Below are 57,671 nucleotides of genomic sequence, written 5' to 3'. Positions count from 1 at the left end.
GCACTGCCGCAGCTGGCGGTGATTTCTGCCAATATTCAGCCGGTGGCGATGGCGATTCTTGAGGGAGACGAAGAGATCCCGTTGACCGATAATCAGGTGCTGGCGGAACAGCTTAATGATGTTCCACTTTCTATCCTGCCGAAAAGCTTCTTTCAGACCAACCCACAGGTGGCTGCCGCGCTGTATGCTACCGCCCGCGTCTGGGTGAGAGAGCTTCAGGTGGGGGCCATGTGGGATCTGTTTTGCGGTGTCGGGGGATTTGGCCTGCACTGCGCCACGCCGGAGATGGCACTGACCGGTATTGAGATCAGTCAGGAAGCGATTGCCTGCGCTGAGCGTTCTGCCGCGCAGATGGGATTAAAGAATGTCAGCTTTGCTGCGCTGGATTCAACGGCCTTTGCCACCGGAGAGGGCAGCGTACCGGAGCTGGTGCTGGTGAACCCGCCGCGTCGTGGCATTGGTGCACAGCTGTGTGACTATCTGACAAAAATGGCCCCGCCCTGGATACTTTATTCCAGCTGTAATGCAGAAACGATGGCCAGCGATATCGGGCGACTGAGCGATTACCGCATCGTCAGAGTCCAGCTGTTTGATATGTTCCCGCATACCGCGCATTACGAAGTGCTGACGCTGTTGCAGCGGGTTTAAGGTGGGGGGCATTGCAGGGGCGCGGCATGCCACGCCCCTGTGGAGAGAATTACTCCGGGAACCACTGCTTATTGAGTTTCTCAATCGTGCCGTCAGCTTTCAGCGCGTCCAGCGCGCTATTCAGCTTCTGCAGTAGCGCTTCGTTATCTTTACGCACCGCGATGCCCAGCCCGGTACCAAAATAGCGGCTGTCAGTGATATGTTCACCCACGGAGCTGAGGTTAGGGTTGGTCTTCAGCCAGGCACCGACCACCGCCGTATCGCCCAGAATGCCATCCAGACGATTATTCTTCAGATCCAGGATGGCATTCTGATAACTGTCATAGGCCACCGCCGTAATTTCAGGGTGCTTATCCTGCAGATATTTCTGGTGCGTGGTGCCGTTTTCCATCCCGACACGCTTACCTTTCAGCTGTTCAATGCTGGTGAACTTGCCTTTTTGCGCAATGATAATTGCCGAGTTGGCGTAGTAGGGCTGGGTGAAACTGACCTGCTTACTGCGCTCTTCGGTAATGTCCATCCCGGAGATCACGGCATCGTAGCGGCGGAACTTGAGCGCCGGAACCAGGCTGTCGAACGGGTTATTGGTAAAGCTGCACTCCGCCTGCATCTGTTTGCACAGCGCGTGGGCCAGATCGATATCAAATCCTACAATCTGATTGTCACTGTTCAGCGACTCAAAAGGGGGATAGGTCGCGGAGGAGGCAAAACGAATCTTGTCTGCGGCCTGGGTTCCAAAGGCAACGCTGGCGAGCAGAGCGGCCAGAACGAGTTTTTTCATCGGTAAATTCCTTGCGATCTCATTATCCGGACCAGTATCAACGACAAACGGTTCGGGCTATCCGCGGATTAAAGGGGGGTGATGGTTTTTTTTCGACGATCCGGGCAGGAGTGAACCTTACCCGGATTCGTCCGTACTAGTTACGCCGTTCAAACGCCAGCGCATGGCGTTCAATCATGCGCATCATCAGGGTCAGCAAACCGTTAACACACAGGTAAATCACACCGGCGGCAGCAAACACTCCGATATCATAGGTGCGGCCATACAGCAGTTGCCCGTGACCCATCACTTCCATCAGCGTAATGGTGTAGGCCAGTGAGGTACTTTTAAATACCAGCACGACTTCATTGGAATATGAAGAGAGGGCGCGTTTAAAGGCGTAAGGCAGCAAAATACGCAGCTGGTCACCACGGCTCATGCCCAGCGCCGCGCAGGACTGCCACTGCCCGGCAGGAATGGCACGTACCGCACCGTGAAACAGCAGCGTGGTATAGGCGGCGCTGTTCAGCGACAGGGCGAGCAGCGCGCACAGCCACGGCTGAGAGAGCAACTCCCACAGCCAGTGAATATTCTTTATAGCCTGAAACTGCCCCGGACCGTAGTAGATCAGGAAGATCTGCACCAGCAGCGGGGTGCCGGTAAACAGGGTGATATAGGCCCGCGTCACGATACTGAGCACCGGAACTTTCAGCGCCAGAATGACGGTGAACACCAGGGCCAGAACCAGCGCCAGCAGCAGTGATGAGACGGTGAGTATCAGGCTGGTATTCAGTCCCTTCAGCAACTCAGGAAAATAGCTCAGCATCAGCAGTCCCCCCGTTCAAAGCGCGTGGTGCGCAGCTCGATGCGTTTCAGAATGGCCTGACTGATAAGCGTAATCACCAGATAAATCGCTGCCGCGATCATGAACCAGGTAAACGGCTCCTGAGTGCGGGTGGCGATGCTTTTGGTCTGTAACATAATATCGTTGACGCTGATCAGTGACACCAGGGCGGTATCTTTCAGCAGCACCAGCCACTGATTACCCAGCCCCGGCAGGGCGTGACGCCACATCTGCGGCATAATCAGGCGGAAGAAGATGGCGGTTTTTTTCATCCCCAGCGCCTGCCCGGATTCCCACTGGCCAGACGGCACTGCTTTCAGTGCGCCGCGCAGCGTTTGTGATGCATAGGACGAGTAGAGTACGGCCAGGGCGATCACCCCACACAGGAACGGACTGACGTCGAAGTTCTCGATGGTCACCTGCACCGGGATCTGCACGATACCCAGATTGATGACAAAGCCGTCCGAGAGGGTTAGCAGCAGCTGTGAGGCACCGAAATAGACGAACAGGACCACAAGGATTTCCGGCAGGCCGCGAAACAGCATGACCAGGCCAGTGCCGAGCCAGGCAAGCGGACGCCAGCGTGCGGACTCCCAGACGGCGAATACCATCGCCAGGATTAAACCCGCGACCAGTGCGCAAACGGCCAGCCCGACGGTCATCCCGGCGGCGCTGGCAAGAGTGTAAAATTCGTTCATTAATTACTGCTGAAACCACTTGCTGTAGATAGTTTTATAGGTGCCGTTGGCTTTCACCTTATCCAGCGCCGCGTTGAACTTGCCCTGTAGCTCGGTGTTCCCCTGGCGAACGGCGATGCCGAGGCCAGTACCGAAGTAGGCTTTATCCGTGACTTTCTCACCCACCGGGGCGAGGTTCGGATTCTGCTTCAGCCACTCATTCACCACGGCGGTATCACCGAAGACGGCATCAATGCGGCCATTTTTCAGGTCGAGGATGGCATTCTGGTAGCTGTCGTAAGGCACGACATTGATGCCCGCCAGCTTCTCACCGAGATATTTCTGGTGCGTGGTGCCGTTCTGTACGCCGACGCGTTTGCCTTTCAGCGCGTCAACGCTGGCCACTTTGCCTTTCTGCGTGATAAACAGCGCAGAGTTGTCGTAATAGGCTTTAGTGAACAGAACCTGTTTTTCACGCTCTGGCGTGATGTCCATACCGGCCATTACCGCATCGAAACGGCGGAATTTCAGGCTGGGGATCAGGCTGTCAAACGCCTGATTGGTAAAGGTACACTCCGCACCGATTTCGCGGCACAGGGCATTCGCCAGGTCAACGTCAAATCCCTGGATCTTGTTATCAGAATCCATGAATTCGAAAGGAGGATAAGAGGCCTCGGTGGCAAAACGAATGGTCTGGGCAGCGCTGGCACTCAGGCTGAAACCGGCTAACAGTGCGGCAATGACAATTTTTTTCATCGTTATGTCCTGCAATTAATGCGAAAGATAGTGGGCAAACGCCTCGGTTTGCGGCTGGGTAAAGTGGCTGGCATCACCCTGTTCAACAATGTAACCATTTTCCATATACACCACGCGGCTGGCGGTTTTGCGCGCCACTTCCACTTCATGAGTGACGATCACCTGGGTAATGTTGGTTTGCGCCAGCTCGCGAATAATGCTGACAATCTGGGCGGTAATTTCCGGGTCCAGCGCGGCGGTAGGTTCGTCAAACAGCAGAACGGCGGGTTCCATCATCAGCGCACGGGCAATTGCCACGCGCTGCTGCTGACCGCCGGAGAGGTGCAGCGGGTAACGGTCGGCAAAGGTTGTCAGGCGCAGACGATCGAGGAGCTTTGCCGCACGTTCGTGGGCCTGTGCTTTGCTCAGACCCAGTACGCGGCAGGGCGCTTCGATCAGGTTTTGCACCACAGTCAGATGTGGCCAGAGATTATATTGTTGAAACACCATACCCACATTCTGGCGCAGTTCGCGTATTGCGCTGTCCGTCGGCGGTCTGGTGAAGTCAAAGCGATTGCCGGCGATCTCCAGCGTACCGGAACGCGGCATCTCCAGCAGGTTTAACACGCGCAGGAGTGAGCTTTTACCGGCACCGCTTGGCCCAAGCAAAACCAGCGTCTCGCCCTGAGGGCAAGAAAGCTGAATGTCGAACAGTGCCTGATGAGCACCGTAATAGCAGTTAATAGCGTTTAGTTGAATACTCATGCGCAAAAAGTGAATAGCAATTGATGCCGCGGATCTTAACGTTGACAGCATAGTTATGCAATCATTGTGCGTTAAAATTTATTTATGCGGGCAAGGTGATTAAATAGTAGCACAACATAGCGTGATGTAACGGTTTTAGCACTAATGCGTCGGAACTGTTATGCAAATGTGTGCGCAAGATCGTGCCGTCAGCCGACGGCACGCATGAATCGTTTATTTTTGCAGCAGCTGACCGAGTGAACCCCCGGGCAGATGAGGATTGTGGCCCAGATAGCGCACGTCATTGACGGTCCAGCAGGTGCCTTCGCGTACCATATGGACTTCATCCTGCCAGCGGGTGTCACCGCGTTCCAGCGTCACGCGTAGCGGGATATTGCGCGCATCGGTGTTAGGGATGCTGGAGGCATCAGCCACGCTGGCGTCCGTCGGGCCCTGGCTCTGGCTGGAGAAAATGTCACCGCTCAGCAGTGCGGTTTTATTCGGTTCGCTTTGCGCTTTAATCAACGACTGATAGAGCTTGTTGCTCAGCAGCGGGCGATATTTTGCCAGCAGCTGCGCATCAGGGATCCCCTGGGAGGGCTGCTGTACGCGCAAGTCATAGAACTGCTGCGCTACGCTGTCCGGCCCGCCGTCAACGCAGGCTCCCACCCTGGTGCCAATATCTTTATAGGCGGGTTCTACGGTAGTACAGGCACTGAGTAACAGCGCCAGAGGCACTACAGCAGCAAAGGACTGGTATTTCATTTTGATTTCCTTATTGTTATCAGCGGGTGTGCTTTATCATTGAGTATAGCCGTTTACTTTCGACGTAAGCGACGCACGAACTGAACATGGAGAGCTGTATGAAATTTTCTACCACACCAACGCTGGAAGGTCAGCCAATTACTGAATATTGCGGCGTAGTGACCGGCGAAGCCATTCTGGGGGCGAACATCTTCCGCGACTTTTTTGCCGGTATCCGCGATATCGTCGGGGGGCGTTCCGGAGCGTACGAAAAAGAGCTGCGCAAAGCGCGTGAGATTGCCTTTTCTGAACTGGAATCTCAGGCGAAAGCCTTAGGCGCAGACGCGGTTGTCGGCATTGATATCGATTATGAAACTGTGGGTAAAGACAGCAGTATGCTGATGGTCAGCGTGAGCGGTACCGCAGTCAAACTGCGCCACTGATGCGTCCTGTTTCGCTGATCCGGCCGCTGCTGGTGCTGCTGGCGATCTTTATTTATACCTCGATTATCCCAAAGGGACTGCTGCCACAGCAGGGGTATATAGTTGATACCCGGCAGGAAGCTTTCGGCGCGCGACCGCGCGTCAAGGTACTGGTTATCCATTATACCGCAGGGGATTTTCCACGATCGCTTAATACGCTGACCGATCGCAGCGTCAGTGCCCACTATCTGCTGCCCGCCACGCCGCCAAAGTACGACGGTCAGCCTCTGGTGTGGCGTCTGGTGCCTGAGTCCATGCTGGCCTGGCACGCGGGTGAGAGTTTCTGGCGCGGAGCCACCCGGCTGAATGACACCTCGATCGGTATTGAACTGGAGAATCAGGGCTGGCACCGCAACGGGAATGTTGTGACCTGGCAGCCTTTCCCGCAGACGCAGATGACGGCGCTGCTGCCGCTGATGCGCGATATTGTGCAGCGTTATGGCATCCGGCCACAGGATGTGGTGGCGCACAGTGATATTGCCCCGATGCGTAAGCAGGACCCCGGTCCGCTGTTTCCGTGGGAATGGTTTGCCCGTCAGGGGATAGGCGCGTGGCCTGATGCTGAGCGGGTCACCTTCTGGCTGGCAGGGCGCTCACCGACTGAGCGGGTGGAGAAAACCAGACTGTTAAGCCTGCTCGCCAGCTATGGCTATGAGGTGACGCCGCAGATGAAGCCCTATCAGCAGCAGGCGCTGATTGCGGCGTTTCAGATGCATTTCCGCCCGGCCAGCTACAGCGGCGTGGCGGATGCCGAAACGGAAGCCATCGCCGCTGCGCTGGTGGAAAAGTACGGCAGTGAGTAGTTTACTGCGCAGCTAAAAAGGCGCGCCACTGGCTGACGAGCTGTTCCAGCGCGTGACGATCGGTGTCCAGATGGGTCACCAGGCGTGTTACCGGTCCCGCGCTGATGAGGATACCGCGTTCCCGCATCCACGGTCCCAGTGTGGCCACCTGTGCTTCCGGCAGGCGCAGGAACACCATATTGGTGTCCTGGCGGGTCACGTCAACGCCGATATCACGCAGCGCCGCGGCCAGCCAGGCCGCATTATCGTGATCATCTTTTAAACGTGCGACATGATGTTCCAGGGCATACAGTCCGGCAGCGGCCAGGATACCGGCCTGGCGCATTCCGCCCCCGGTCATTTTGCGCCAGCGGCGCGCGCGCAAAATAAATTCCTCGCTGCCGCACAGCATGGCTCCTACCGGTGCCCCCAGCCCTTTAGACAGGCAGATAGTCAGCGTGTCACAGTAGCGGGTCAGCGCCTCCAGCGGCACGTCCAGCGCCACTGCGGCATTAAAGATTCTGGCACCGTCAACATGCAGCGCCAGTTTACGCTCGCGGGTGAAATCCCATGCCTGTTGTAAATACGCCAGCGGCAGTACCTTACCGTTATGCGTATTCTCCAGGCTTAACAGGCGGGTGATAGCGAAATGCACATCATCGGGTTTGATAAACTGCGCCACGACATCCAGCGGCAGCGTACCGTCAGCGGCTGCGGGAACCGGCTGAGGCTGAATGCTGCCCAGCACCGCCGCACCGCCTGCTTCATATTTGTAGTTATGCGCCAGCTGGCCAACAATATATTCTTCGCCGCGCTGACAGTGGCAGAGCAGAGCAACCAGGTTGGCCTGAGTGGCGCTGGGAAGAAACAGCGCGGCAGGTTTACCGCTCAGACGTGCGACTTCGGCTTCGAGTTTATTGACGGTGGGATCGTCGCCGTAAACATCATCGCCGGTTTCAGCCACCATCATTACCTGCAGCATCGCCTGGGTGGGGCGGGTAACGGTATCACTACGCAGATCAATCACGCGAACTCTCCTGTCAACGGTAAAACGGACGCCGCAGCGTCCGTGAGAAGGTGTTTAACACTTTTACCGCAGCCAGTTTGTTTTTGCCAGATCAACCAGTTCGTCACCGCGACCGTTGATAATGGCGCGCAGCATATACAGGCTAAACCCTTTAGCCTGTTCCAGTTTAATCTGCGGCGGCATCGCCAGTTCCTCTTTGGCGGTGACCACATCTACCAGCACCGGCCCGTCGTGAGCCAGCGCCTCCTGCAGCGCTTCGTCGAGTTTTGAGGCCTGCTCAACGCGGATGCCTTTCACCCCGCAGGCATTGGCAATGGCGGCGAAGTTGGGATTTTCCAGGTCGGTCCCATCGGTCAGATACCCGCCGGATTTCATTTCCATCGCCACAAATCCCAGCACGCTGTTGTTAAATACCACGATTTTAACCGGCAGTTTTAGCTGCGCCAGCGACAGGAAATCACCCATCAGCATGCTGAAGCCGCCATCACCGCACATGGCGATCACCTGGCGCTGCGGGTCAATCGCCTGGGCGCCAATCGCCTGCGGCATGGCATTCGCCATTGAGCCGTGGCTGAAGGAACCGAGCAGGCGACGTTTGCCGTTCATTTTCAGATAGCGTGCTGCCCACACCGTCGGGGTGCCGACATCACAGGTGAAGATGGCATCCTCGCTGGCGTGGTGGCTGATCTGCTGCGCAAGATACTGCGGGTGGATCGGCTGACTGTCGTTGGCGGTGGCCAGCTCATCAAGCTCCCGGCGCGATTTAGCATAGTGCTCCAGCGCCTTATCGAGGAAACTCCGCTCCGTCTTCACCGTTAGCTGGGGCAGCAGGGCAGTGAGGGTCGTTTTGATATCACCCACCAGCGCCATATCAAGATGGCAGTGGCTGCCGAGGCTGCCGGGATTGATATCAATCTGAATAATCTTTGCATCGGCCGGGTAGAAGGCGCGATAGGGGAACTGGCTGCCGAGCACCAGCAGAGTGTCCGCATTCATCATGGCGTGGAAGCCAGAAGAGAAGCCGATCAGGCCCGTCATCCCGACATCATAGGGGTTATCGTACTCGATATGTTCTTTACCGCGCAGCGCGTGAACGATCGGCGCTTTCAGCGTTTCGGCCAGCGCCACGACTTCACGGTGCGCACCGCCACAGCCGCTGCCGCACAGCAGGGTGATATTCCCGGATTCATTCAGCAAGGACGCCAGCTTTGCCAGCTCGTCGCTTACGGGCTGAACCTGCGGCAACTGCGGGGGATACCAGTCGGCGCTGGCCGTCTCCGGGGCCGGCTGTAGCGCTATATCCCCTGGCAGAACTACGACGGAAACGCCTTTATCCAGGATGGCTTTACGCATCGCAATGGCCAGCACCTGCGGCAGTTGCTCAGGGTTAGATACCAGCTCGCAGTAGTGGCTGCATTCACGGAACAGCTCCTGCGGATGGGTTTCCTGGAAGTAGTTGCTGCCAATTTCTGCCGACGGAATATGGGCGGCAATCGCCAGCACCGGCACATGGTTGCGGTGGCAGTCAAACAGGCCGTTAATCAGGTGCAGGTTACCGGGGCCACAGGATCCCGCGCACACCGCCAGTTCGCCGGTCAGGTGCGCCTCTGCACCTGCGGCAAATGCCGCAACCTCTTCATGACGGGTGGGCATCCAGCGGATGGTATCCATGCGGTTAAGGCTGTCGCTCAGACCGTTCAGTGAGTCGCCGGTAACGCCCCAGATGCGTTTTACACCTGCACTTTCCAGTGTTTTTGCTACCAGGGCTGCAACAGTTTGCTTCATGCTTTTCTCCTTAGTGGTGGGCATGCCCTTCAAAGGAAGGGTAAATTTGCTGCCACAAGCTTAGTTTATCGGGCACGAAACGGTGAAACCGTGTGAAACAAACGGTTTCACACGGCGGGGTGGGGTGGGGATCAGGCCAGGACGATATCGCCTTGTGGGTAACAGCTACAGGCCAGTACGTAACCGTCATTTACCTCGCTATCGCTGAGGGTCTGCTGGCTGGTGGTGCGGTAACGGCCTTCAGCCACGCGGGTTTTACAGCAGCCACACACCCCTGAGCGACAGGCCGCTGCCACCGGCAGCCGGTGGCGCTCCATCGCGGTCAGCAACGACCAGCCTGACGGGAACGCGCCTCCCTGTAACAGAGCCGGGCTGCGCAGAGTAAACTGCGTTTCTCCGTCTGTCGTTTCGGCAGGCGGGGTGAATTGTTCGGTGAATATTTTCTCTGCTCCCAGCGCTTGCGCGGCCTGTTGCAGCTCGTTCATATAGGGCTGAGGCCCGCAAATCATCACCGTGCGCCGGGCAATATCAGGCACCAGCTGCGCCAGCCGCACAGCGTCAAGACGGCCGGGCAGCATCCCGTCGGCAGCGTGGTGTTCCGCCAGAATAGTCAGCGGTAACCACGGCTGCATGGCGTTAAGCTCACGCGCGAAAATGACATCCTGCGGCGAGCGCACGCTGTAAAGCAGCTGCACGTTGCATCCGGGTCTTTGCACCTGCAGCCAGCGACACATCGACATCACCGGCGTGATGCCGCAGCCTGCAGCAAGGAGCAGATAGTGGCTGGCAGGATGGCGCTGGCAGCTGAAATCACCCTGTGGATCGGACAGCCAGATATCGTTGCCGGGGCGAACGTGCTGCGTCAGCCAGCCTGAGCCCTTACCCTGTTCGATATGACGAATCGTCAGCGTCAGAAACTGACTCTGCCCTGGCGTGGATGACAGAGTGTAAGCGCGCACCTCATCGCTGTTGCCGATTTTCACCAGCGCAAACTGACCGGCCTGCCAGCGATAGAAATCGTGGTTAATCAGCGCCAGCGTCCAGACATCGGGCGTTTCCTGCTGTACGTGATGGACCTGCATGCGCCACGGGCACAGTATTGATGTATTCATCGCTTACTTCCCGTTGCCAAGGATGGTGGCCAGGTCGTTCTCAACGCTGCTGACCGGGATCATACCGAACTCTTTCTGCAGCAGTGCCAGCAGGTTGTCGGTGAGGAAGGCCGGAGCCGTCGGTCCGGTGCGGATATTTTTTACCCCCAGGGCAAGCAGCGTCAGCAGAACGACAATCGCTTTCTGTTCAAACCAGGAGAGCAGCAGCGATAGCGGCAGGTCGTTGACCCCGCAGTTCAGTTTTTCCGCCAGTTTGACCGCCAGCATAATGGCGGCATAGCTGTCGTTACACTGACCCACGTCCAGCAGACGCGGCAGTCCTTCAATATGACCAAAGTCGAGTTTGTTGAATCGGTATTTACCGCAGGCGAGCGTCAGCACCAGACAGTCATCGGGGATCGCCAGCGCCATATCGGTGTAGTAGCTGCGCTGCTCGCGACTGCCGTCACAGCCGCCGACCAGAAAGACATGGCGCAGTTTTTGTCGTGTGACCAGGTCAATGACGCTGTCGCAGGCTTCCAGCAGTACCTTGCGCCCAAAACCGACGGTGATTTCATGGGGGATTTCGCTCCAGGGGAAGCCCGGCATGCTGTCGGCCTGGTCAATCACCGCCGAGAAGTCGTCTTCCTCCAGATGATTGACACCTGGCCAGCCGACGATGCTGCGTGTCCAGATGCGGTGCTGATAATCACCTGCCAGTGGATCGATGATGCAGTTGGACGTCATCACGATCGGGCCGGGAAAACGGGCAAATTCGCTCTGCTGGTTCTGCCAGCCGCTGCCGTAATTGCCCACCAGATGAGGATATTTTTTTAATTCAGGATAGCCATGTGCCGGCAGCATTTCTCCGTGGGTAAAGACGTTGATACCCGTGCCCACCGTCTGCTCCAGCAGTAGCTGAAGATCTTTCAGGTCGTGGCCTGAAATCAGAATCGCCTTGCCTGCCACCGGGCGCACGTTGACGGTAACGGGCTGCGGATCGCCATAAACCGTCGTTTGCGCTTCATCCAGCATGCCCATGATGGTGAAGTTCATTTTGCCGATCTGCATGGCACAGGCCACCAGGTCTGCCATGACGGACGGCTGCGTTCCCAGCCAGGCCATGATCTGGTGATATTCAGCATAAATGGCGTTATCGAAGCGGCCATGAACATGGGCATGTTCCATATACGCGGCCGCACCTTTCAGCCCGTACAGGCAGAGCAGACGCAGACCGAGAATATCGGCATCCACACCGCTGTCGTTCAGGGCGAACTGCGCGGCCTGCTGCTGTAATCCGGCCATCTCATGGCTGGTCAGGGTCAGCGCGGCCAGCGGATGGTCAAGGTCCTGACTCCCACCCGCAGCAATACAGCGCTGTTGCAGGCTGTCGCGCAGGGCGATGGATTCAAAGGCGAAATCCACGATGCGCGCTGAATCAAAATTGACGTTAGTCAGCGTTGAGAAGAAGGCGCGCGGGGCGAAGCTGTCTACCTCATGATCGATGATCCCCAGGCTACGCGCCTGTAAAGCCCAGGCCGAAAGCCCCTGAAGGAGAGCCACCAGCAGATCCTGCAGATCGGAGGTTTCCGCCGTTTTACCGCACATCCCCTGCGCGTAGGCACAGCCGTCACCGGCCGGAGTCCGCATTGTTTGCTCACATTGAATACAGAACATGGTCTCACCTTTATAAGATGTATTTAATATACATCTTATGTATGAGATCCCGGCGGCGGTGACAAGGGGTTAAACCGATTAATCCGCTCTGGATTGATCTGGCGCAATTCTGTCAGCCGGTAAAACGATTTTTCCCTGTTCCTTGACCCGCAGACGTGGGCCGACCATCCTGAAGAAAAGCGGGATAACAGAGGCAAAAATGATTCTGGAAAAAATGGCCGTCACCGGCTTTCGCGGCATCAACCAGCTGTCGCTGCCGCTGGAGGGGAATAATATCCTGATTGGCGAAAACGCCTGGGGTAAATCCAGCCTGCTCGATGCGCTGACGCTGTTACTCTCCCCGCAGCAGGAGTTGTATCAGTTTACACCGCATGATTTTCATTACCCGCCGGGTGAAAAACAGCACCGCGAACGGTATTTGCAGGTGGTTTTCACTTTCTGCGAGGATGAAGCGGGCGAGGCGGCAGCCCCTCATTATCAGGCGCTCTCTGCGCTGTGGTGGCCTGGCGAAGGGGGCTTAAAGCGTCTTCAGCTGAGTATTGAGGGACGTCTGCCGGACGCAGAGCAGGCGGTGACCCGGCGACAGTTTCTGGATGCCAGCGGGCAGACAGTTTTCTGCGACGACGCGGCCATTCCGGCGATTAGAGCGCTGATCCGCCTGCATCCGGTGCTGCGCCTGCGCGATGCGCGTTTCAGCCGCCGCCAGCCTCATTCGTCCGGGGAAACGATGCCCGCCGCTCCCTTTGCTGAGCTGACCAGCATGATGGAAGATCTGATGCGTGAGGGGGGCAACTGCCCTCAGGACCTTACCGATGGCGCACTGCGCGAGGGGCTGAATACCCTCCAGCAGCTGGTGGAGCACTATTTTACTTTTCAGTCACCGCAGGCGTCACTGCCCGGCCATCGTGTCCCGCACCCACAGCGTGAATCTGGCAGCGGCTGGCGCCACCTGGGCGAGCTGAATCATCTTATTGCCGGAGGCGATCGCAGCCGACGGCTGATTTTGCTGCGGATGTTTGCCCTGCTGGTGCAGGCGCGGGGTGCCCGCGAGCTGGATGCGCAGTCCCGCCCCCTGCTGCTGCTGGAGGACCCGGAAACCCGCCTTCACCCCATCATGCTGGCGGTGGCCTGGGAGCTGCTGGCCCTGCTACCGCTGCAAAAGATCGTCACCACCAATTCCGGTGAGCTGCTGTCACAGGTGCCGGTGGAGCAGGTGTGCAGGCTGGTACGCGAGCCGCAGCGCGTGGCGGCCTGGCGCATTGGCCCGGCCGGTATGAGTGCCGAAGACAGTCGGCGTATCGCCTTCCATATCCGCTTTAATCGTCCCTCTTCGCTGTTTGCCCGCTGCTGGCTGCTGGTGGAAGGGGAGACAGAGGTATGGGTGATGAACGAACTGGCAAGACAGTGCGGTTATCACTTTGCCGCTGAAGGTATAAAGGTGATTGAGTTTGCCCAGTCCGGGCTGCGTCCGTTATTGAAATTTGCCCGGCGGATGGGCATTGAGTGGCACGTACTGACCGACGGCGACGAGGCGGGAAAGAAGTATGCTGCCACCGCCCGCAGCATGCTGGAGCCGGGTTACGACAGTGAGCATGACCATCTGACACAATTACCCGCACTGGATATGGAGCATTTCCTGTACAAGCAGGGATTCGCAGCAGTTTATCATCGTATGGCCCGGCTACCTGACGGGGTTCCGATGAACCTGCGCCGGATTATCGCCAAAGCGATTCAGCACTCCTCAAAGCCGGAACTGGCCATTTCGGTGGCGACGGAAGCCGCCGTACGCGGAACCGCATCGGTGCCAGAGCTGTTGCGCAGTATGTTCTCGCGGGTACAGTGGCTGGCGCGCGGTAAAGCGGATTAACCGTGTGACGGGGTTTTACCGGCGGCTTCAGGAGGGTGACTTGAAAAATTATTATGACAACCCATATCAGTAAGCAGAAAGATTTGTTGCATAAAAATGCCAGCATCGCTGGCTGGCATTTTACGCTGGGGTTGTACAGAATGAAGGAAGGGTCATGCGCCGACGGCGATGGCCTCTTCCACAGGGACGATGAGGCTGGCATGATTGCCTTTTGGCCCCTGATGCAAATCAAACTGGACTTGCTGCCCAGCTTTTAGCGTTCTGTAACCGTCCATCTTGATGGTTGAGTAGTGAGCGAAAATATCTTCGCCGCCGCCCACCGGACAGATGAAACCGAAGCCTTTGGCGTTATTAAACCACTTAACAGTACCCGTCTCCATGCTTCTACATCCCTCGCAAGACATTCAAAATTGAGTGAGGTGTTCAGGCTTTTTAGCCTGAGGGCTGGTTAAAATGCATTCAGCCTGTTTCTGTACTGTAGAGAATTAGCTTCAAGGGTCAAGCAAACGCGGGGTTAAGATAGGGACGAAATCATCAAAATTTGAAGCAGTTAACGCTATTGCAAATTTTGTGATGAAGGTCGCGATTGATGATTTCTGTATACAATTTCAACCGCGCTGTACAACATTTTGTTCATGTTATTTCTAACCTGAATGATGTTAGTGTGGCGTAAGTAAGTAATGTTGATCACACTGGATAGGTATGGGAAAGACTAACGACTGGCTGAATTTCGAAAAACTGGCGGATGACAAAGTCCGCGAGGAGCTCAAGCCACCATCGATGTATAAAGTTATTCTGAATAATGACGATTATACGCCTATGGAATTTGTTATTGACGTTCTGCAAAAGTTCTTTTCTTATGATGTTGAACGTGCAACGCAACTGATGCTCGCGGTTCACTACCAGGGAAAGGCGATTTGTGGTGTATTTACTGCAGAAGTTGCAGAGACCAAAGTCGCTCATGTGAACAAGTATGCCAGGGAAAATGAGCATCCGTTGCTTTGTACGCTGGAAAAAGCCTGAATAAGGCGATCTATTGGGGGAGGTGCCTATGCTCAATCAAGAACTGGAACTCAGTTTAAATATGGCTTTCGCCAGAGCGCGTGAGCACCGACATGAGTTTATGACCGTCGAGCATCTGTTACTGGCATTGCTCAGTAACCCGTCGGCCAGAGAGGCACTGGAAGCCTGCACGGTGGATATCGTGGCATTACGCCAGGAACTCGAAGCCTTCATCGAACAAACCACCCCGGTCTTGCCGGTTAGCGAAGAAGAGCGCGACACACAGCCGACGCTCAGTTTCCAGCGCGTCCTGCAACGTGCAGTCTTTCACGTCCAATCCTCCGGCCGCAGCGAAGTCGCTGGAGCGAATGTTCTGGTCGCGATCTTCAGCGAGCAGGAGTCGCAGGCAGCCTATCTGCTGCGCAAACATGAAGTCAGCCGCCTTGATGTGGTGAACTATATCTCTCACGGCACGCGTAAAGATGAACCAGGTCCGGCAGCATCGGGCGCTGAGAATCCGGTTAATGAAGAGCAAGCAGGCGGGGAGGAACGTATGGAAAACTTCACCACCAACCTTAACCAGCTTGCCCGCGTTGGCGGTATCGATCCGCTCATCGGCCGCGATAAAGAGCTGGAGCGCGCTGTCCAGGTATTGTGCCGTCGCCGTAAAAATAACCCGCTGCTGGTGGGGGAGTCTGGCGTCGGTAAAACGGCTATCGCTGAAGGTCTTGCCTGGCGTATCGTGCAGGGCGACGTTCCGGAAGTGATGAAAGATTGCACCATCTATTCTCTCGATATTGGTTCGCTGCTGGCAGGCACTAAATATCGCGGTGACTTTGAGAAGCGCTTTAAGGCGTTGCTGAAGCAGCTGGAGCAGGACACCAGTAGCATCCTGTTTATCGATGAGATCCATACCATCATCGGTGCGGGTGCGGCCTCTGGCGGCCAGGTGGACGCTGCTAACCTGATCAAACCGCTGCTGTCGGGGGGCAAGATCCGGGTGATGGGGTCTACCACCTACCAGGAATTCAGCAATATTTTCGAGAAAGATCGCGCACTGGCGCGTCGCTTCCAGAAAATTGATATTACCGAGCCAACGGTTGAGGAAACGGTGCAGATCATCAATGGTCTGAAACCGAAGTACGAAGCACACCACGATGTGCGCTACACCGCGAAAGCGGTGCGTGCAGCGGTTGAGCTGGCAGTGAAATACATCAACGACCGTCATCTGCCCGATAAGGCAATTGACGTGATTGATGAAGCGGGCGCGCGCGCCCGTCTGATGCCGGTGAGTAAGCGTAAGAAAACCGTTAACGTGTCGGACATCGAAACCGTGGTGGCGCGCATTGCGCGTATTCCAGAGAAGAGTGTGTCGGCTTCCGATCGCGACTCGCTGAAAACGCTCGGCGATCGCCTGAAGATGCTGGTATTTGGTCAGGACAATGCCATTGAAGTGTTGACCGAAGCGATCAAAATGAGCCGCGCCGGACTGGGCCAGGATCGTAAACCGGTTGGTTCCTTCCTGTTTGCCGGCCCGACAGGCGTCGGTAAAACCGAAGTCACCGTTCAGCTGGCTAAGGCGCTGGGAATTGAGCTGCTGCGCTTTGATATGTCCGAGTATATGGAGCGTCACACCGTCAGTCGCCTGATTGGTGCGCCTCCTGGCTATGTCGGCTTCGACCAGGGCGGCCTGTTAACCGATGCGGTTATTAAACATCCGCATGCGGTGGTGCTGCTGGATGAAATCGAGAAAGCGCACCCGGATGTCTTCAACCTGCTGTTGCAGGTGATGGATAACGGCATGCTGACTGATAATAACGGCCGTAAGGCGGACTTCCGTAACGTAGTGGTGGTGATGACCACCAATGCCGGGGTACGCGAAACGGAACGTAAATCTATCGGCCTGATCCATCAGGACAACAGTACGGATGCGATGGAAGAGATCAAAAAGATCTTTACGCCAGAGTTCCGTAACCGTCTGGATAACATTATCTGGTTCAAACATCTTGACCAGGTGGTTATCCACCAGGTGGTCGACAAGTTTATTGTCGAACTCCAGGCACAGCTGGATGCAAAAGGCGTGTCGCTGGAAGTCAGTGACGAAGCGCGTGACTGGCTGGCAGAGAAAGGCTATGACAAGGCTATGGGTGCCCGTCCTATGGCCCGTACCGTTCAGGACAGCCTGAAGAAACCGCTGGCTAATGAACTGCTGTTTGGTTCACTGGTTGACGGAGGCTCGGTGTCAGTGGCGCTGGATAAAGATAAAAACCAGCTCACTTATCACTTCCTGAGCGCTCAGAAGCGTAAAGCCGAAGGCACGGTGCATTAATCTGCCTGCGGTGTGCGCATAAAAAAGCCTGACGATTGCTCGTCAGGCTTTTTTTTATCTATTCGCAGCCGGGTGGCTGCCTTAACAACGCGGGCCAGAGTGTCTCCCAGCGGCCCCCGTGCGTCAGTCCCGCGACGCTGACCATTTTTACACAGCCAGAGTGGCTGGCATCGACGTAACCCTGAGTCACGCTTTGCGGGATAACCCGATCGTCGCTGCCGGAGTAATGGATCTGCGGCAGGGCGGCCAGCCGGGTGGCAACCGCTCTGGCATTCAGTGATAGCGGCATCGGGCTGGCGTGATGCAGGCGGTTCACTTCGTCCATATCAAGGTTGCCCGCCACGGTGCGCAGCGACTGCACATCACTGCGCTGCGCCGCTATCAGGGCAGCAATGGCCCCCCCGCCGGAGTAACCCACCAGCACCAGCGGCTGGCCGGGCGCCTGGCGCATAATCTGACTGACGGCACTATTCATTGCCTCTATGACTGCCGGAGCGAAGCGGCGATCCGTCCACCAGCTCAGGTTGCAGGCCGGGTTACGGACCATTGGCGTGTACTGACAGGGGCGCGCCAGATAAGCGACGTTTACAGCGCTATCGGCAGCAGCGAGTCTGAGTGCAAGGGGATTATACGGGGTAGGGTCGCGCGAGGGCTGGCTGGGGGTGACCCAGGCAAAACCATCGCCTTCAATATACAGATGAACCGGCTGATGAGGGGCATTAATTCGCCCCCACCAGCGCAGTACAAAAGGGCTGGCACTGATTTCACCCGGCTGCAGTCCCGCCTGACGCGCAATGGCGTCGGCGGTTGCAACCCGGTTCTCTGTGGCACAGCCTGCCAGTAACAGGCTGCAACACAGCGACGCCAGACTCCGCGTGAATCTCATCGGCTAATCAGAACAGCTTACGGACTTGCAGGCTGATGGTTTGCCCCTCGAAATGAGGTGCCGTCTGGAGGTCATAGCGCGCCTCCAGGGTCAGATCGTCAGCATGTGACAGTGAAACACCCACGCTGGTTTCTGCACTGTCTGCTGCCGGGCTGGCCCCCTGAGAGGTAAAGCGCGTTTCGCCCAGGCTGTCTGCGCTGAACCCGGAGGTGGTGGTCATGCGGCTGCGATCGTACTGATGTGTCCACATCGCCTGCACAAACGGCGTCAGGTCCCCGGCTGAGGTTGACCAGCTGTGGGCCAGTTTTGCCCCCAGGCTACTTTCTACTGACTGACTGTGTGCGCTGTCTACCGTCAGGGCGCTGCCGCTGTCGCTATTTTCCTGATAGCTTTCCTGATGCAGATAGCTGTAACTCAGGCTGGCCAGTGGCGTCAGGGTGGTGTTCTCACCCAGCATGAACGGATAGCCCGCTTCACCCTTCACCGCAGCCTGCTGGCCGTGGAAGTGGCCGCTGGCATTATCGCTGAAGCCGCTGAAGTCAACGACGCGCTGACTGTCATAGGTCTGACGGGTCAGGCTGGTACTGAGGTTAACAAACCATGGATTACCGCTGTAGGTGGCATAAAGGATCCCGCCCCAGGCGTCAACATCACTGTTGCTGCCTTTCAGGTTATCTGCGCCTTTTACCGAGGTACGGCTGTAGCTCAGCGCCGCACCGGCACGCCAGTTATCCAGCAGCTGTCGATCGGCGCCCAGCACCAGACCCGCATAGTGAGCACGATAACCGCTGACTTCATCCACCATGCCCTGACGTGCGCTGCCGTAGAACGGTTTGCCCCACGCAGCCCAGTCCAGGCTGTCGTCACCGGTGGCTATGCCACGCGCGCTGGCACCCGGCGTAACGCGCAGGCCATCCAGATGCCCACCGATCACACCCAGCGCATCCATTGATGCGGCTGAGGTGGCCGCTGACGCCATACTGTTTTGTGCCGGAGCCAGCTGCTCACCGACGCGATTGGCCTCAGCCTGAGTACCGATGGTTTTTGAGGCGTTAAACAGGTCAAGTAACCCGGCAGAAAACCCGCTGTAGCCAGAAAGACCGTTGATTGAGGCAATCGCGTTGCCAGTGGTCGGCAAGGGTTTGGCCGCAACAGGGTTTGCTGGCGTCACCGGATTAACGGGAACAGATGGTAAGGTTGGCGTAACAGGCGATGTGACGGGCTCCGAAGGTGTAACTGGTTCCGACGGTGTGACGGGCTCCGACGGTGTGGCTGGTGTCGTCGGTTCCGCTGGCGTAACGGGATCCGGCGTAACCGGCGCTGTCGGTGTCGGTGAATCAAGATAGAGTGCAAGATCGCGGGTGTTGCCGCTGTCAATTACCTTAGCAGTCACAGTGCCGTTGTAATTCTCCGCCACGTAATGCAGCGTGCTGGCGTTATAGTCTGCGCTGCCTGCACTGATCGCCAGATAGCGTTGACCACTGGCGAAACTGTAATTGCTGCCGGTGCTGCTCAGACGGATAGTTGACCCGGAGTCGATCTGCGCATTGCCGCTGACGGTCAGGCGGCCGTAGCCGACGTCGAGTGCGGTTCCCTGAGCAAAGGGGGTATCAGTAACGCCAAGAGTCAGGATAGCATCGCTGGTCTGATGGTAGTTACCGGTGACCGTTAGCGGCTGGGTCACCAGCACATCGGCATTGTTGGTCAACGTAAAGTTACCGCCGAGGTCGACGTTGTCATTCAGTAACAGTTTGCCCTGCTGAAAGCGTATATCGGCCTGGGTGCTGCTGAGGATGCCTGTGGCACTGCCAGAAGATGTCAGAGCAAGGATGTTAGCGGCTCCCGTCAGTTCACCACGGCTGTGGTTGCCGCCATTAATGACCAGCTCGTTAGTCGAGTAGTTGTAGATATTTCCGGTGATCGACCCGCCGTTATTGATGGTGCCAATCGTTCCCCAGTTTTCGATAGCATTATTGTTCCAAAAATTTTGGGTACTCAGATTACCTATCAGACCGTCATTGTTCAGCGTTACGATCGTGCCAGCGTTATAGATAGCGTCACGATCGCCCGAGATAAGACCCGTTTCGCTGTTGGTTAACGTTGTGATAGTGCCGTAGTTTCTGATGCCAACGCTATCGAAGAGCATGCCATTGCCGCCACCGTTAATCGTGCCGCTGTTGAACAGCGTATCAATGATACTGGCGTTGCTGTTTTCAATACCGCTGGTCGGCATGGGGAAGAAAAACGTGTTGCCTGTGCCGATCGTACCGGAGTTAGACAGCGTTGCAATATAGCCTGAGTTCCTAATCGCCGCCTGCATGGAGGCAATAATCTGGCCCTGGTTATCCAGCAGCTGGGTACTCTGATTGTTGATGACGGTATTGCTGTAAAAACTATTGCTGTTGCCAACCACACCGGTTGGTGTGACTGTCAAAATATCAGTGCTAATGTTCAGCGGGAGGGACGTGGAAGAGTCAGAGACAATCTGCTCAGTGACCAGCGGTGTCGCATGTGCCAGAGAGATAAAACTTTGAGCTGCAGCGAGTGCGATCGCCAGCGGCTTGAGCGGGAAAGTGCGAAGTGTTGTTTTCATTATTTTGCCACCACCAGAGTTATCCGGACTGATTCATTCAGTTACTTTAGGAATATTCTGATTTATCGGCAGGGGGGGGAAGGCACTTTAGGGGGAAGATAATATTTTTCGCATAAAAAAACCGGACTGATAACAGTCCGGTTTGGATTATGGGTGCTGCGGGCGATAAACGCGGCAGCACGACAGAATGGGTAACTTAGCGACTACGGAAGACAATGCGGCCTTTGCTCAGGTCGTACGGGGTCAGCTCTACAGTGACTTTGTCGCCCGTCAGGATGCGGATGTAGTTTTTGCGCATTTTACCGGAGATATGAGCGGTAACCACGTGACCGTTTTCCAATTCAACGCGGAACATGGTGTTAGGTAACGTATCGAGTACGGTACCCTGCATTTCAATATTGTCTTCTTTGGCCATCGAATCCTCTAGGTGGACTACCTTAGTTTTGAACCGGCAAGATAATGCCGAATTTCACGTATTAAGTAAAGAATTGCGGATGAAATCATCCACATCAACCCCTCTGATACGCACCTGGCGCAGACGGGTTACGAATAAATCTGGAGTCAATGACGTCAGCGTGGGGGAACAGCGGGCTAAGAATCTGTTTAAAATATATGCTTTGGTCGCACGTTTAAAACAGTTCTGAAAAGGTGCGTTGAGATTCCCAGCCTGGTATTCCGCATCACCATCTTGTACCGGTGAAAGGCGGACGACATACCAAACGCGCATATTATATCACTTTTCTCACGGTGTGGTGTGCAAAACATCGAAAGATCGCATTAAAAAAGCCTGCGTGGCTGCCAGCAGTCAGCCGAAAGGGGCAGATGGGCAAGGGAATTGACATAATGAAGATAAGTGACGCGAGGGATCTCCTGCGCGCCAAGTGACTGGGTGTGAGGATTAAGGACCTGACAGTCGATCAGCCTGCCGCCGCGCTGTTGAAAGTAGTTGCTGAATACCAGCAGCGCCGTTTTTGATGCATTTTCACTCCGGCTGAACATCGATTCACCACAAAAAATTTGCCCCAGCGCCAGACCGTACATGCCACCGACCAGCTCATCACCGCGCCAGACTTCAATTGACTGTGCATGGCCCAGGTCATGTAATTTCTGCCAGGCGCGTTTAACCTCGTGGGTGATCCAGGTGCCTTCGTCACGGTCGCTGGCGCAGCCTTCAATCACCTGATGAAACTGCTTATTCATGGTCACCTGGTACGGTGACTTCTGATGAAAACGTTTCATGCTGCGGCTCAGATGAAAATTCTCTGGCAACAGAACGGCACGCGGATCGGGTGCCCACCACAGAATTGGGTCGCCCGGCGAAAACCACGGAAAGATGCCACGGTGATAGGCGTTCAGCAGACGCTGTGGGCTGAGGTCGCCCCCCATCGCCAGCAGGCCATTGGGTTCCCGCAGCGCCATTTCAGGCGGCGGGAAGTTGAGTGATTCGCGTGACAGTTGGATCAGTCGCATGGAGGCATTCTCAGTAGCTTGAGAGCTAATGACTATAGCGCAAAGCGCTGCAGAAATGTCCAGTAGCGCCCCTGTTTTGAGACTAATTCCTGATGATTTCCCTGTTCAATCACCTGGCCACTGTCCATAACACAAATCTGGTCAAAATGTGCCAGGCCGCGCAGACGGTGGGTCACCATAATCAGGGTTTTCCCGCTGGCGACTTTGCGCAGCAGCGTCAGTATCTGCTGTTCTGTTTCTGCATCCAGGCCTTCTGTGGGTTCATCCAGCAGCATCAGGTCACCGCCGTGCAGCAGCGCACGGGCCAGGCCCAGCCGGCGTAGCTCCCCGCCCGAAAGCGCGCGTCCCCCCTCACCAAGCCACGCGTTCAGTCCCTGATCGTTATCCAGCAGCTTTTCCAGACCGACCTGATGCAGGGCGTCAGACAGCACCTCATCGCTGCTGCCCGGCGCTGCCAGCAGCAGGTTGTCACGCAGGCTGGCGCTGAACAGATGGACGCGCTGAGTGACCACGCTGGTGCGGGCGCGCAGATCGGCCTCGCTCCACTCTTTTAGGGGCTGGCCATTCAGCATGATGGCACCCTGCTGCGGGTCCCATGCCCGCGTCAGCAGCTGTAACAGCGTGGATTTACCGCAGCCGGTTCGGCCGAGCAAAGCGATGTGTTCGCCTGAGTTAATATTGAGCGTCAGATGGCTGATGGCGGGTTCGCCATCACCATAGTGGAAGCTGACGTCGGTGAGGCTCAGCACAGCACCTGGGCGGTGCGACATCGCGCTGTCGCTGCTGAAGCTGACTTCCGGGCGCTGGTCAATAATTTGCGATACCCGCTGCGCGGAGGCGATAACATGGCCGAGATGCTGGAATGCCGTACCAACCGGGGCCAGGGCTTCAAACGCCGCCAGCGCACAGAAGACAAACAGCGCGATGAAGGCTCCGGGATAGGGGTCGCCACCAATACCAACGGCGCTCAGCCAGAGAAGTAGCGTGACGGCAATACCGCCCATCAGCATGACCAGCCCCTGTGACATCCCGGTCAGGCTGGCCTGGCGCTGCTGTGCGGCCAGCCAGGCCTGCTCGGTGGCATCCATCCCCTGACGGAAGGCATCGGCTGCACCGTAGAGGCTCAGCTCTGCCTGGCCCTGTAACCAGCGCGTGAGGCCGCTGCGATACTCGCCGCGCAGGCGTGTCAGGTCGGCTCCTACCGGTAGCCCGGCACGGTAAAATACCGGTGGAATGATAATCAGGGTCAGCAGCATCAGCGCACCGAGGGTCAGCGCTAATCCGCTATCCAGCCAGCTCAGGCCGGTGGTGACCACTGCAATCACGGCCAGCGCCCCAACCAGTGGCGAAATGACGCGCAGATAGAGGTGATCCAGCGTATCAACATCGGCTACCAGACGGTTGAGCAGTTCCCCCTCGCGGAAGCGGGCAATACCCGCAGGGGAGAGCGGCAGCAGCTTGCTGAAGGTGAAGACGCGCAGATGCTGAAGCACGCGGAAGGTGGTGTCGTGGCTGACCAGACGTTCCAGGTAGCGTGCCACCGTGCGGCTGATGGCGGCACCGCGCACTCCGGCGGCAGGAAGCATATAGTTAAAACTGTAAATCCCGGCAACGCCGGCGAGAGACGTCGCCGCCAGGAACCAGCCTGAGAGCGTCAACAGGCCAATGCTGGCCAGCAGCGTCAGAACGGCCAGCACGATACCCGCCAGCAGCCGGATGATATGGCGACGGTAGAGTTTTAAAAACGGCAGCAGAGTTTTCATTCGAGCGATCCTCCTCGCTGGGCCAGCAGGTCGGCGAAGGGGCCGGGCTGGTTCGCCAGCTTTTCCCGGCTTCCGGTCTGGACAATTTTCCCCTGGCGCATCAGCCAGATTTCATCCCACTGATCCAGGCGATCGAGCTGGTGGGTGATCAGGAGCGTACTCTGGGCGTGCGAGGCTTCGAGCAGCGCATGATTCACGTGCTGCTCACTGTGCGCATCCAGACTGGCGTCCGGTTCATCCAGCAGCAACAGCTGGCAGGGCTTCATCAGCGCCCGCGCCACGGCAACGCGCTGTGCCTGTCCGACGGAGAGCAGTGCGGCCTGGTCACCGGGTTCGCTATCAAGGCCGGCTGGCAGCCGGGGCAGAAATTCATTGACCCCGGCCAGCGCCAGCACCTGCTGCAGGCGAGCTTCATCGTGACTGCCGCTCAGCAGAATATTCTGCCGCAGCGTACTGGCAGGAAGGTGGGGATTCTGCCCTACCCAGGCCAGCTGACGCTGCCAGTGTGGCAGAGCAATATCACGCAGCTCCACGTCGTTGACCCGGAGTGAACCGCGGTAGGGCAGATGGCCGAGCAACACATTCATCAGTGAGGTTTTACCCGCGCCGCTTTGTCCGACCAGCGCAACGCGCTGTCCCGGCCGTAGCGTGAAGTTCAGTGGCCCCGCCAGCGGGATACCATCGGCGGTGACAATCACTAAATCCTGCGCCACCAGGCTGAAGCCGTGGCCTAGCTCAGGGGTAAGGGAACCCCGCTCAACAGAAGAGCTTTCACTCTCTTCAAGGAACGTCTGCAGGGCATCGGCGGCACCGATAGCCTGCGCCTTGGCATGATAATACGTGCCAAGGTCACGCAGCGGCTGGTAAAACTCCGGGGCGAGTATCAGGACCAGGAATCCGGCAAACAGAGTGACCGGACCGCTGTAGTGGCCAAAGTCGAAGACGCCAAGATAAGAGAAGCCAAAATAGACCGCGATCAGGGCAATGGAGATCGAGGCGAAAAATTCCAGTACGGCCGAGGAGAGAAACGCCATGCGCAGAACTTCCATCGTGCGCTGACGAAACTGATCGGAGGCTTCGGCAATAGTCTCTGTTTCCGCACGGGCACGATGGAACAAACGCAGCGTTTCCAGCCCGCGCAGGCGGTCAAGAAACTGGCCGCTCAGACGGGCCAGGGCCTGGAAATTACGGCGGTTGGCATCGGCAGCGCCCATTCCGACCATCGCCATAAACAGCGGGATCAGCGGGGCGGTAGCCAGCAGGATAAGTGACGCTGCCCAGTTGACCGGGAACAGCAGAATCAACACCAGCAGGGGAATCACGCCCGCCAGCGCCATCTGCGGCAGATAGCGGGCATAGTAATCCTGCATATCCTCGATCTGTTCCAGCAGCAGCGTGGCCCAGCTTCCGGCAGGTTTACCCTGAATCCATGCCGGGCCCAGGTCGGACAGACGGTTCAGAACCTGGTGCCGTAATGTCTGGCGGATAGCCTGACCGGTTTTGAAACCGACCTTTTCCCGCAGCCAGGCCAGCAGGGCGCGACCGGCAAAGCAGGCCAGCAGCAGCAAGAAGTGCATCTGCTGGCTGTCTCGCGGCTGATGGTCGACCAGCAGTGCCTGAAGCAGAGAGGCGAGGAACCAGGCCTGGGCAAGGATCAGCAGGGCGCTTAACGTGCCCAGCAGGAATGAGAGGCGCAGCCAGCGATGACCGTGCACACTCTGACTTTTCAGCCAGCGGGTGAGTTGTTGTTGTCGTGTTTTATTCATCTGTTGCCGTATTGCCCTGACGTAAACAGTAGTGAGGCAAAGGCCCCAGGAAGATTGGTGTCAAGCACGGCAATGGTACAGCGGGAAGGGTAAAAAGGCGACAATTGGTCGTCGCCTCAGGCAAGATTAGCTCAGAATTTTAACAACTTACTGATTGTTTTTAACTAAACCATCCAGATAACGCTCAGCGTCCAGTGCGGCCATACAGCCCGTACCTGCGGAGGTGATGGCCTGACGGTAGATGTGGTCCATCACATCGCCAGCGGCGAAGACGCCTGGGATGCTGGTCTGAGTCGCATTACCCTGCAGGCCTGACTGTACCTTGATATAGCCATTTTCCAGCGCCAGCTGACCGTTAAAAATCGCGGTATTCGGGCTGTGGCCAATCGCCACAAACAGACCGGCGACATCCAGAGTTTTCGTCTGGTCGTCTTTGGTAGAGCGCAGACGCAGAGAACTGACACCCATCTGGTCGCCCAGTACTTCATCCAGGGTATGGTCAGTGTGCAGCACGATATTGCCGTTTTTCACTTTTTCGTTCAGGCGATCAATCAGGATTTTTTCTGCACGGAAGCTGTCACGGCGGTGAATAAGATGCACTTCAGCAGCAATGTTCGCCAGGTAGAGTGCTTCTTCAACCGCAGTATTACCGCCGCCAATCACAGCGACCTTCTGGTTACGGTAGAAGAAACCGTCACAGGTGGCGCAGGCTGATACACCGCGACCTTTGAACTCTTCTTCTGAAGGCAGGCCGAGATAACGTGCCGAGGCACCGGTAGCAATAATCAGTGCATCCGCCGTGTATTCACCTTCGTCACCGGTCAGGCGGAACGGACGGTTCTGCAAATCAACACTGTGGATATGATCGAAAATGATCTCAGTATTAAATTTTACCGCATGTTCGTGCATACGTTCCATCAGCAGTGGCCCGGTCAGCTCGTTGGCATCTCCCGGCCAGTTTTCCACGTCAGTGGTGGTGGTCAGCTGACCGCCTTTTTCCAGACCGGTGATCAGCACCGGATTCAGGTTAGCGCGGGCGGCGTACACGGCGGCAGTATAGCCAGCCGGACCCGAACCCAGAATCAGTAACTTACTGTGTTTAGCCGTACCCATGAGACCCTCATTAATTAACTGGCAAACAGATACCCGGATTGTAGGGAATTTGGCGGGGCAAAAAAAGGTTTCTGCGATTTTGTTAACAATTAATGAAAAAGGTTTTACCAATCGTCGGTTGAAGAGGGAAATAGCAAGAGGATAAAAAGGCACTTCGTGCGAATTTTCAGGGATTTTATCGATAAAATTGTCATTTAAAAACAGTCAGACAGCCTCTGCTTTGGCATGTTGTACTGATTTTATTTGTTTTGCTTTGACAATCGGCTGCGCTTTTGCGAAAACATTATGGGAAGCAGAGTATCTCTGAAAGCGCAAGGCAGGGTTTCATCCCGAATTTTGCGTTTATCACCGGATTTACTCAGTCTGTTATTTGGAATGACGCATGGTGTGGACAGACAACATGCGTCATGCAGATGGTGCGTTTAATCTCGCGACAGGCTCGATGTCTTCACTTAGATCAACCCTGTTACATTGATCTCGTTCAGGGTATGGCAGGTAAAGGGAAGGATTTTAAGAGAGACAATAATAATGGTAGACAATAAAAAACGACCGGGTAAAGACCTCGACAGAATCGACCGCAATATCCTGAATGAGTTGCAGAAGGATGGACGAATTTCGAACGTTGAACTCTCTAAGCGTGTGGGGTTATCACCGACGCCGTGCCTTGAGCGCGTTCGCCGTCTGGAGCGACAGGGCTTTATTCTCGGTTACACTGCGCAGTTGAACCCGCACTATCTGGATGCATCGTTACTGGTATTCGTTGAGATTACTCTGAATCGTGGTGCGCCGGATGTGTTTGAGCAATTTAACGCCGCTGTGCAAAAACTTGAGGAAACTCAAGAGTGTCACCTTGTTTCCGGTGATTTTGACTATCTGCTGAAAACGCGCGTTCCAGATATGTCTGCCTACCGTAAATTGCTCGGTGAAACCTTGCTACGTCTGCCGGGTGTGAACGATACCCGTACCTACGTGGTGATGGAAGAAGTGAAACAAAGTAACCGGTTAGTAATTAAAACCCGGTAACACAGGGCAGGTGCAAAACCTGTTAGTTTTCGGTACACTCCTGTGAATTCATACAGGTCAAGCGCCGGGCATGCCCGGCGCTGTTACCTTCATAGTTTACGGGCACCTGGAGAGTACTCTTGAGCCAGGAATACACAGAAGATAAAGACGTTTCGTTACAACCGTTAAGCAGTGGGCGTCGCCTGCTCGAAGCACTGTTGATTGTTGTTGCTCTTTTCGCCATCTATCTGATGGTGGCGCTGGTGAGCTTCAACCCTTCCGATCCCAGCTGGTCACAAACCGCCTGGCACGAGCCTATCCACAATATTGGTGGTGGGGTGGGGGCCTGGCTTGCCGATACGCTATTCTTCATTTTTGGCGTGATGGCGTACGCCCTTCCTCCGGTGATTTTAGGTTTGTGCTGGATCACCTTCAGCCAGCGCCATGTCCAGGACTACGTCGACTATTTTGCTGTGGCGTTACGCATGATTGGCGTCCTGGCCCTGGTCGTGACGTCCTGTGGTCTCGCTGCACTGAATGCCGATGATATCTGGTATTTCGCATCGGGCGGCGTGATTGGCAGCCTGTTAAGCAATGCGATGGCGCCGTATTTCAGCGGTCCGGGCGGCACGCTGACGCTGCTGTGTATCTGGGCGGCAGGGCTGACGCTCTACACTGGCTGGTCATGGCTGACGATTGCGGAAAAAATTGGCGGTGTGGTGATGGGGGTCCTGACCTTTGCCAGCAACCGCTCACGCGCCGATGAAAAATGGCACGAAGAAGACGAATACGATGAAGACGTTGACGCGCCGGTAGTCAAACGCGCCGTGGCTCCAGCGTCGCACGATGATGATGACGTCCTCCTGACCCGTCCGCAGCCGTTGTATGCGGAAGATGAAGAGGACGATCCGCTACTGGCTAAACCGGCCCTCAGCCCGGCGGCGTCCGTCGCACAGCCTGCCGCTGTCGCCGTTGCGTCTGCACAGCCCGCCGCTGTTGCGGTTGCGCCCGCTCAGGCCGCCTCTGCTGCGGCTGAACTCCAGCCCGCCGTGCCGGTCGCTGCACCGCAGCCGTCGCTGTACCGTTTTGAAGTTCCCGCTGAAGTCCAGACGCCAGCACCTTCGGTGCCGGTGGATGAAGATGACGGGCCGAAAATGGGCAACTGGCAGGAGACATCGTCGGCATCGCCATTTGATTTTTCTACGCCTCACGCTTCTCATCCGGCCTCTGTGGCGGCGGCTGCGACAGGAGCCGCTATTGGTGCGGTGGCACAGTCAGCCAGCAGTAATACACCCTTTATGCCGGGCTTTACCGCCACCAGCGGGGAGGATCTCAACCCGCAGGTTAAGCAGGGGATTGGGCCTGAACTGCCGCGTCCGAATCCGGTCAAGCTACCTACTCGCCGCGAACTGGCTTCCTACGGGATTAAACTGCCTTCTCAGCGTATAGCCGAAGAAAAAGCCAAAGAGCAGGACTCACGTCAGCCTGAGAGTGCCAACGTTGATGCTCCCTTGCCGACAGCCACGGCTGAAGAGCAGGAGGATGCCGAACAGGCTCAACTGCGCGAGGCCTTCCTGGAGAGGGAACAGCAGCGTTACGGTGAAGAATTTGCTGCCGAAGACGAAGAGGCTCTGCAGCAGGCGGCTCTGGCCCGTCAGTTTGCCGAACAGCAGCAACATCGCTACAGGGATGAACCGAAAAGCAGCAGCCCGACCTTTACGCTTGATACGGCGGGGGCGTTTGATTTCTCCCCGATGGACGATCTGGTGGATGACGGTCCGGTAGAGCCACTGTTTACGCTGCCGCCGGTCGCGGAAGTGGAACCAGAGGCACCTGTGACGACTTCCTGGCAGCAGCCGGCGGCCGTCCAGCCAGCACAGCCAGCGGCACCTGCTACGCAGACGCCTTCCTGGCAGCCAGCCGTACCGGCAGCGGCACCTGCTAAACCGCAGGAGCCGGATATGGATAGCCTGATCCATCCGTTCCTGATGCGTCATGAGCAGCCGACCTATAAACCGACGACACCGTTGCCGACGCTGGACCTGCTCGCTTCACCGCCGTCAGAGACCGAGCCGGTAGACCAGTTTGCTCTCGAACAGACTGCCCGCCTTATCGAGGCGCGTCTGGCTGACTATCGGGTCAAAGCAGATGTGGTGGGCTATTCTCCCGGCCCGGTGATCACCCGTTTTGAGCTTGACCTGGCACCTGGCGTGAAAGCGGCGCGAATTTCTAACCTGTCGCGCGATCTTGCGCGTTCACTCTCCGCCGTGGCGGTACGTGTAGTCGAGGTCATTCCTGGCCGTCCGTATGTCGGTCTGGAGCTGCCAAACGTGAAGCGCCAGACGGTTTATCTGCGTGAAGTGCTGGACTGCCCGGCATTCCGCGATAATCCATCGCCGCTGTCGATTGTGCTTGGCAAAGATATCTCCGGCGATCCGGTGGTTGCCGATCTCGGTAAAATGCCTCATCTGCTGGTGGCGGGTACGACGGGTTCCGGTAAATCGGTGGGGGTCAACGCGATGATCCTCAGCATCCTGTATAAAGCCACGCCGAAAGAAGTGCGCTTTATCATGATCGACCCGAAAATGCTTGAGCTGTCTGTATATGAAGGGATCCCACATCTGTTAACGGATGTGGTCACCGACATGAAGGATGCCGCGAATGCCCTGCGCTGGTGCGTGGTGGAAATGGAGCGCCGTTACAAGCTGATGTCCGCGCTGGGCGTACGTAACATTGCGGGCTATAACGAAAAAGTTGATATGGCTGAGGCAATGGGCCGTCCAATCCCCGATCCTTTCTGGAAGCCGACCGACAGTATGGAGATGACGCCACCGGTACTGGAAAAAGAGCCTTATATCGTGGTGATGGTGGATGAGTTTGCTGACCTGATCATGACCGTTGGCAAAAAGGTGGAAGAGCTTATCGCCCGTCTGGCACAGAAAGCACGTGCTGCGGGTATCCACTTGGTGCTTGCCACACAGCGTCCGTCGGTGGATGTGATTACCGGCCTGATCAAGGCTAACATCCCAACGCGTATTGCTTTTACCGTGTCCAGCAAAATTGACTCACGTACTATTCTCGATCAGGGCGGTGCGGAATCATTACTGGGTATGGGTGACATGCTTTACCTGGCACCGAACTCTTCCATTCCAGTCCGTGTTCACGGTGCTTTTGTACGTGACCAGGAAGTGCATGCCGTCGTGAAAGACTGGAAGGCACGTGAGCGACCTCAATATAAAGAGGGCATTCTGAGTGGCGGAGACGATGCCGAGTCGGGCGCTGGCGGAGTGGATGGCGATGAAGAGCTGGATCAGCTGTTCGATCAGGCCGTTGAGTTCGTGGTCGACAAGCGACGTGCCTCTATTTCGGGGGTTCAGCGGCAGTTCCGTATCGGCTATAACCGTGCTGCGCGTATCATCGAACAGATGGAAGCGCAGGGAATTGTCTCTTCACCGGGGCACAACGGCAACCGTGAGGTGCTGGCTCCGCCGCCGCACGAACGTTAAGTTGTTTGTTCTGTGACCGTCAACGGGCCAGGCTTTGCCTGGCCCGTTGAATTCCAGACATCTGTCCCAATATTTGCATGATGCGCGCGGGGAAATTCAGTTTTATCTCCTGTCGTTGTTGTCAGCGCCTGGCTAAAGTTATCCACGTCACGCTTAACCCGAAACGGGATACAAGAGTTTCAAAAAGGATGCCGTAATGAAAAAATTAATGATTTCCTGCTGTCTGTTGGCTGCATTCTCTTCTGCCGCCGCATGGGCTGATGCGGCGAGTGACCTCCAGCAGCGCCTGGATAAGGTGAAAAGCTTCCATGCCACCTTTAATCAAAAAGTGACTGACGGCAGCGGTGCGTCAGTGCAGGACGGCGAAGGTGAGATGTGGGTTCAGCGTCCAAACTTGTTCAACTGGCATATGACCGCACCGGATGAAAGCACTCTGATTTCCGACGGTAAAACCCTGTGGTTCTACAACCCGTTTGTCGAACAGGTCAGTGCCAGCTGGCTGAAAGATGCCACCGGCAATACGCCATTTATGCTGATTGCCCGTAACCAGTCGAGCGACTGGAAACAGTATAACGTCGCGCAGAAAGGTAATGACTTCTCCCTGACGCCTAAAAACGCGGATGGTAATCTGAAGCAGTTCACCATCAACGTTTCTACGAACGGTACTATCAACCAGTTCAGCGCGGTAGAGCAGGACGGTCAGCGCAGTAGCTATACGCTGAAAAGCCAGCAAAACGGGAGTATCAGTGCCGACAAGTTCAAATTTACGCCACCGAAAGGCGTGACTGTGGACGACCAGCGTCAGTGAGGTTTGCGTGAGTAACCTGTCCCTCGATTTTTCCCGTAATGAATTTCAGCCTCTGGCCGCACGTATGCGGCCACGCACGCTGGCTGAGTATATCGGCCAGCAGCACCTGCTGGCGGCTGGCAAACCGCTGCCGCGCGCGATTGAGGCCGGTCATCTTCATTCGATGATCTTATGGGGACCGCCGGGGACGGGGAAAACCACGCTGGCAGAGATCATAGGCCACTATGGTCAGGCCGATGTCGAACGTATTTCTGCCGTAACCTCCGGGGTGAAAGAGATCCGCGAGGCGATTGAGCGTGCGCGTCAAAACCGTAACGCAGGCCGGCGAACCATTCTGTTTGTCGATGAAGTCCATCGCTTTAACAAAAGTCAGCAGGACGCCTTTCTGCCACACATTGAGGATGGCACCATCACCTTTATCGGTGCGACTACCGAAAATCCTTCGTTTGAACTGAACTCCGCACTGCTGTCGCGCGCACGCGTGTACCTGTTGAAGTCGCTCACCAGTGAAGATATTGCCGCCGTGCTCGACCAGGCGATGCAGGACAGCGAGCGCGGCTACGGCAAAGAGAACATCATCCTGCCGGACAATACCCGCAACATGATTGCAGAGCTGGTCAACGGTGATGCACGTCGGGCCCTGAATACGCTGGAAATGATGGCGGATATGGCCGAGGTGAACAGCAAAGGCAAGCGCGAGCTGACGCCACAGCTGCTTAACGAAGTGTCTGGTGAACGCAGCGCGCGCTTTGATAACAAGGGCGACCGCTTCTACGATCTTATTTCCGCACTGCACAAATCAGTGCGCGGCTCCGCCCCTGATGCAGCGCTCTACTGGTATGCCCGTATTATTACCGCCGGTGGTGACCCGCTGTACGTCGCCCGCCGCCTGCTGGCGATTGCTTCTGAAGATGTTGGCAATGCTGACCCGCGCGGCATGCAGGTGGCCATTGCCGCCTGGGACTGCTTTACCCGCGTTGGCCCGGCAGAGGGTGAGCGGGCCATCGCGCAGGCGATTGTCTATCTGGCCTGTGCGCCAAAAAGTAACGCCGTGTATACCGCCTTTAAAGCGGCGATGCGCGATGCGCGTGAAAGCCCGGATTATGATGTACCGGAACACCTGCGTAATGCGCCCACTAAACTGATGAAAGAGATGGGGCTGGGGGCTGAATATCGTTACGCCCATGATGAACCCCATGCTTATGCCGCCGGGGAAGACTATTTCCCACCGCAGATGGCGCAAACGCGCTATTACCAGCCAACAACACGCGGGCTGGAGGGCAAGATTGGTGAAAAGCTGTCCTGGTTGCATGAACAGGATCAAAATAGCCCGACAAAACGCTACCGCTGACACTGACGTTGCGGTAAGGTTAGCAATGAATTCAACGCACTCTGCATATGAGTGCGCCCCTTCTTTTTACACTCAATCAATCATCACAGGACAAGCATGCTCGATCCCAATCTACTGCGTACTGAGCCAGACGCAGTCGCTGAAAAACTGGCACGCCGTGGCTATAAGCTGGACGTTGAAACGCTGCGCGCACATGAAGAGCGTCGTAAAGTACTGCAGGTCGAAACGGAAAATCTGCAGGCAGAGCGTAACTCGCGATCCAAATCCATCGGGCAGGCCAAAGCACGTGGGGAAGATATCGAGCCATTGCGTCAGGAAGTGAATGTGCTGGGCGAACGCCTGGACGCTGCAAAAGCAGAGCTGGATGCGCTGCTGACCAGTATCCATGACTTTTCAATGGCGATTCCGAACATCCCTGCTGATGTCGTGCCACTGGGCAAAGATGACAGTGAAAACCTGGAAATCAGCCGCTGGGGTGAGCCGCGTAAATTTGATTTTGCCGTGCGTGACCACGTTGAGCTGGGCGAAATGGCCGCGGGCCTGGATTTTGCTGCGGCGGTGAAACTGACCGGTTCGCGCTTTATCGTGATGAAGGGCCAGATTGCACTGATGCACCGTGCTCTGAGCCAGTTCATGCTCGATTTGCACACCGAACAGCACGGCTATCAGGAAACCTATGTGCCTTACCTGGTGAACCACGCCAGCCTGTACGGCACGGGCCAGTTGCCTAAGTTTGGCGAAGATCTGTTCCATACGCGTCCGCTGGAAGAAGAAGCCTCCAGCAGCAACTATGCGCTGATCCCGACCTCTGAAGTTCCGCTGACCAATCTGGTGCGCGATGAGATTCTGGAAGAAGAATCTCTGCCGATCAAAATGACGGCCCATACGCCATGTTTCCGTTCTGAAGCGGGAGCTTATGGTCGTGATACGCGCGGTCTGATCCGTATGCATCAGTTTGATAAAGTGGAAATGGTACACATCACGCGTCCGGAAGATTCGATGGATGCGCTGGAAGAGCTGGTTGGCCATGCAGAGAAAGTGCTGCAGCTGCTCAACCTGCCCTACCGTAAGGTGCTGTTGTGTACCGGCGATATGGGCTTTGGCTCGCACAAAACTTACGATCTGGAAGTGTGGTTGCCGGCGCAGGATACTTACCGTGAGATCTCGTCCTGTTCAAACATGGGCGATTTCCAGGCGCGTCGAATGAAAGCGCGCTGCCGACCGCGTGGTGAGAAAGTCACTCGCCTGGTTCACACCCTGAATGGCTCCGGTCTGGCCGTCGGGCGTACCCTGGTGGCGGTGCTGGAAAACTACCAGCAGGCGGATGGTCGTATCGAGGTTCCTGAAGTGCTGCGTCCGTATATGAAAGGCTTAACCTCTATCGGTTAAACCCTGTCGTAAAAACGCTGAGAAAACCCGCCGCAGGCGGGTTTTTTTATGCCATAGATCGAGCAAATAATATAATGGATAATTCGCGCGTTCATCTTGTTGATGTTGAATGAATTCAATGAGATAAGCGGTTTAAGAAACGGGGCGTTTCAGTTGCCAACCCTTTGTAGATAAAAATATTAAATCGCCGTACTACAAATCGTGCTATTGCCATTTTATTGCGCTTTTACAATTGTTTGCGCAGTGGCATGATGCGCGCAAAATCTCCCTCGTTTCGGTTCTTCACTACTATGTCCACCTGGTCACGTCCCGTTCTGGTGCTGCTGTGCGGCTTGCTGCTGCTGACGGTGTCTATTGCCGTGCTGAATACTCTGGTGCCGCTCTGGCTGACGCATGATGCGTTGCCGACCTGGCAGGTGGGGATGGTCAGCTCTTCCTACTATTGTGGAAACCTGCTGGGCACGTTGCTGGCGGGGTGGGTGATCAAGCAGTACGGTTTTAATCGTAGTTACTACCTTGCCTCGCTGGTGTTTGCTCTGGCGACGGTCGCACTGGCGCTGGGAACGGGATTCTGGTCGTGGACGATGTGGCGCTTTGTCGCGGGGATCGGCTGTGCGCTGATTTGGGTTGTCGTGGAGAGCGCGTTATTGTGTAACGGTACTCTGCGTAACCGTGGGCGGCTGCTGGCGGCGTATATGATCGTCTATTACATCGGTACGGTAATAGGCCAGCTGCTGGTCAGCAAAGTTTCTACTGAGCTGATGCATGTGCTGCCGTGGGTCAGCAGTGTGATACTGGCGGCTGTGCTGCCGCTGGTCTTCTGCCGCGTTACCGCCAGCCAGGGAGAAGAAGAAACTCCGCCAGGGCGTCTCTGGCCCATGCTGCGCCGCCGTAATGCGCGCCTCGGCATCAATGGCTGTATTATTTCGGGTATCGTGCTGGGTTCACTCTATGGCCTGATGCCGCTGTATCTCTCCCATCAGGGAATGAGCGACTCTACGGTAGGTTACTGGATGGCATTACTGGTCAGTGCGGGCATTATTGGCCAGTGGCCGGTAGGGCGTCTGGCTGACCGCTACGGCCGGTTGCTGGTCCTGCGCGTGCAGGTTTTTGTGGTGATCCTCGGAGCGCTGGCGATGCTGAGCAACGCTGCGATGGCTCCGGCGTTGTTTATTCTTGGCTGTGCAGGCTTCACTCTCTATCCGGTGGCGATGTCCTGGGCCTGCGAAACCGTAGCTCATCATGAGCTGGTGGCGATGAATCAGGCGTTGTTACTGAGTTATACCGTTGGCAGCCTGGTGGGACCCACGATGACCTCCATGCTGATGCAGAGCTATTCTGACCGTCTGCTGTTTGTGATGATTGCCGGAGTGGCGCTGGTTTATCTGGTGATGCTGCTGCGTAAAGCGGATCATCATGCGACGCCGGTTGCGCACGCATAAACCTAAAGGGCGGACCAGAAAAAACGGCCCGCCCTTTATTTCATCGCCACGCAAAACATTTAGTACATCACGTGGTGGCCGTAGCTTTCAAGGATCTGCTTAACCCGATCCATCGTTTCTGCTTTTGGCGGGTGTACGCCGTCCAGCTTGTATTCTTCCCCCATCGCGACCCACTTATGCTTGCCCAGTTCGTGATAGGGCAGCAGTTCAATCTTCTCTACGTTGCCCATATCCCGCGTGAATTCGCCCAGCCGGTGAGCTGACTCGTCATCATCAGAATAGCCCGGCACCACGACGTAGCGGATCCAGGTCCGGATATTGCGTTTAGCCAGATAGCGGGCAAAATCAAGTGTGCGATGGTTGGAAACCCCCACCAGAATCTGATGCACGTCGTCATTAATCTGCTTGAGGTCGAGCATCACCAGGTCCGTGACATCGAGCAGTTCATCAATGACCGGATCGTAGCGACGCACAAAACCATTGGTATCAAGGCAGGTGTTAATCCCTTCCGCCTGACAGGCGCGGAACCAGTCACGAACGAATTCGGCCTGCAGGATAGCCTCTCCGCCGGACGCGGTAACGCCACCGCCAGAGGCATTCATAAAGTGGCGATAGGACACCACATCCTTCATCAGCTCTTCAACGGTAATCTCTTTACCGCCGTGCGTGTCCCAGGTATCGCGGTTGTGGCAGTACAGGCAGCGCATCAGGCAGCCCTGGAAGAAGGTGATGAAGCGGATACCAGGACCGTCAACGGTCCCGCAGGATTCAAAAGAGTGGATGCGACCGGTTACTGACATTGCGATGAATTCTCCACGGTGACACAGTCTTTAGCTGTGTTAAGTCTGTTTTGGCAGTGATCCGAATCAGATAACTGACAAAACCGGCTGGTGGTGAACAGGCTCCCCGGAGGGAGCCTGTAAAAAGCACTGACAGCAAATTACATGGTTTGCGTAAAGGTACGTGTAATGACGTCCTGCTGCTGCTCTTTAGTTAGTGAGTTAAAGCGAACGGCATAGCCTGATACGCGAATGGTGAGCTGCGGATATTTTTCCGGGTTCTCCATCGCTTCAAGCAGCATTTCACGATTCATCACATTGACGTTAAGGTGCTGGCCACCTTCGATGCTTGATTCGTGATGGAAATAACCATCCATCAGACCTGCAAGGTTGGTTTTACGCACGTCATCATTTTTACCCAGCGCGTTTGGCACGATAGAGAAGGTATAAGAGATACCATCTTTTGCGTAGGCAAACGGCAGTTTAGCAACGGACGTCAGAGAGGCAACCGCACCTTTCTGATCGCGACCATGCATTGGGTTTGCACCTGGACCGAATGGTGCGCCAGCACGACGGCCGTCCGGGGTGTTACCCGTTTTCTTACCATACACCACGTTAGAGGTAATGGTCAGTACTGACTGAGTAGGTACAGCATTGCGGTAGGTTTGCAGTTTCTGAATTTTCTTCATGAAACGTTCAACCAGGTCACAGGCAATATCATCCACGCGTGAGTCGTTGTTACCGAACTGCGGGTATTCACCTTCAATTTTGAAGTCTACTGCCAGGCCATCTTCATCACGGATGGTGGAGACTTTGGCATACTTGATAGCCGACAGGGAGTCAGCCGCCACTGACAGGCCCGCGATACCACAGGCCATAGTGCGATATACATCACGGTCATGCAGCGCCATCAGCGAAGCTTCGTAGCTGTATTTGTCATGCATATAGTGGATGACATTCAGCGCGGTGACATACTGTTTTGCCAGCCAGTCCATAAAGTGATCCATACGATCCATCACTTTATCGTAATCCAGCACTTCATCCATCATTGGCGCTTCTTTCGGGCCAACCTGCATTTTCATTTTTTCATCCACGCCGCCATTAATGGCATACAGCATGGTTTTTGCCAGGTTGGCACGTGCACCGAAGAACTGCATCTGTTTGCCGACGATCATCGGGCTGACGCAACAGGCGATGGCGTAATCATCGTTGTTAAAGTCAGGGCGCATCAGGTCGTCATTTTCATACTGCAGAGAAGAGGTGTCGATGGACACTTTAGCTGCGTATTTTTTGAAGTTTAGCGGCAGTTTTTCAGACCACAGGATGGTCATGTTAGGTTCCGGAGACGGACCCATAGTGTACAGCGTGTTCAGGAAGCGGAAGGTGTTTTTCGTCACCATGGTACGGCCATCAACGCCCATACCGGCCAGTGACTCCGTTGCCCAGATTGGGTCACCAGAGAACAGCTCATCGTATTCCGGTGTGCGCAGGAAGCGCACCATACGCAGTTTCATCACCAGGTGGTCGATCAGTTCCTGTGCTTCCAGTTCGGTGATTTTGCCTGCTTTAAGGTCGCGTTCGAAATAGATATCCAGGAAGGTAGACACACGACCGAAGGACATCGCGGCACCGTTCTGTGATTTCACCGCAGCCAGGTAGCCAAAGTAGGTCCACTGTACGGCTTCTTTAGCGCTGGTCGCCGGGCCAGAGATATCGCAGCCGTATTTGGCAGCCATATCTTTGATCTGCTGGAGAGCGTGGTGCTGGTCTGCAATCTCTTCGCGCAGGCGAATCGTCGCTTCCAGGTTAACACCGTTTTCCATATCGCTCTGCAGAGAGGTGAACTGCGCGAATTTGTCTTTCATCAGCGCATCGATACCGTACAGCGCAACGCGGCGATAGTCACCAATGATACGGCCACGGCCATAGGCGTCTGGCAGACCTGTCAGTACACCTGATTTACGGCAGCGCAGGATGTCTGGGGTATAGACATCGAAGACGCCCTGGTTGTGGGTTTTACGGTATTCGGTGAAGATTTTTTTCACAGTCGGGTCGAGTTCACGGCCATAAACTTTGCATGAACCTTCGACCATTTTGATGCCGCCGAACGGGATCAGGGCGCGTTTAAGCGGCGCTTCTGTTTGCAGACCGACGATTTTTTCCAGGCTTTTATTGATGTAACCTGCATCGTGAGATGTGATGGTCGATGGCAGGTCGGTATCAAAGTCAACCGGCGCATGAGTGCGGTTTTCCTGTTTGATGCCTTCCATAACTTTGTCCCACAGAGCAGTCGTTGCCTCAGTGGCACCGGCCAGGAACGCTTCGTCGCCTTCATACGGTGTGTAGTTTTTCTGGATGAAGTCACGGACGTTGATGCTGGTCTGCCATTCACCCTGTGCAAAGCTTTCCCAGGCTGCCGCCATTTTTTGATTAAGCTCGGTCATTTGATACCTACCTTATAACGTGAAGTTCGTTGTACGTTCCCGACGGGTGACATCACACCGACGGTTGCAAAATTCTTTCAGCGGGCACTATCAGTGATGATCGCCATCACGCAGATAAATCACCCAGTACGTTAAACCAACCAGTAAACCACCCCCGATAATATTGCCCAGCGTTACAGGGATAAGGTTATCGGTAATAAAATGGCTAACGGTGAGGTGCGAAAACTGTTCTGCACTTGCTCCGGTCGCCTGCCAGAACTCAGGAGTGGCAAAGTCTTTGATGATGATGGCCATTGGCACAAGGAACATGTTGGCAATGCTGTGCTCGAAACCACTGGCCACAAACATGGCTACCGGTAGCACCATGGCAAACATCTTGTCCAGCAGGCTGCGTCCGGAATAACTCATCCACACCGCCATACACACCATCAGATTCGCCAGGATGCCAAGGCAGACGGCTTCAATGAATGTGTGGTGCATCTTATGGTCAGCGGTTTGCAGGACATTGAGTCCCCAGGCTCCGTTGGCTGCCATATACTGTCCAGCAAACCAGATCAGTACGACAAAGAAGATGGCCCCAATAAAGTTACCGACATAGACGATGATCCAGTTGCGTGCGAGTTGCGCCCAGGTGATACGGCCGCTGGCTTTCGCCACTACCGTAAGAACCGTGGAAGTAAACAGGTCGGCACCGCATACCACCACGAGCATCAGGCCCAGTGAGAAGCAGATACCACCAACCAGTTTCGCCAGCCCCCACGGGACGGCGGCCGTGCCCGTTGTCGCGGTAATATAGAAAGCAAAAGCGATAGAGATAAATACGCCAGCAGTAATTGCCAGAAAAAAAGTGGTGAAGGGGTGTTTCGTTGCTTTATAGACGCCAGCGTCTTCGGCAACTTTTGCCATTTCGGACGGTAATAATAGATCAAAGGGGTTGCCAGCTTTCACACTAACGTCCTCCCAAAAGTAGTCAGCGAGGAAAGTCTAGCAAAGGAGTATAGGAGAGAAATTGATATGGATCATATAGGCTCAGCATACCAGCAGGTAAAGGCCTGTTTTTAGTAGGGTTTATGGATTTATCTTATTGTATTATATGGGATAAAACTTTTTTAATTATTCAAAAAATATTTGAGTCTCATGCGAGAAGAATGACCGGGAGAGTGAATTTATCAAAGCAAATATAGCGGAATTGTGACAATTAAATAGGTAAAGGCTTTGGCTGTTACCTTTTATTAACCTGCCGCTCAATGAACGGCAGGAAAAATTAAGACTTAACAGGAGTGATATCGGTAATTGAAATCACTTTTTTGAACAGTTATTTCCAGTTAAGGCGTTTAGCCGTCTGCAGTTTCTCATAGGCAGCCAACAGAGACTGATGCGCCGGGAAGGCGTTCAGATCGCTGTCAACACTCTGCAAACCGTAAAACGGCGCTTCACCACTGATAGCTGCAGATGCATTGTCTACCGCTTGCTGACCGTACATGCGTACAAACGCCGTATGATACTGAAGCGGATCGCGGCCTTCTTCCTGACTCAACAGCAGCAGCGTTTGCAGGCAGCGATAGTAGTTGGCACGTTCAGGGCTGAAGATCGACTGGTTGAACTCCATCGTCCATTCCGTCCAGATAAGTGCCTGCTCCAGGTCGCCAGCTGCCAGCGCCAGCATCGCTTTCAGCTCGCCGATACGCAGCGTGTACCAGCCATTGTCTTTACCCGTTGCCAGACCCAGCAGTTCACGTACGCGGGTAAAGTCGTCATGACCGTCTTCATCCAGCTGCTCCAGAAGCGATAAATAGTCTGCTTTTTCCCAGCTGCTTTCCGGCAGGCTGAGAAGTGTATCGCGCAGATAAGCCCCCATGCTGTTGTTCGCCAGCAGCAGGTCTTCTGCCGGATAAATATCAGACATACCAGGTACGATGATGCGGCAGGCGTATACATCCAGGTGCTCATAGTCAGCGATATAAACTTCCTGGTCTTCTGACTTGAAGATCGCCATCAGCGTGGCGAATTCTTCCTCAGTGCTGCCTTTGAAACTCCAGTCGGCGAAAGGATAGTCCGCATCATCTTTAAACATGTCCCAGGAAATCAAACCGCTGGAATCGATAAAGTGAGTTTCCAGATTCGCATGTTCGGCAACTTCTTCATCGTCGAAGGTTGGCGGGGTAAAGACATCCAGATCTTTCAGGCCGCGCCCCTGTAACAGTTCAGTTACGGTACGCTCCAGCGCCACGCCGAAGTCAGGGTGTGCGCCAAAGGATGCGAAGCAGGTACCGTTAGCCGGGTTGAACAGCACCACGCAGATAACCGGATATTTGCCACCCAGAGAAGCATCGTAGGAGAAGATTGGGAAACCTTCAGCTTCCAGTGAAGCGATCGCTTCAACCACGCCCGGATAGCGATTTAATACTTCCTGCGGGATCAGCGGCAGGCTGATTGATTCCGCAATAATGCGGTTCTTGATATAGCGCTCAAACACCTCTGACAGCCCCTGAACACGAGCTTCGTTAGCGGTATTGCCTGCAGACATGCCGTTGGACACGTAAAGGTTCCCGATGATGTTCATCGGAATATAGACGGTTTGTTGATCTGACTGGCGGGTAAACGGCAGACCGCAGATGCCGCGTTCGGCATTACCGGACTGAAGGTCAATCAGATCGCTGGCGCTGACTTCGTCTTCAGGATCGTAGAATTTACGCAGACGAGCATCAAGGATCCCTTCAGGCAACTGGTCGTCATCCGGTAAAGGGAACCACTTCTCGTTAGGGTAATGAACGAAATCGCTGTTAGCGATCTTCTCGCCCAGCCAGAAGTCGGCAAAGAAATAGTTGGTGGACAGGCGTTCAAAATATTCGCCCAGCGCAGAGGCCAGCGCAGCTTTTTTACTGGCACCTTTACCGTTGGTAAAACACAGCGGGCAGTCGCGGTCGCGAATATGGACTGACCAGACATTAGGGACAGGATTCAGCCAGGAGGCTTCTTCGATATTGAAGCCCAGATCCTGTAGTTTTTGCTGAAATCGTGCGATGGAAACTTCCAGCGCGGCGTCTTTGCCTGGGATATAAGTTTGAGTCATTTTGCCCACTCGTTATTGATTGTGCGTAAAGCGCGCAATGATACGGGGTTTCGGGCGGAATCGCTATCCGGCATCATTAAATTCATGGCCGCAAGAATGCCATTTTACAATGAAAAGATAAGTGGTCTGTTTTTCATAAAGGAAAACGCCTCACAATATATCGTTGGCTGTTTCATTTGCCCTACAAACGGTTGCGTAGCACACGGGTAAACTGGTCGGTTGACCGGATAAATCGTTGCAGCAATGGGGTGGCAGTGATAAAACCGATAGAGGAATCAAAACCGATTGATCTGAGAGTGGTGAGGGGAAATGAGTCAGGTTTTCAATTTTAGCTCAGGCCCGGCTATGTTGCCGGTAGAAGTGCTGCGTCGCGCTGAACAGGAACTCTGCAACTGGCAGGGTTTAGGAACCTCCGTTATGGAGATCAGCCACCGCAGTAAGGAATTTATTCAGGTCGCTGAAGAGGCAGAAAAAGATTTTCGCGATCTGCTGAAAATCCCCTCCAATTACAAAGTTTTATTCTGCCACGGCGGTGCGCGTGCCCAGTTTGCTGCCATCCCTATGAATCTGCTGGGTCAGCACACCACGGCGGATTATATCGATGGCGGCTACTGGGCTGCCAGTGCCGTAAAAGAGGCGCAGAAATACTGTACGCCTAACGTGATCGACGCTAAGACGACTGTTGATGGCCTGCGTGGCATTACGCCGATGAGCGAGTGGGCGCTGTCTGATGACGCGGCCTACGTTCACTACTGCCCGAATGAAACCATCGACGGTATCGCTATCCCGGAAAACCCGGACTTTGGTGACAAAGTCGTGGTGGCAGATCTCTCTTCGACCATTTTATCGTCACCGATTGATGTCAGCCGTTACGGGGTGCTGTACGCCGGTGCGCAGAAAAATATCGGCCCTGCCGGTTTAACGCTGGTGGTGGTGCGTGAAGATCTTTTAGGTCAGGCGCGTAAAGAGCTGCCTTCGATTCTCGACTACAAAGTGCTGGCTGATAACGAATCCATGTTCAACACCCCGCCGACCTTTGCCTGGTATCTTTCCGGCCTGGTCTTCAAGTGGTTAAAAGAGCAGGGTGGTGTGGCAGAACTCGACAAACGTAATCAGGCAAAAGCTGACCTGTTATATGGCACTATCGATAACAGCAGTTTCTACCGCAACGATGTCACCGCAGCTAACCGTTCGCGCATGAATGTGCCGTTCCAACTGGCCGATTCCGCACTGGACAAGCTGTTCCTGGAAGAGTCATTTGCCGCAGGCTTGCATGCGCTCAAAGGCCACCGTGTTGTTGGCGGTATGCGCGCTTCAATCTATAACGCGATGCCGCTGCAGGGCGTCAAGACGCTCACTGACTTTATGGTCGACTTCGAACGTCGCCACGGCTAATGTGCCCCGGTGTTTGCAGTAAGATTTAAATCTGAAACCCCGCAGCCCAGCGGGGTTTCATTGTAATTATTTTGGAGAATATGTTTCACATGCAGGATTCCCTGACGTTAAAACCAATCGCCCTGGTCGACGGTACCGTTAACCTTCCTGGCTCCAAGAGCGTGTCGAACCGCGCTTTGCTGTTGGCAGCCCTGGCAAAAGGCACCACCCGCCTGACAAATCTGCTCGACAGCGATGATGTTCGCCATATGCTGAATGCACTGCAGGCGTTGGGCGTCCATTTTACGCTGTCTGCCGATCGCACCGTATGTGAAGTCGTGGGTCAGGGGGGAGCGCTTCAGGCTGAAGGCTCGCTGGAACTGTTTCTCGGCAATGCCGGAACCGCCATGCGACCTCTGGCTGCAGCACTTTGCCTGGGCCACAATGACATCGTTCTGACCGGTGAACCTCGCATGAAAGAGCGCCCAATCGGGCACCTGGTGGATGCCTTACGTCAGGGCGGGGCCGTGGTTGACTATCTTGAGCAGGAGGATTATCCACCTCTGCGTCTTAAAGGTGGGTTCCGCGGGGGAGAAGTCGCCGTAGACGGTAGCGTTTCAAGCCAGTTCCTGACGGCACTGCTGATGACGGCACCGCTGGCGGAAAACGACACCCGCATTGTTATTAAAGGCGAGCTGGTTTCTAAACCTTATATTGATATCACTCTGAATCTGATGGCGACCTTTGGCGTTCAGGTTGAGAATGAGGACTACCGCGCCTTCCATATTCGTGGTCAGCAGCAGTATCAGACACCGGGTGATTATCTGGTTGAAGGGGATGCTTCTTCAGCCTCCTATTTCCTGGCCGCTGCGGCCATCAAAGGTGGCACGGTGAAAGTCACCGGGATCGGCCGTAACAGTATGCAGGGTGATATTCGTTTTGCTGACGTGCTGGAACAAATGGGTGCCAGCGTAGAGTGGGGCGATGACTTTATTGCCTGTACTCGTGGTGAGTTGAAGGCGATCGATCTCGACATGAACCATATTCCGGATGCGGCTATGACCATTGCGACTGCGGCGTTGTTTGCGAAAGGAACAACCGTAATGCGCAATATCTATAACTGGCGTGTTAAAGAGACCGACCGTCTGGCCGCAATGGCGACGGAACTGCGTAAAGTGGGTGCGGAAGTGGAAGAAGGGCATGACTTCATCCGTATTACTCCACCCGCGCAGATTCAGTTTGCTGAGATCGGAACGTATAACGATCATCGCATGGCCATGTGTTTCTCTCTGGTGGCGCTCTCTTCCACCCCGGTCACCATTCTTGACCCGAAATGCACTGCCAAAACTTTCCCTGATTACTTCGAACAGCTCGCCCGTATCAGCCAGTTTGCGTAACGCGAATAACCTGATGTGATGCGCAACCATCGCAGTTGCAGCTTACGGCATGAAGGGTATAATGCGCGTCGATATTTGCCAGGGTAGCTGCTGCCCTGGCATCCCACCGACAGGAGAACGACATGACGGCAATAGCCCCAGTGATCACCATTGATGGCCCAAGTGGTGCCGGGAAAGGGACATTGTGTAAAGCAATGGCCGAGGCATTGCAGTGGCACCTGTTGGATTCCGGTGCAATTTATCGCGTTCTGGCCCTGGCTGCGCTGCATCATCAGGTTGATATCACTTCTGAAGAAGCGCTGGTGCCCATCGCCGCTCATCTTGACGTGCGTTTTGTCTCAAACAACGGCGAGATGGAAGTGATACTGGAAGGTGAAGATGTTTCTGGTGAAATCCGCACTCAGGATGTGAGCAATACTGCATCCAAAGTGGCGGCTTTCCCCCGCGTGCGTGAAGCTTTGCTCCGCCGCCAGCGTGCTTTCCGTGATTTTCCCGGACTGATTGCCGACGGTCGCGATATGGGGACGGTAGTTTTCCCTGACGCACCCGTGAAGATTTTCCTCGACGCCAGTTCCGAAGAGCGTGCTCACCGCCGTATGCTACAGTTGCAGGAAAAGGGCTTTAGTGTTAACTTTGAGCGCCTTTTATCTGAGATAAAAGAGCGGGATGAGCGCGATCGCAATCGTGCCATTGCACCGCTGGTGCCGGCTAATGATGCCTTAGTGCTTGATTCGACAACAATGTCGATTGAGCAGGTGATCGACATCGCGTTGAAATATGCGCGTGAAAAGCTCGCACTGGCGTAAAAATCAGCTACGCTTAATGACCTCTGTTCGAGCTATGGCTCGCAGAATGATTTATCTAACCCTGTGATATGGACGTCATGGGGCATGTGAAACAACCCCACCCGGCAGGATGTCAGGTGGACGTTAAATTGAAGAATCCTGAAGATTATCAATATGACTGAATCTTTTGCTGAACTATTTGAAGAATCCTTAAAAACAATCGAAACCCGTCCGGGTTCCATCGTTCGTGGCGTTGTTGTCTCTATCGACAAAGACGTCGTTCTGGTTGATGCGGGTCTGAAATCTGAGTCTGCAATTCCTGCAGAGCAGTTCAAGAACGCAGCCGGCGAACTGGAAATTCAGGTTGGCGACGAAGTAGACGTTGCTCTGGATGCAGTAGAAGACGGCTTCGGTGAAACCCTGCTGTCTCGTGAAAAAGCTAAACGTCACGAAGCATGGATCACGCTGGAAAAAGCCTACGAAGAAGCTGAAACTGTTACCGGTGTTATCAACGGTAAAGTGAAAGGCGGCTTCACTGTAGAGCTGAACGGTATTCGTGCGTTCCTGCCAGGTTCATTGGTAGATGTACGTCCAGTGCGCGATACGCTGCACCTGGAAGGCAAAGAGCTTGAGTTCAAAGTCATCAAGCTGGATCAGAAACGTAACAACGTTGTAGTTTCACGTCGTGCGGTAATCGAATCCGAAAACAGCGCAGAGCGCGATCAGCTGCTGGAAAACCTGCAGGAAGGCATGGAAGTTAAAGGTATCGTTAAGAACCTTACTGACTACGGTGCATTCGTTGATCTGGGCGGCGTTGACGGCCTGCTGCACATTACTGATATGGCATGGAAACGCGTTAAGCATCCAAGCGAAATCGTGAATGTTGGCGATGAAATCACTGTTAAAGTGCTGAAATTCGACCGCGAGCGTACCCGTGTTTCTCTGGGTCTGAAGCAGCTGGGCGAAGATCCATGGGTTGCTATCGCGAAACGTTACCCAGAAGGCACCAAGCTGACTGGTCGTGTAACTAACCTGACCGACTACGGCTGCTTCGTTGAAATCGAAGAAGGCGTTGAAGGCCTGGTACACGTTTCTGAAATGGACTGGACCAACAAAAACATTCACCCATCTAAAGTTGTTAACGTGGGCGATGTTGTTGAAGTTATGGTTCTGGACATCGACGAAGAACGTCGTCGTATCTCCCTGGGTCTGAAGCAGTGCAAAAACAACCCATGGCAGCAGTTTGCAGAAACCCACAACAAGGGCGACCGTGTTGAAGGTAAAATCAAGTCAATCACTGACTTCGGTATCTTCATCGGCCTGGACGGCGGCATCGACGGCCTGGTTCACCTGTCTGACATCTCCTGGAACGCTACCGGAGAAGAAGCAGTTCGTGAATACAAGAAAGGCGACGAAATCGCAGCTGTGGTTCTGCAGGTTGACGCAGAGCGCGAGCGTATCTCCCTGGGCGTTAAGCAGCTGGCAGAAGATCCGTTCAACAACTACATCTCTCTGAACAAGAAAGGTGCAATTGTTAACGGTAAAGTGACTGCAGTTGACGCTAAAGGTGCTACAGTTGAATTGGCAGACGGCGTTGAAGGTTACCTGCGTGCTTCTGAAGCATCGCTGGACCGCGTAGAAGACGCAACTCTGGTTCTGAACGTTGGCGACGATGTTGAAGCTAAGTTCACTGGTGTAGACCGTAAAAACCGCGTTGTTAGCCTGTCTGTTCGTGCGAAAGACCAGGCTGACGAGAAAGAAGCTATCAACACGGTTAACACTACCAAACCGGAAGAAGGCAACTTCTCTAACGCAATGGCTGAAGCTTTCAAAGCAGCTAAAGGCGAGTAATCGCTTTCAGGGCAGCGTAAGCTGCCCTGTACCGTCGTTACTGTCAGAACTTTTCCTAACAGGGATAAACCGGAGGTTACATGACCAAGTCAGAACTGATTGAAAGACTTGCCGGCCAGCACTCTCATATTCCGGCGAAAGTCGTTGAGGATGCGGTAAAAGAGATGCTCGAACATATGGCAACAACGTTGTCAGAAGGTGAGCGTATCGAAATCCGGGGATTTGGCAGCTTTTCTTTGCACTATCGTGCACCTCGCACTGGTCGTAACCCGAAAACGGGTGACAAAGTGGAGTTGGAAGGTAAATACGTTCCACACTTCAAACCAGGTAAAGAGCTGCGCGATCGCGCCAATATTTACGGCGGTTAATACCTCAGGGTATTGCGATGAATCGATAAAACGACACTCAGGTGTCGTTTTTTTTTGCCTGCAATAAAGTGTGATTACTGCGTAGCGTTACGCAGAACGTTGACGAGATTTTGCAACGCCAGTAAATGTCTGTGCGACGATATCCAGATCCCTCCTGAGCCCCTGATTCCTGACGATAATTGCCGCACACTGGCTATGACTGATACAGGGAGGTGCAATGTCTTTAACCCTAAACCGGCTGGTATGGAGTGTAATAGCGGCGACGTTACCGCTGAGCTTTCTGCCGCAGCTTCCGGACGCTCGCTACGATATTCCGCTTCTTTTGCTCGCCCTGTTGCTGGCGCAGTCAGGATGGGATTTTGTCAAAGGGATAGCGCTGATACTGGTGTTTTTTATCTGGGCGGTGAGTGCCGGACGGACCATGCTGGATCAGGTGGCCCAGCTCACGCAATCCCGCTTGCAGGTGCAGATCGTTGTAGATAGTGTGCAGCCTGAAGGTAACAGAATTAAAGCCCGTCTGCTGCGCTATCAGGGCCGGATCGTTTTTCCGCCAGTTTATGCCAGTCTGAGCGTGCCGCCACAGGCGATTGCATTTTGTGCCGGGCAGCGCTGGAACATGCGATTAATGCTGCGTCCGGTGCATGCCCAGCTTAACGAGGGGGGCTTTGACCGCCAGCGTTTTGCACTGGCTAACCACACGCCTCTCACTGGCAGGGTGCTGTCGGCAGAAGTCACCGACCCTCAATGTAGCTGGCGTTCAGGGGTAATAACTTCCTCGCAGAAAAACTACCACCATCTGACCTGGCAGGCGCTAATTTCTGCACTTGCCTTTGGCGAGAGAGCAGAGGTCGACAGGGGAACGAATCAACTGCTGCGTGAAACCGGGACGGCGCATCTGATGGCCATATCGGGTATGCATATTGCCCTTGCCGCCACTCTCGGCTGGCTGGTGGCACGCGGTGTGCAACTGGGATTTCCTGCCTGGTGTATTGGCTATAAGCTGCCGATGTACTGCGGCCTGCTGGTAGCACTGACCTATTGCTGGCTATCAGGCGGTAATCCCCCCGCGCAGCGGGCGATGCTGGCATTAATCATCTGGAGCAGCCTGCGACTGCGCGGTATTTACTGCCAGGGTGGGCAGGTATGGGCTCTGTGCATCGGTCTGATTCTGTTTTTTGACCCGATCAGTATTCTTTCCGACAGTCTGTGGCTTTCTGCGCTTGCCGTTGCGGGTCTGTTGCTGTGGTATCACTTATTCCCACTCCCGTCTCGTTTTACCCGAAAGAAACGCTGGTTGCTGCTGCGATTACTGCATCTTCAGGTTGGGATATTACTGATGCTGATGCCGCTACAGGCTCTGTTATTTCATGGGTTCAGTCTTAGCGCGCTGGTTGCAAACTTATGGGCCGTGCCGATTGTGTCTTTGCTGACCGTTCCGCTGATCCTGATAGCAACGGTCTGTAATCCGCTGCCGTGGTGCGGGCCGCTGCTGTGGGAGTGGGTTGACCATTCTCTGACGCTGGTATTTCTTCCTCTGCAACATCTACCTCACGGTTGGTTGCCGCTTAATCAGGAGCAGGCTACCGGCAGCCTGCTGTGCTGGCTGTTGCTGTTAAGCGTGCGTTTTGGCTGGTGGCGCACTTCACCTGTCAGCCTGTTTAGCGCGGCTCTGCTATTGTGCAGCTGGCGGGCAGTCAACAGTCAGCCTGAATGGCGTGTCGATATGCTGGATGTCGGTCACGGGCTTTCCGTAGTGATCTCGCGCCACGGTAAAGCCACCCTCTACGATACGGGCAATCGCTGGCCCGGCGGTGATTTTGCCCGTAGCCAGATCCTGCCCTGGCTTGCCTGGCAGGGATTAAAGGTGACGAATATCATTATCAGCCATGGCCATCTTGACCATATCGGTGGGCTGGAAAGCGTGCAGGCGGCCTTTCCCGCCGCGACCGTGCGAAGTGCGCTTGCACGACCGGGCCACTTGCCCTGCCGTAAAGGGATGCGCTGGCGCTGGCAGGATCTGCATTTCAGTGTGCTATGGCCGCCGCCAGGTGAAAAAGGAGAGGGAAACAACCAGTCCTGTGTGGTAGCGGTTACCGATGGCAAGTGGCGAGTGCTGCTGACCGGCGATATTGAAACCCCCGCTGAACTGAAACTGGTCGCCGGACAGCGCGCCAGCCTGCGCGCCGATTTACTGCAGGTACCGCATCATGGCAGCCGAACCTCTTCGTCTCCGCCTTTTCTGCGTGCGGTAGCTGCTACTGCTGCGGTGGCTTCTGCGGCCCGTTATAGCGCCTGGCATTTACCCGCAGCGCAAATTATTCAACGTTATGCTCAATATCATGTGGAATGGCGCGATACGGCGCTGTCCGGGCAGGTCAGCGCACGCTTTTACATTGATAACTGGCAACTTAGAGGGTTAAGAGAACAAATAATGAACCGTTGGTATCATCAGTGGTTTGGCGTAGTCAGGGATTCCAGGTAGAATAAACAGCTATTTCATTCAAAGCTGGTTAAATAATGCATCTGGATAAAGATCTCTCCACCTGGCAGACCTTCCGTCGACTCTGGCCAATGATAGTGCCATACAAAACGGGATTGATTGTGGCTGCAGTCGCATTGGTACTCAATGCGGCGGGCGATACACTCATGCTGTCACTGCTGAAGCCTTTACTTGATGATGGATTTGGTAAAGCGAACAATGCCGTGCTGCTGTGGATGCCCCTGGCCGTCATGGGCCTGATGCTGATTCGTGGCGTGACCAGCTATGTTTCCAGTTACTGTATTTCGTGGGTATCTGGCAATGTCGTGATGAGCATGCGTCGCCGTTTGTTCAGCCATATGATGGGCATGCCGGTCGCCTTCTTCGATCAGCAGTCTACCGGGACGCTTTTATCGCGCATTACCTACGACTCTGAACAGGTCGCCTCTTCTTCCTCCGGTGCCCTGGTGACCGTCGTACGTGAAGGTGCCTCAATCATCGGCCTGTTCGTCTTAATGTTTTACTACAGCTGGGAGCTGTCGCTGATTCTGATTGTGCTGGCCCCGATCGTGTCATTCGCAATTCGTACCGTCTCTAAGCGTTTCCGCAATATTAGTAAAAATATGCAGAACACCATGGGGCAGGTGACAACCAGTGCGGAACAGATGCTGAAAGGGCATAAAGAAGTGCTGATCTTCGGTGGGCAGGAAATCGAGAGCCAGCGCTTTGACACCGTCAGCAACCGTATGCGTCAGCAGGGGATGAAGCTGGTTTCTGCCTCATCTATCTCTGACCCGATTATTCAGCTTATTGCCTCGCTGGCGCTGGCCTTTGTGCTCTATGCGGCCAGCTTCCCAAGCGTGATGGAAACCCTGACAGCGGGTACTATCACCGTGGTCTTTTCCTCAATGATAGCCCTGATGCGTCCGCTGAAATCCCTGACTAACGTCAATGCGCAGTTCCAGCGCGGTATGGCAGCCTGTCAGACGCTGTTCTCCATTCTCGACAGCGAGCAGGAAATTGACACCGGAACGCGTACCGTTACGCGCGCGAAGGGAGACATTGAATTCCGTGATGTCAGCTTTACCTATCCGGGCCGCGACATGCCGGCACTGCGTAATATCAATCTGGCGATCCCGGCGGGTAAGACCGTGGCGCTGGTGGGCCGCTCTGGTTCAGGTAAATCAACCATTGCCAGCCTGCTGACGCGTTTCTACGACATTCAGCAGGGCACCATCCTGATGGACGGACACGATCTGCGTGAATATACGCTCTCTTCCCTGCGTAACCAGGTCGCTCTGGTATCGCAAAACGTCCATCTGTTTAATGATACGGTCGCCAACAACATCGCCTATGCCCGCCACGAGCAGTACAGCCGCGAAGATATCGAAAAGGCCGCGGTCATGGCTCATGCGATGGACTTTATTAGCAAGATGGATAACGGCCTTGATACGGTGATTGGTGAAAACGGCGTCCTGCTCTCCGGCGGCCAGCGTCAGCGTATTGCCATTGCCCGTGCGCTGCTGCGTGACTGCCCGATTCTGATTCTGGATGAAGCGACATCTGCGCTGGATACCGAGTCAGAACGCGCCATCCAGGCTGCGCTGGACGAACTGCAAAAAAATCGTACGTCTCTGGTGATTGCGCACCGTCTTTCCACTATCGAGAAAGCAGATGAGATTGTGGTGGTTGAAGATGGGCAGATCGTTGAACGCGGCAGCCATGAATCCCTGCTGGCAGAGCGTGGAGCCTATGCTCAGCTACACAAGATGCAATTTGGCCAATGATTGAAAATATCTGGAGTGGTCGCTCCAGGCTCTACCTGCTGCTGTTACCTCTCAGCCTGCTTTATGGGCTGGTCAGTAATCTGCTGCGGCTGAGCTACCGCTGGGGCTGGCGTAAAGCCTGGCGCGCGCCGGTCCCGGTAGTGATTGTGGGTAACCTGACTGCGGGGGGTAATGGTAAAACACCGGTCGTTATCTGGCTGGTGCAGGCGCTGCAACAGCGTGGGCTGCGCGTTGGTGTGGTATCGCGTGGGTACGGGGGTAAAGCAGAACACTATCCACTGGTGCTGGGCCCTGAGACCACCACGACTGAAGCGGGCGATGAGCCTGTGCTGATTTATCAGCGCACCGGTGCTGCTGTGGCGGTGGCGCCGGTGCGCCGTCAGGCGGTAGAAGCGCTGGTCAGGGGAAGTGGCGTGGATATCATTGTCACTGATGATGGTTTGCAGCACTATGCGCTCGCCCGTGATATTGAAATTGTCGTGGTTGATGGTGAGCGCCGCTTTGGCAACGGCTGGTGGTTGCCCGCGGGTCCCATGCGCGAACGTGCTGGCCGTCTGAAGGGGGTGACCGCAGTGATTACCAACGGTGGGACTGCGCTGCCCGGAGAACTGGCCATGAAGCTGGTGCCTGGTCAGGCGGTGAATCTGTTATCCGGTCTACGGCAGCCTGCTGCTGAACTGGAAAACGTGGTCGCGATGGCAGGAATCGGCCATCCCCCGCGGTTTTTCAACACCCTGCAGCAGCAGGGGGTGGTGCCGCTGAAGCAGGTCGCGTTCGCCGATCACCAGAACTACAGTGCAGAACGTCTGCAATCACTGACGACGCCCGGTCAGACGCTGCTGATGACGGAAAAAGATGCGGTGAAAGTCCGTACCTTTGCCGCAGAAAACTGGTGGTATCTGCCGGTGGATGCGTCGCTTCCTGCCTCTGATGCTGAGACTCTGGTGGCAGCGATTACCGCGCTTTCTTCTCCTCAACGCCGTCGTCCCTCCGCACGCTAATTTCCTGCCGCCCCTGCCGCAAAACGCTACACTGAAGCCATCTTAACGTTACGGATGGCTTTATGACTCAGGTTACTCTTTCGCTGACTCAGGCCCGACAGCTCCAGCTGGCGGCACAGGGATTACTGCGGCCTTTCGGGCGAAAAGCCTGTTTTGACGATCTGCTAGCCTGCCTGCGTCAGATGTCCTTGCTGCAAATAGACACTATTCATGTGGTCGCCCGCAGCCCTTATCTGGTGCTGTTTAGCCGTCTTGGCGATTACCCTCAGGTGTGGCTGGAGCAGGCGCTGAAGCAGGGTAAGATATTTGAATACTGGGCTCATGAAGCCTGCTTTATTCCCATCGAAGACTATCCATTGTTGCGTCACCGTATGCTTAACCCTGCGGCATTAGGCTGGAAATATAATCAGGCCTGGGTGGACCAGCATCCGCAGGAGCTGGCCGATTTACTGGCACATATTAGCGAAAAAGGGGCCGTGCGCTCGGCGGATTTTGCTGCACCCTCAGGGCAGAAGCCCGGCTGGTGGGCATGGAAACCCCATAAACGACACCTGGAGAATCTGTTTACCGCTGGTGAGCTAATGGTGAGCGAACGGCATAATTTCCAGCGCGTCTACGACCTGCGCCAGCGGATACTGCCCGACTGGGACGACGAGCAACATGCCTTAACAGAAGACGATGCAGTTCAGCGGTTGCTGGAGAAGAGTGCGGCCAGTCTGGGGATTTTTCGGCCCGGCTGGCTGGCCGATTATTATCGTCTGAAACGCGCACCGATCGCCGACACTCTTGCCCGCTGGCTGGAGCAGGGAGCCGTGCGTGAGGTTAAGGTGGAACGCCTTGGCACGCTTTATCTTCACCATACCCTGTTTCATCAACTCGCCGTACCGCAGGCGGCGACGCATACCGCGATCCTCTCTCCCTTTGACCCCCTGGTCTGGGACCGTAAACGTGCGCGCGAACTGTTTAATTTTGACTATCGCCTTGAGTGCTACACGCCCGAAGCAAAGCGGCAATATGGCTACTTTGTCTTGCCGGTACTTCATCGCGGCGCGTTAAAAGGTCGCCTGGATGCACGTATGTTACGCAAAGAAAAGATCTTGCAGGTCAGGCAACTCTGGCTGGAACCGGACACGCGGGTCAGCCAGCAGATGCTGGATGAGGTACAACGAGCGCTGACGAAGTTTGCCCGCTGGCAGGGGGCTGAAATGATCGAGGTCAATAAACTTCCTGACGCGATAGCATCCCGCTGGCCAGCCCGTTGGGAAAGTTAACTGCGAGGCATGTTTTTCACGGTGAGCGGGTAACCGCACCAGTATAGCTATGGTATTCTTAGCCCATTGCAAAACTGGGTTCATTGCGGAGGAACCATGGATCATCGTTTACTCGAAATTGTTGCTTGTCCGGTCTGTCACGGTAAGTTGTATTTCAACAAAGATCAGCAGGAATTAGTCTGCAAACCTGACGGACTGGCTTATCCGGTTCGTGACGGGATTCCGGTGCTGCTGGAAGTGGAAGCGCGTTCGCTAACGCTTGAAGAGAGCCATCCATGAGTTTTGTGGCGATCATTCCTGCCCGATTTGCCTCAACCCGTTTGCCGGGTAAACCGCTGGTCGATATTCACGGTAAGCCGATGGTGGTTCACGTGATGGAGCGTGCGCTGGAATCCGGTGCCGATCGGGTGATCGTGGCAACGGACCATCAGGATGTGGCGCGTGCAGTCGAGGCGGCCGGTGGCGAGGTCTGCATGACCCGTCCCGATCATCAGTCCGGCACCGAGCGCCTGGCCGAAGTTATTGAGCACTATCAGTTCCCGGATGAGACGGTCATTGTCAATGTTCAGGGCGATGAGCCGATGATCCCGCCAGTGATCATCCGTCAGGTAGCGGAAAATCTTGCGCGCAGCAGTGCCGGCATGGCAACGCTGGCAGTACCGATAGACTCTGCGGAAGAAGCGTTTAACCCCAACGCAGTGAAGGTGGTCCGGGATGCGAATGGATATGCGCTTTACTTTTCGCGCGCCACTATTCCGTGGGATCGCGAACGGTTTGCGGTCTCCCGTGACGCCATTGGCGACCATTTCCTGCGCCATATTGGCATTTATGGTTACCGCGCAGGGTTTATTCGTCGTTACGTGCAGTGGGAGGCCAGCCCGCTGGAGCAGATCGAGCTGCTGGAACAGCTGCGGGTACTGTGGTACGGCGAAAAGATCCACGTTGACGTAGCTAAAGCCATTCCCAGCGTGGGTGTTGATACGCCAGAAGATTTGCTGCGCGTACGCGTTGCCATGCAATAATCTCGCGTCGGGGCGGGTTCAGGCCCCGTTAAACTGCGAATTTGATCCAGTGCGGGGCAAATCTGTACTGATAACGCCATCATAAGACCTCTTGCCTGAAAGGAGGGAAGATGGAACAACTGCGGTCCGAACTTGCGCTGGTGTTGGGTGAACCCGTCAGCCGGGTTGAATGTATCAGCCAGCAGCCTTATGCCAGCCTGTATACTCTTTATGATGACAGTGGTCATTCACTCCCGCTGGTGGCGAAATACTTCAGCATGAAGGGCGTTGCCTCCCAGGAAGCGCATAAACTGTCGATGCTGGCGCGCGAGGGTAAAGTTCGCGTTCCCGCGGTTTACGGTCTGGTGATCAGCCAGCAGCCGCCGCAGCATGAAGTTCTGTTGATTGAGCGCATTGGCGGGGTTGCTGTGGAAGCGCCTACGCGTTCCCCCGACCGCTGGCAGCAACTCTGTGAACAGATCGTAGAAGGGATACTCTGCTGGCATCGTATTGACAGCCACGGGCTGGTTGGCACGGTGGACAGCACCCAGCACAACCGCTGGCCTGCCTGGTATGGACAGCGGATAGAAGTGTTATGGGCGACGCTGAACTACCTGAAGCCACCCGCTTTAAGCATGGATGACCTGAGCGTGCTTTTCCGCAGCCGCCAGTACCAGGCCAGATTGTTTGCCGGTTTTGACGATCCCTGTGTGCTGGTGCACGGAAATCTGCTACTCAGCAGCATGATCAAAGAAGCATGGGGCGATCAGCTACTGGCGATGGTGAACCCCGGCACGGTACTGTGGGCTCCGCGTGAATTTGATCTCTACCCACTGTGTGAATGCGGTGTGGGTGATGATATTTTGCGCGAGTATCTGCGACGCGCCCCCGTTGCCGAGGGTTTTGTCGCGCGCCGCTGGCTGTATATTCTCTGGGAAGAGATAGCCAGATTGATCCATACCCGCCAGTTCGACCGTCAGCGTTTCACCATGGCCAGCCGCTCACTCCTTCCCTGGCTCAGCTGACGCGCTGGCCGTTGGTTTCAGCCACTGCCACAGGCGACCGAGGCTTTCGTAAACCGCGCGTTCGCTGTGCCCCAGCCAGAATGAAGACGGCATGACGCGTTCCCAGGGATTCAGCGGTGAGGTGACTGCCAGCTGATTTGCCGGGGCAGGCAAGGGATGCAGCCCCTGACGCTGGAAGAAAATCATCGCCCTCGGCAGATGGTTAGCGGATGTCACCAGCGCCAGAGGGCGTTGCCCGGCAATTCTGGCCACTTCCTGCGCTTCATGTTCGGTGTCACGGGGTTGATCAAGCGTGATAATATCACTCTCCGGAACCCCCAGCGACTGAGCCACGCGCGATGCGACTGCGGCTGAACTCACTGGATTCCCCTGCGCTTTACCGCCGGTGACGATCAATTTTGCCCCAGGGTTCGCCCGCCAGATACGAATGCCCTCAGCCAGCCGTGGCAAACTGTTATTTAACATATTAGAGCTGGGCGCCCACTGCGGATTCCAGGTGTATCCGCCGCCGAGCACCACGATATAGTCTACCGGGTGCTGATTCTGCCAGGTAGGGTACTGATTTTCGAGCGGAGCGAGCAGTCTGTCAGCGACAGGTTGCAGGCTGATCAGCAGCAAAATGGCCCAGGCTAAAGAGATCAGCGTTTTACCGCTTTTCTGCCAGCGGGTAAACCAGAGTAAGATAATCCCGAGAGCCATAATCAGCAGCAGCACTGGCAGCGGAAGCAGCAGACCGCCAATCGCTTTTTTCAG

At 55.2% G+C, this 57,671-nt stretch carries 47 protein-coding genes (2 of these 47 cut by a window edge); 24 read left to right on the top strand and 23 right to left on the bottom strand.

The annotated features are described in order from the left end of the window. Positions 1-648, top strand: the 3' portion of a protein-coding gene (gene rlmC, locus ABEH87_RS07210) for a 23S rRNA (uracil(747)-C(5))-methyltransferase RlmC (protein WP_346575245.1). It extends 480 nt beyond the left edge of the window; the window shows 648 of its 1,128 coding nt (coding positions 481-1,128); the start codon falls outside the window, past its left edge; its stop codon occupies positions 646-648. A 49-nt stretch (positions 649-697) separates the two neighbouring features. Here the strand turns inward: rlmC and artJ (ABEH87_RS07205) are convergent, their stop codons facing one another. The 6 genes from artJ (ABEH87_RS07205) to ABEH87_RS07180 form a co-directional block, all read right to left on the bottom strand. Continuing rightward, positions 698-1,429 (bottom strand): arginine ABC transporter substrate-binding protein, encoded by a 732-nt coding sequence (gene artJ / locus ABEH87_RS07205; protein ID WP_346575243.1) that lies wholly within the window; start codon positions 1,427-1,429, stop codon positions 698-700. A 136-nt stretch (positions 1,430-1,565) separates the two neighbouring features. Next, positions 1,566-2,234 (bottom strand): arginine ABC transporter permease ArtM, encoded by a 669-nt coding sequence (gene artM / locus ABEH87_RS07200; RefSeq protein ID WP_346575241.1) that lies wholly within the window; start codon positions 2,232-2,234, stop codon positions 1,566-1,568. Then, positions 2,234-2,950 carry an arginine ABC transporter permease ArtQ gene (gene artQ / locus ABEH87_RS07195; RefSeq protein ID WP_346575239.1) on the bottom strand — a complete coding sequence of 239 codons (717 nt, stop codon included), beginning with the start codon at positions 2,948-2,950 and terminating at the stop codon, positions 2,234-2,236. The genes artM and artQ overlap by 1 nt, the downstream gene beginning before the upstream one ends. A gap of 3 nt (positions 2,951-2,953) precedes the next feature. After that, entirely contained in the window at positions 2,954-3,685 is a 732-nt protein-coding gene (artJ, locus tag ABEH87_RS07190; protein ID WP_346575237.1) for an arginine ABC transporter substrate-binding protein, read from the bottom strand. Positions 3,686-3,700: 15 nt separating this feature from the next. Further along, positions 3,701-4,429, bottom strand: coding sequence for an arginine ABC transporter ATP-binding protein ArtP (artP, locus tag ABEH87_RS07185; protein WP_346575235.1), 729 nt, complete (start codon positions 4,427-4,429; stop codon positions 3,701-3,703). Between the two features lie 213 nt (positions 4,430-4,642). Beyond that, positions 4,643-5,173, bottom strand: a complete 531-nt coding sequence (locus ABEH87_RS07180; protein ID WP_346575233.1) for a lipoprotein — start codon at positions 5,171-5,173, stop codon at positions 4,643-4,645. Positions 5,174-5,271: 98 nt separating this feature from the next. On the opposite strand from ABEH87_RS07180, the gene ABEH87_RS07175 reads away from it, so the two are divergent. After that, entirely contained in the window at positions 5,272-5,595 is a 324-nt protein-coding gene (locus ABEH87_RS07175) for a heavy metal-binding domain-containing protein (protein ID WP_346575231.1), read from the top strand. Next, positions 5,595-6,437, top strand: a complete 843-nt coding sequence (locus tag ABEH87_RS07170) for an N-acetylmuramoyl-L-alanine amidase (protein ID WP_346575230.1) — start codon at positions 5,595-5,597, stop codon at positions 6,435-6,437. Before ABEH87_RS07175 ends, ABEH87_RS07170 begins: the two co-directional genes overlap by 1 nt. Before the next feature lies 1 nt (position 6,438). On the opposite strand, the gene ltaE is transcribed toward ABEH87_RS07170, so the two are convergent. From ltaE to hcp, 4 genes are all read right to left on the bottom strand, one after another. Next, on the bottom strand, positions 6,439-7,443 hold the full coding sequence (ltaE, locus tag ABEH87_RS07165; RefSeq protein WP_346575229.1) for a low-specificity L-threonine aldolase: 1,005 nt from the start codon (positions 7,441-7,443) through the stop codon (positions 6,439-6,441). 63 nt (positions 7,444-7,506) lie between these two features. Next, positions 7,507-9,228, bottom strand: a complete 1,722-nt coding sequence (poxB, locus tag ABEH87_RS07160; RefSeq protein WP_346575227.1) for a ubiquinone-dependent pyruvate dehydrogenase — start codon at positions 9,226-9,228, stop codon at positions 7,507-7,509. Positions 9,229-9,359: 131 nt separating this feature from the next. Further along, complete coding sequence (hcr, locus tag ABEH87_RS07155; protein ID WP_346575225.1) at positions 9,360-10,340, bottom strand: NADH oxidoreductase; 981 nt, start codon at positions 10,338-10,340, stop codon at positions 9,360-9,362. A gap of 3 nt (positions 10,341-10,343) precedes the next feature. Next, positions 10,344-11,996: a hydroxylamine reductase gene (gene hcp, locus ABEH87_RS07150; RefSeq protein ID WP_346575223.1), complete on the bottom strand. Its 1,653-nt coding sequence runs from the start codon at positions 11,994-11,996 to the stop codon at positions 10,344-10,346. 199 nt (positions 11,997-12,195) lie between these two features. Here hcp and ABEH87_RS07145 point away from each other — a divergent pair, with 199 nt between their 5' ends. Continuing rightward, entirely contained in the window at positions 12,196-13,863 is a 1,668-nt protein-coding gene (locus tag ABEH87_RS07145) for an ATP-dependent endonuclease (RefSeq protein WP_346575221.1), read from the top strand. A gap of 152 nt (positions 13,864-14,015) precedes the next feature. Here the strand turns inward: ABEH87_RS07145 and cspD are convergent, their stop codons facing one another. Further along, complete coding sequence (cspD, locus tag ABEH87_RS07140) at positions 14,016-14,243, bottom strand: cold shock-like protein CspD (RefSeq protein ID WP_346575219.1); 228 nt, start codon at positions 14,241-14,243, stop codon at positions 14,016-14,018. A 322-nt stretch (positions 14,244-14,565) separates the two neighbouring features. Here cspD and clpS point away from each other — a divergent pair, with 322 nt between their 5' ends. Beyond that, positions 14,566-14,886: an ATP-dependent Clp protease adapter ClpS gene (gene clpS, locus ABEH87_RS07135; RefSeq protein ID WP_062746725.1), complete on the top strand. Its 321-nt coding sequence runs from the start codon at positions 14,566-14,568 to the stop codon at positions 14,884-14,886. A gap of 28 nt (positions 14,887-14,914) precedes the next feature. Continuing rightward, a complete protein-coding gene (gene clpA / locus ABEH87_RS07130) occupies positions 14,915-17,194 on the top strand; it encodes an ATP-dependent Clp protease ATP-binding subunit ClpA (RefSeq protein WP_346575217.1) in 2,280 nt (759 codons plus the stop codon). A 58-nt stretch (positions 17,195-17,252) separates the two neighbouring features. Here the strand turns inward: clpA and ABEH87_RS07125 are convergent, their stop codons facing one another. The 7 genes from ABEH87_RS07125 to trxB form a co-directional block, all read right to left on the bottom strand. Beyond that, entirely contained in the window at positions 17,253-18,080 is an 828-nt protein-coding gene (locus ABEH87_RS07125) for an alpha/beta hydrolase (RefSeq protein WP_346575215.1), read from the bottom strand. A gap of 7 nt (positions 18,081-18,087) precedes the next feature. Continuing rightward, entirely contained in the window at positions 18,088-20,673 is a 2,586-nt protein-coding gene (locus ABEH87_RS07120; RefSeq protein ID WP_346575214.1) for an autotransporter domain-containing protein, read from the bottom strand. Positions 20,674-20,869: 196 nt separating this feature from the next. Next, positions 20,870-21,088 (bottom strand): translation initiation factor IF-1, encoded by a 219-nt coding sequence (infA, locus tag ABEH87_RS07115; RefSeq protein ID WP_002211347.1) that lies wholly within the window; start codon positions 21,086-21,088, stop codon positions 20,870-20,872. A 362-nt stretch (positions 21,089-21,450) separates the two neighbouring features. Next, complete coding sequence (gene aat, locus ABEH87_RS07110) at positions 21,451-22,143, bottom strand: leucyl/phenylalanyl-tRNA--protein transferase (protein ID WP_346575212.1); 693 nt, start codon at positions 22,141-22,143, stop codon at positions 21,451-21,453. A 32-nt stretch (positions 22,144-22,175) separates the two neighbouring features. Next, positions 22,176-23,906 carry a cysteine/glutathione ABC transporter ATP-binding protein/permease CydC gene (gene cydC / locus ABEH87_RS07105; protein ID WP_346575211.1) on the bottom strand — a complete coding sequence of 577 codons (1,731 nt, stop codon included), beginning with the start codon at positions 23,904-23,906 and terminating at the stop codon, positions 22,176-22,178. Then, positions 23,903-25,672, bottom strand: a complete 1,770-nt coding sequence (gene cydD / locus ABEH87_RS07100; protein WP_346575209.1) for a cysteine/glutathione ABC transporter permease/ATP-binding protein CydD — start codon at positions 25,670-25,672, stop codon at positions 23,903-23,905. The genes cydC and cydD overlap by 4 nt, the downstream gene beginning before the upstream one ends. Positions 25,673-25,819: 147 nt before the next feature. Further along, complete coding sequence (trxB, locus tag ABEH87_RS07095; protein ID WP_346575207.1) at positions 25,820-26,785, bottom strand: thioredoxin-disulfide reductase; 966 nt, start codon at positions 26,783-26,785, stop codon at positions 25,820-25,822. A 528-nt stretch (positions 26,786-27,313) separates the two neighbouring features. Between trxB and lrp the strand changes: the two genes are divergently transcribed. From lrp to ABEH87_RS07065, 6 genes are all read left to right on the top strand, one after another. Next, positions 27,314-27,808, top strand: a complete 495-nt coding sequence (lrp, locus tag ABEH87_RS07090; RefSeq protein ID WP_006118610.1) for a leucine-responsive transcriptional regulator Lrp — start codon at positions 27,314-27,316, stop codon at positions 27,806-27,808. A 119-nt stretch (positions 27,809-27,927) separates the two neighbouring features. Then, positions 27,928-31,293, top strand: a complete 3,366-nt coding sequence (locus ABEH87_RS07085) for a DNA translocase FtsK 4TM domain-containing protein (RefSeq protein WP_346575205.1) — start codon at positions 27,928-27,930, stop codon at positions 31,291-31,293. A gap of 196 nt (positions 31,294-31,489) precedes the next feature. Further along, the gene (gene lolA / locus ABEH87_RS07080) at positions 31,490-32,101 is read left to right on the top strand and encodes an outer membrane lipoprotein chaperone LolA (RefSeq protein ID WP_346575203.1); all 612 of its coding nucleotides are present in this window, start codon (positions 31,490-31,492) and stop codon (positions 32,099-32,101) included. A gap of 7 nt (positions 32,102-32,108) precedes the next feature. Further along, positions 32,109-33,452, top strand: coding sequence for a replication-associated recombination protein A (locus ABEH87_RS07075; protein ID WP_346575201.1), 1,344 nt, complete (start codon positions 32,109-32,111; stop codon positions 33,450-33,452). Between the two features lie 96 nt (positions 33,453-33,548). Then, a complete protein-coding gene (gene serS, locus ABEH87_RS07070; protein WP_346575199.1) occupies positions 33,549-34,841 on the top strand; it encodes a serine--tRNA ligase in 1,293 nt (430 codons plus the stop codon). 290 nt (positions 34,842-35,131) lie between these two features. Then, positions 35,132-36,283 (top strand): MFS transporter, encoded by a 1,152-nt coding sequence (locus ABEH87_RS07065; RefSeq protein ID WP_346575197.1) that lies wholly within the window; start codon positions 35,132-35,134, stop codon positions 36,281-36,283. A 59-nt stretch (positions 36,284-36,342) separates the two neighbouring features. Here the strand turns inward: ABEH87_RS07065 and pflA are convergent, their stop codons facing one another. From pflA to ycaO, 4 genes are all read right to left on the bottom strand, one after another. Beyond that, positions 36,343-37,083 carry a pyruvate formate lyase 1-activating protein gene (gene pflA, locus ABEH87_RS07060; RefSeq protein WP_346575196.1) on the bottom strand — a complete coding sequence of 247 codons (741 nt, stop codon included), beginning with the start codon at positions 37,081-37,083 and terminating at the stop codon, positions 36,343-36,345. Between the two features lie 140 nt (positions 37,084-37,223). Then, positions 37,224-39,506 (bottom strand): formate C-acetyltransferase, encoded by a 2,283-nt coding sequence (gene pflB, locus ABEH87_RS07055; protein ID WP_346575194.1) that lies wholly within the window; start codon positions 39,504-39,506, stop codon positions 37,224-37,226. Between the two features lie 90 nt (positions 39,507-39,596). Next, complete coding sequence (gene focA / locus ABEH87_RS07050; protein WP_346575193.1) at positions 39,597-40,454, bottom strand: formate transporter FocA; 858 nt, start codon at positions 40,452-40,454, stop codon at positions 39,597-39,599. 367 nt (positions 40,455-40,821) lie between these two features. Then, on the bottom strand, positions 40,822-42,579 hold the full coding sequence (ycaO, locus tag ABEH87_RS07045; RefSeq protein ID WP_346575191.1) for a 30S ribosomal protein S12 methylthiotransferase accessory factor YcaO: 1,758 nt from the start codon (positions 42,577-42,579) through the stop codon (positions 40,822-40,824). A 309-nt stretch (positions 42,580-42,888) separates the two neighbouring features. Here ycaO and serC point away from each other — a divergent pair, with 309 nt between their 5' ends. The 12 genes from serC (at position 42,889) to ABEH87_RS06985 (ending at position 56,918) form a co-directional block, all read left to right on the top strand. After that, complete coding sequence (serC, locus tag ABEH87_RS07040; RefSeq protein WP_346575189.1) at positions 42,889-43,974, top strand: 3-phosphoserine/phosphohydroxythreonine transaminase; 1,086 nt, start codon at positions 42,889-42,891, stop codon at positions 43,972-43,974. Between the two features lie 89 nt (positions 43,975-44,063). Then, a complete protein-coding gene (gene aroA / locus ABEH87_RS07035) occupies positions 44,064-45,350 on the top strand; it encodes a 3-phosphoshikimate 1-carboxyvinyltransferase (RefSeq protein ID WP_346575188.1) in 1,287 nt (428 codons plus the stop codon). 122 nt (positions 45,351-45,472) lie between these two features. Further along, complete coding sequence (gene cmk / locus ABEH87_RS07030; RefSeq protein ID WP_346575186.1) at positions 45,473-46,156, top strand: (d)CMP kinase; 684 nt, start codon at positions 45,473-45,475, stop codon at positions 46,154-46,156. Between the two features lie 153 nt (positions 46,157-46,309). Further along, positions 46,310-47,986, top strand: coding sequence for a 30S ribosomal protein S1 (gene rpsA, locus ABEH87_RS07025; protein ID WP_346575184.1), 1,677 nt, complete (start codon positions 46,310-46,312; stop codon positions 47,984-47,986). 80 nt (positions 47,987-48,066) lie between these two features. Next, on the top strand, positions 48,067-48,354 hold the full coding sequence (gene ihfB / locus ABEH87_RS07020) for an integration host factor subunit beta (protein WP_346575182.1): 288 nt from the start codon (positions 48,067-48,069) through the stop codon (positions 48,352-48,354). 217 nt (positions 48,355-48,571) lie between these two features. After that, positions 48,572-50,836: a ComEC family protein gene (locus ABEH87_RS07015; RefSeq protein ID WP_346575180.1), complete on the top strand. Its 2,265-nt coding sequence runs from the start codon at positions 48,572-48,574 to the stop codon at positions 50,834-50,836. 35 nt (positions 50,837-50,871) lie between these two features. Continuing rightward, positions 50,872-52,620 (top strand): lipid A ABC transporter ATP-binding protein/permease MsbA, encoded by a 1,749-nt coding sequence (msbA, locus tag ABEH87_RS07010; RefSeq protein ID WP_346575178.1) that lies wholly within the window; start codon positions 50,872-50,874, stop codon positions 52,618-52,620. Beyond that, positions 52,617-53,621 carry a tetraacyldisaccharide 4'-kinase gene (gene lpxK, locus ABEH87_RS07005; protein ID WP_346575176.1) on the top strand — a complete coding sequence of 335 codons (1,005 nt, stop codon included), beginning with the start codon at positions 52,617-52,619 and terminating at the stop codon, positions 53,619-53,621. The genes msbA and lpxK overlap by 4 nt, the downstream gene beginning before the upstream one ends. Positions 53,622-53,683: 62 nt before the next feature. Then, positions 53,684-54,892, top strand: a complete 1,209-nt coding sequence (locus tag ABEH87_RS07000) for a crosslink repair DNA glycosylase YcaQ family protein (RefSeq protein ID WP_346575174.1) — start codon at positions 53,684-53,686, stop codon at positions 54,890-54,892. Between the two features lie 96 nt (positions 54,893-54,988). Continuing rightward, on the top strand, positions 54,989-55,171 hold the full coding sequence (locus ABEH87_RS06995; RefSeq protein WP_346575172.1) for a Trm112 family protein: 183 nt from the start codon (positions 54,989-54,991) through the stop codon (positions 55,169-55,171). Beyond that, positions 55,168-55,914, top strand: a complete 747-nt coding sequence (gene kdsB, locus ABEH87_RS06990; RefSeq protein ID WP_346575170.1) for a 3-deoxy-manno-octulosonate cytidylyltransferase — start codon at positions 55,168-55,170, stop codon at positions 55,912-55,914. The genes ABEH87_RS06995 and kdsB overlap by 4 nt, the downstream gene beginning before the upstream one ends. A gap of 110 nt (positions 55,915-56,024) precedes the next feature. Next, positions 56,025-56,918, top strand: coding sequence for a YcbJ family phosphotransferase (locus ABEH87_RS06985; protein ID WP_346575168.1), 894 nt, complete (start codon positions 56,025-56,027; stop codon positions 56,916-56,918). Here ABEH87_RS06985 and elyC read toward each other — a convergent pair. Continuing rightward, positions 56,895-57,671, bottom strand: partial view of an envelope biogenesis factor ElyC gene (gene elyC, locus ABEH87_RS06980; RefSeq protein ID WP_346575166.1) — the 3' portion only. The gene runs 12 nt beyond the window's last position; the window shows 777 of its 789 coding nt (coding positions 13-789); the start codon falls outside the window, past its right edge; its stop codon occupies positions 56,895-56,897. The two genes, ABEH87_RS06985 and elyC, sit on opposite strands and share 24 nt — an antisense overlap.

The organism is Erwinia sp. Eh17-17 (assembly GCF_039675725.1).
Taxonomy (GTDB): Bacteria; Pseudomonadota; Gammaproteobacteria; order Enterobacterales; family Enterobacteriaceae; genus Erwinia.
This window is presented reverse-complemented; position numbering and strand designations above follow the sequence as displayed.

Excerpts from the sequence above, each read along its gene's own strand:
- artJ (WP_346575243.1), bottom strand. The coding sequence starts at position 1,429 with ATGAAAAAACTCGTTCTGGCCGCTCTGCTCGCCAGCGTTGCCTTTGGA.
- artM (WP_346575241.1), bottom strand. The coding sequence starts at position 2,234 with ATGCTGAGCTATTTTCCTGAGTTGCTGAAGGGACTGAATACCAGCCTG.
- artQ (WP_346575239.1), bottom strand. The coding sequence starts at position 2,950 with ATGAACGAATTTTACACTCTTGCCAGCGCCGCCGGGATGACCGTCGGG.
- artJ (WP_346575237.1), bottom strand. The coding sequence starts at position 3,685 with ATGAAAAAAATTGTCATTGCCGCACTGTTAGCCGGTTTCAGCCTGAGT.
- artP (WP_346575235.1), bottom strand. The coding sequence starts at position 4,429 with ATGAGTATTCAACTAAACGCTATTAACTGCTATTACGGTGCTCATCAG.
- ABEH87_RS07180 (WP_346575233.1), bottom strand. The coding sequence starts at position 5,173 with ATGAAATACCAGTCCTTTGCTGCTGTAGTGCCTCTGGCGCTGTTACTC.
- ABEH87_RS07175 (WP_346575231.1), top strand. The coding sequence starts at position 5,272 with ATGAAATTTTCTACCACACCAACGCTGGAAGGTCAGCCAATTACTGAA.
- ABEH87_RS07170 (WP_346575230.1), top strand. The coding sequence starts at position 5,595 with ATGCGTCCTGTTTCGCTGATCCGGCCGCTGCTGGTGCTGCTGGCGATC.
- poxB (WP_346575227.1), bottom strand. The coding sequence starts at position 9,228 with ATGAAGCAAACTGTTGCAGCCCTGGTAGCAAAAACACTGGAAAGTGCA.
- hcr (WP_346575225.1), bottom strand. The coding sequence starts at position 10,340 with ATGAATACATCAATACTGTGCCCGTGGCGCATGCAGGTCCATCACGTA.
- hcp (WP_346575223.1), bottom strand. The coding sequence starts at position 11,996 with ATGTTCTGTATTCAATGTGAGCAAACAATGCGGACTCCGGCCGGTGAC.
- ABEH87_RS07145 (WP_346575221.1), top strand. The coding sequence starts at position 12,196 with ATGATTCTGGAAAAAATGGCCGTCACCGGCTTTCGCGGCATCAACCAG.
- cspD (WP_346575219.1), bottom strand. The coding sequence starts at position 14,243 with ATGGAGACGGGTACTGTTAAGTGGTTTAATAACGCCAAAGGCTTCGGT.
- clpS (WP_062746725.1), top strand. The coding sequence starts at position 14,566 with ATGGGAAAGACTAACGACTGGCTGAATTTCGAAAAACTGGCGGATGAC.
- clpA (WP_346575217.1), top strand. The coding sequence starts at position 14,915 with ATGCTCAATCAAGAACTGGAACTCAGTTTAAATATGGCTTTCGCCAGA.
- ABEH87_RS07125 (WP_346575215.1), bottom strand. The coding sequence starts at position 18,080 with ATGAGATTCACGCGGAGTCTGGCGTCGCTGTGTTGCAGCCTGTTACTG.
- ABEH87_RS07120 (WP_346575214.1), bottom strand. The coding sequence starts at position 20,673 with ATGAAAACAACACTTCGCACTTTCCCGCTCAAGCCGCTGGCGATCGCA.
- infA (WP_002211347.1), bottom strand. The coding sequence starts at position 21,088 with ATGGCCAAAGAAGACAATATTGAAATGCAGGGTACCGTACTCGATACG.
- aat (WP_346575212.1), bottom strand. The coding sequence starts at position 22,143 with ATGCGACTGATCCAACTGTCACGCGAATCACTCAACTTCCCGCCGCCT.
- cydC (WP_346575211.1), bottom strand. The coding sequence starts at position 23,906 with ATGAAAACTCTGCTGCCGTTTTTAAAACTCTACCGTCGCCATATCATC.
- cydD (WP_346575209.1), bottom strand. The coding sequence starts at position 25,672 with ATGAATAAAACACGACAACAACAACTCACCCGCTGGCTGAAAAGTCAG.
- trxB (WP_346575207.1), bottom strand. The coding sequence starts at position 26,785 with ATGGGTACGGCTAAACACAGTAAGTTACTGATTCTGGGTTCGGGTCCG.
- lrp (WP_006118610.1), top strand. The coding sequence starts at position 27,314 with ATGGTAGACAATAAAAAACGACCGGGTAAAGACCTCGACAGAATCGAC.
- lolA (WP_346575203.1), top strand. The coding sequence starts at position 31,490 with ATGAAAAAATTAATGATTTCCTGCTGTCTGTTGGCTGCATTCTCTTCT.
- serS (WP_346575199.1), top strand. The coding sequence starts at position 33,549 with ATGCTCGATCCCAATCTACTGCGTACTGAGCCAGACGCAGTCGCTGAA.
- ABEH87_RS07065 (WP_346575197.1), top strand. The coding sequence starts at position 35,132 with ATGTCCACCTGGTCACGTCCCGTTCTGGTGCTGCTGTGCGGCTTGCTG.
- pflA (WP_346575196.1), bottom strand. The coding sequence starts at position 37,083 with ATGTCAGTAACCGGTCGCATCCACTCTTTTGAATCCTGCGGGACCGTT.
- pflB (WP_346575194.1), bottom strand. The coding sequence starts at position 39,506 with ATGACCGAGCTTAATCAAAAAATGGCGGCAGCCTGGGAAAGCTTTGCA.
- ycaO (WP_346575191.1), bottom strand. The coding sequence starts at position 42,579 with ATGACTCAAACTTATATCCCAGGCAAAGACGCCGCGCTGGAAGTTTCC.
- serC (WP_346575189.1), top strand. The coding sequence starts at position 42,889 with ATGAGTCAGGTTTTCAATTTTAGCTCAGGCCCGGCTATGTTGCCGGTA.
- aroA (WP_346575188.1), top strand. The coding sequence starts at position 44,064 with ATGCAGGATTCCCTGACGTTAAAACCAATCGCCCTGGTCGACGGTACC.
- cmk (WP_346575186.1), top strand. The coding sequence starts at position 45,473 with ATGACGGCAATAGCCCCAGTGATCACCATTGATGGCCCAAGTGGTGCC.
- rpsA (WP_346575184.1), top strand. The coding sequence starts at position 46,310 with ATGACTGAATCTTTTGCTGAACTATTTGAAGAATCCTTAAAAACAATC.
- ihfB (WP_346575182.1), top strand. The coding sequence starts at position 48,067 with ATGACCAAGTCAGAACTGATTGAAAGACTTGCCGGCCAGCACTCTCAT.
- ABEH87_RS07015 (WP_346575180.1), top strand. The coding sequence starts at position 48,572 with ATGTCTTTAACCCTAAACCGGCTGGTATGGAGTGTAATAGCGGCGACG.
- msbA (WP_346575178.1), top strand. The coding sequence starts at position 50,872 with ATGCATCTGGATAAAGATCTCTCCACCTGGCAGACCTTCCGTCGACTC.
- lpxK (WP_346575176.1), top strand. The coding sequence starts at position 52,617 with ATGATTGAAAATATCTGGAGTGGTCGCTCCAGGCTCTACCTGCTGCTG.
- ABEH87_RS07000 (WP_346575174.1), top strand. The coding sequence starts at position 53,684 with ATGACTCAGGTTACTCTTTCGCTGACTCAGGCCCGACAGCTCCAGCTG.
- ABEH87_RS06995 (WP_346575172.1), top strand. The coding sequence starts at position 54,989 with ATGGATCATCGTTTACTCGAAATTGTTGCTTGTCCGGTCTGTCACGGT.
- kdsB (WP_346575170.1), top strand. The coding sequence starts at position 55,168 with ATGAGTTTTGTGGCGATCATTCCTGCCCGATTTGCCTCAACCCGTTTG.
- ABEH87_RS06985 (WP_346575168.1), top strand. The coding sequence starts at position 56,025 with ATGGAACAACTGCGGTCCGAACTTGCGCTGGTGTTGGGTGAACCCGTC.